This is a genomic window from Saliphagus infecundisoli, assembly GCF_020177375.1.
In the GTDB taxonomy this organism is placed as follows: Archaea; Halobacteriota; Halobacteria; order Halobacteriales; family Natrialbaceae; genus Saliphagus; species Saliphagus infecundisoli.
The window spans coordinates 1-57671 of sequence record NZ_JAIWHV010000009.1 but is presented as its reverse complement, the minus strand read 5'-3'; the positions used below and the strand labels follow the sequence as shown (position 1 = coordinate 57671).

Below are 57671 nucleotides of genomic sequence, written 5' to 3'. Positions count from 1 at the left end.
CGCCCGACCGGCTCAGCGAGCGCATCGACGACGTCCGGGAGTTCCGCAGGCGCGTCGAGTCCAGAACGCCCGGCAGCGGCGTCAGCCCGACGGAACCCGGCCCCTTCTTCGCCCGCCTTGCCGGCACGCTCGGCAACCGGGCCGACACGCTCGCCGCCCGCTGTGACCGAACCGACGACGACGACCGCTCGCCCGCCCTCGAGGCGGTCAGTGCGTACGCCGTCCGGACCGGCGATCACGCCGAACTGCTCTGTGACCGTCTCAACGAGGGCCCCGAGTCGGTGTTCGACGTCGTGCTCCCGGCGCTGGATCGGGACTACGCCAGCGACGCGAACGAAGCCCGGCGGCTGGCACGGCGCTTCGACGAGGAGCTCTCGACTCGCACCCGGACCCTGCTCTCGGAGCTTGGAGAGCTCAACGTCGTCGTCGACGCGACCCGCCAGTACTTCATGGCGATCTACCTCCAGCAGGAACTCGCGCGGCTCTCGAGGCGGATCACCTACAGCGGCACCGCCGCCTTGCTGACCTCGACGCTCGTGATCATGATCTACGCGAGCGGCTACCCGCCGGTCGCCCACGAGGGGCCGTTGCTCGTCCTCGTGAGTCTGGCGCTCGCGATGGCGTTCAGTCCGCTCGCGATCCTCTTTGCGTACGTGATCCGGATCGCCACCGTCCTCAAACGCACCTCCGCGCCCGGCGCGTTCACGCCGCCGGGTGAGTCGCGCCGATGAGCGACCGCCCCTCTCGCAGGCGGGTTCTCGCGGGGGCCCTGGCTTCCCTCGGCGTTGCCGGCTGTCTGAGCGATCCCGACGGCAGGTGGGTTCGCGCCGACGTGCCGACCGACGCGACCCTCCACGGCGTCGTCGCGACCCGGGAAGGGGCGTACGCGGTCGGCGAGGACGGCATCGTCCTCGCCCGCGCCGACGGCGGCTGGTCGGTCCGCCTCCCGTCCGGTCCCGCCGGCGCCCGAAACGAGCTGCGGTCGGTCGACGTGACCGACAACGGCCGGACCGTCTGGTTCGCCGGGGACAGCGGGGCCCTCGGCGCCTACGACGTCGTCGCCGACCGCGCCGTCGACTTCACCGCGCCGAACGGTCTGACGAGCTCCTGGGAGGCGATCGCCGTCGGCGGGCTCTCCGGGAGCGAGCGGCTCTTTCTCGTCAACAGCTCCGGATTCGTCCTCCGGGGCCGGCGCGACGGCACCGCCCTCGAGTGGGCCGGGGCGACCGAGCCGACGACCGGTTCGAGCGTCGCCGCCCTCGACGTGACTCCCCTCGAGTACGCCTACCTCTGTGATACCGACGGCGGCGTCTACGAGTCGGGCGACGGCGGCGAGACCTGGCGACGGCTCGGTGTCGAGGGGGCGAGCGTCACCTTCCACGACGCCGCCGCCGTCGATCCGGGCCACGTCTCGGTCGTCGGCGGCAACGGCGTTATCTACCGATACGACGGCGGCGCGTGGTCGAGGACCGTCGTCGGCCAGCAACCGCTGACGTCGATCGTCCGCGACCGCTACGACGGGCTCGCGGTCAGCGCCGCGGGCGGCGTCTACGAACGCTCGTTCGACGGCTGGGAGGAACTCGAGGCGATCGACGCCGGCAACGACCTCCGGGCCGTCACCCTGGGCACGTCGCGAACGCCCCGGATCATCGTCGGCGAGTCGGGCACGGTCCTCGAGCGGCGGTTCTGACGGTACGGGTTTCGAATGGATCGCCACGGTACTTCCCTGTCGACCCCGAACGTCGTCGTACGATGACGATGGTGCTCGCCATCGATTCGCTCGTCGCGTTCGGTCCCGTCCTCGACCCGGGCGTCCCGACCACCGTAGGCTCGGTCCCGGCGTCGACCTCGACTGCCGAGGTGATCGGGAGGCTCCATCGGCGCGTCATGGGTGCCGGGGTCGTGATCGCGCTCCTCGTCGGTCTCGCCCTCTATCACGCCGTCCGCACCGACGGACGCGACGGCGTCGACCCCGTCCGGCGGTACGAGCTCGCCTGGATCGCCGGCTCCGCGGTCACCCTCGGGGGCGTCGGGGTCGCCGCAGCCGAGGCGCTGGGGACTCGGCCGTTTTCGAGCGCCGACGGTGGGGTGGACCTGGAGGTAGCCGTAAGGGCCGAACGGTTCGAGTTCCGGTTCGAGTATCCGGGCCAGAACGGACGGACGGCCGACGAGCTCGTCGTTCCTGTCGACCGATCTATTCATCTAACGATCAATTCTATGGACGTTATTCACTCGCTTCATGTTCCGGAGCTCGGACTCAAACAGATGGCGGTTCCGGGCGAGGAACACGCGATCCGAACGACGACGATCCGGGAAGGGGAGTACCGGGGCTACTGTGGGTCCTACTGCGGGTCCGGCCACGCGAGGATGGAATTTCGCGTCCGGATCGTCGACGACGAAACGTTCGAGGCGTGGCTCTCCGAGTGAGTGGACCGCGAAATACAGCAGAGTACTCATATATCTATGTATTAGTTATGATTTAAATGTTCGCCGTTCCGAGTACCGACCGCGCATGAACGAGTACACGGTTCGCGTAGACGGGATGGAGTGTCAGGGATGCGAACGCGTTATCCGCAGTCGGCTCACCGATCTCCCGGGCGTCACGGACGTCGTCCCCGACGCCGACACCGGCGAGGTGCGCGTCTACGGCGATCCGACCCGCGACCGGATCCGCGAAACGATCGTCGACGCCGGGTACGACCCGTCGACGTGATCCGCTACTCGACCGACCGTGGTCGGTCGCGCTGCTCGAGCGGACGGCACAGAGAACGAATGGGATACAGAGAACGGAGTCACGGCCGACGACATCGAACGGTCGAAGCCACGGAGAACCGCCGTCTTACTCCCCGTCGATCCCGATCTCGGTCGAGGAGTCCGCCCGTCCGGCAGCCTCGCCGGCTCGGTCGATACTGGCGTCACAGAGGAGAGCCTTCACCGCCTCGAGTTCCTCGAGGCGGTCCCCGATCTCCGAGAGCAGGGAGATACGCCTCCGTTTGAGTTTCGTCTTGGTGTATCCGTCGGTCGGTGCGTTCCGTTCGAGGAGTTCGACGTATTCGGTAAACAACTCGCCTTCCGAAAGCTCCTCGGGAGGTGTGTCGGTCGAGTCCATTCCTCGGGGGCTGTACGGGGACGCCACTTTATAATGTTCCCTTCGGTTATACACGAAAACCGGTTCCCGGCTCCTCGTGGCGCCGTTGGGCACCCGTTTCACTCGGCGAAAGCGCGTTTGCGGCCGATCTCGAGCTGTTTCACGGAGCCTAGACGAACGACGACACGCCGATTGTAGACGACATGACGCTCCGCATTGGTTGGATTTCCATTGGAAATGCTTAACTCTCTCCGGTAGTGATGCGGGAGCGCAAACGGTTCCGGCCGGGTGACGCGCCACAGTGCGGATGATCCTGGTCGAACAATCCCGGATACGGAACGATTCGAGAACGGATCGCCTACGAGCCAGCCAGGCTACGCCGCCTTCGCCGACGCCGTTCGAACGCACCGGTCGATGAACCGTCTTGATCCCAGCCGAGCACCGGGTACGGCTCAACCCACGACCTCGAGCCGGAACGATCCTCACGAGACAGGCCAATGATTGGGAAAGATTCGTTTTGTCCACGGACGGGCGCACCGCTTTCGAACGAAACCGAGTACGACGGGCAGGGCCGACCCGAACGGGCGACGGCCCCCGACGAGTTCACCGCTGACTCGGTTCTCGGGGGTGAGCTCACGAACGGGTCGGTGACGTCCTCCAAGGCAGCCCTCTTCAATCAGTTCCGTCGCAACCACCAGCGCCACGCCGCCCCGAACGACGGCCTGTACCGGAAGACGGCTCTTGCGCTTCGCCGGCTCAAACGCGCCGCGGAGGGACGCGCGAACTGGGACGTTCACGTCTGGTATGCCCTCTACAGACGCCTTCGTGAGACCGGGTTCGACGTCGAATGGATGCACGCCCACGCCGACCTTCGCTGTCCGCACTGCCACAGCCCGCTCAAATACGGATTCCACGACAACGGCGACGTATACGCGCTCTGTGCGACGAACTGTACCGAAGACAATGCGGATCAACTCCGGGAGATTCGGGAGATCGTCGCGTCAGTATACGGGCGGTCCTTCCCCGAATCGCCCGCTCCCGATAGCGTCCTTCAGTTCGATTATCGCGAGTGAACTCTCCGAGCCCCGAATCCCGGCACACGACACCCTTGGAGTTCGTACGCGTCAACTCCGGCTCTCTAAGAGATCTCGGATCGCGTAATACGCGGGTTTGGGATCGAAGTTCTCGTCGAAGAGCAGGGGATCGGCCGTCACCTCGTAGCGATTCTGGAGCCAGGATCCCGCGTCGTGGACGCCCCACGTGATGAGCGTGTTACAGCCGTTGTCGAGACACGCCTCGAGGACGTCTCGATAGTACTGCGCTTGGTGTTCGAGGCGGTCGTCGAACTCCTCGTCGGGGCCGTACGCAACGTCCATCTCGGTGACCTGGACGTCCAAGCCGAGGTCTTTGAAGCGACGGATGTTCGCCCCGACCGCTTCGGGATCCTCTCGGCTGTGCTGATACGACGGAAGGGAGTGCATCTGGATCCCGACGCCGTCGATCGGTACGCCACGGTCGAGCAGGCGTTCCAGGAGGTCGTATACAGCGTCGGCTTTGTCGTTGTCCGAGGCGATCTCGTAATCGTTGTAATAGAGAGCGGCGTTCGGCGCGACGTCGTTTGCCCACTCGAAGGCCTTGTCGAGATACGCTTCGCCCATCGCCTCGTACCACATCGTCTCGCGCATCGATCCGTCGTCGGCCACCGCTTCGTTCACCACGTCCCAGACGTCCACCTTATCGTGATAGCGGCCGGCCACCGTGTGGATATGATCCCGGACAAACGCTTCTAACTGGTCGTCGGTGTAGTCCCAAGCGAGAAACCACTCCGGAGTCTGCTTGTGCCAGAGCAACGTGTGTCCCCGGACGGTCATGTCGTTTGTGACACCGAAGTTCACGATCGCGTCGGCATCATCGAAATCGTAGACCTTGCGTGCGGGGCGCAACGGCCCCATCTTCAGCGCGTTCGCTGTCGTAACCGCGTTGAACTCCCGCTTGAGCGTCTGTGCGAGCGTCGGATCGTCGGGATACTGTCTGAACGACCGAGCGGGAATGCCTGCCCCGATCGTCACGCCATTTTCGTCGGCCAGTTCGCGGAGTGTCTTTTCGCTGGACATCCGCAAATACGGAAGCCTGAGGCGAGAAAGTCGTATGGATACCGGAAACGGGTGGTGATTCAACAGAGCCCCCCAAAGATACCGTCGTGGAAGTCCGCTAAGGTATGCGAGCCATCGACTTCGATATCTCTCCAGACATCGGTTTCTGGCTCGAGCTCTACCGGCAGGTTCGGAATTACCCACACTCGGAATCTGTAACTCGTCATATCTATTCCCTCCATCGCCCGGCTTTGTGGGCGTTACTCGTAGGCTACTGATCAGTTCAATGCACAAATCATCGGAACGGTGTGTCGGCCCACACGAGGCCTTGTAGTCGACCGCAGCACCTGCCGACCGACCGCTCTCCCTACCGACCGGCCCCCCGCTGACTCCGACCCTCTATGGCTCCCGACTGACGCTCGCGCTTCGCTTCGCTCCACGCTCGCTCAGTGGATAGTCAACCCTGCTGTAGTCAGGGCCAACCCCTGGTTGGGCGCTCTGGGAGGTCGCCCTGGACTGCTCCAGATCATCTGAAATCCGGTGTTCAGCACTCGGTTTGAGAGGTAAGTATCGCTGTTCTCAGCGTGGCCTGATAGTCCACTTCTCTCGGGGAATTGATAGTCAGATCGGGCTGGTGCACACACCACTGTTTCCGCTGTTCTCGGACCCTATCTCACGCTGCTCTAGTACGTTCAGTTCTCCTTCCGCGAGAAACTCAGGTTACTCTCACTCAGTGTCGCTGCTGGCCACTTCGTTGGTGGTGGCTTCGCGCCGCAGTGCTCATGATTTCTCTCTCATAGTTCGGTGGGATTCCCCTCTTCTTCTCTCTGATCTGATAGGCGTTCTGGCTGGTGCTCCTGGACTCATCCACGCAGTTCCCGACGTGGGGGGTTTACCGGGCTAGATACTGTCGGTAACTCGATTTGGAAGTAAAATTCCAGTAAAGATTTTTGATTCAACGGGTGGGATAGGATGCATGGACGAGACCGATGAGCCGTGGGAGATTGCCCGCGACCTAACACAAAAGCAATACAAATCTCTGGCGGCGCTTCGGAACCTGGGCGGTGAGGCGCGGACTCCTAAGGTGACTGGCGCGGTCGAAGGATTGTACGCTCAGATTGTGAACCAGCACTACCAGAAGATGATCGGCGCCAGCCTCGTCGAGAAGGTCGACGAGGGACGGGGAGACGGTAGCCACCCACTCCCACGGGATGGATTCAAGTATCGGATTACTGATAGAGGTCGTGACGTCCTCACCGCGGCCCAAGAGGACTACGGAATGTCGCTCCCAGAAGAGCGCACAGTCCGCAAGCGCTTCGACCGTCTCGAGGGTCGGATCGGCTCGCTCGAACAGCAGGTCAAAGGGCAGTCCGGGAGCGGCGATGTCGACGGTGATCTAGAGGCCCAGGTAGTGGAGCTCGAGGAGCGCGTCGACACGATCGAAGAGAAGCAGGATCTCCTGGTGGATGACCTGCGTAAGGTGGCGGAGTTTCTCGAGGAGACCCGCGAAGAGGTCGGCCTGGGCGGCTTCTGGGACGATTCTAACGATTGATTTTCGTGATCGCCCTGTAGGTGCAGGACCAGACTTTCTCGCACCCTCTCTCTTCATCAAGTGAGATGACTTCACGTGACCTCTTCCTCGCCGTCCGAAACGGCTCCTTCGCGCACGGCACGATCTGCGCGTTCGTGGTCAGCTCGAAACTGTTGAGCGGCTTCAGGAAGATCGGGCACGTCATCGACGACGTCGCCACCGAGGAGTTCCCGAAGTGCACCGCACAAAATCGCGACGTAGCGGTTTGCAACTTCCTGAAGCAGCTCGACATACGCTTCGAGGGCCGCGATTCGTTCACGGTTGGCACTTCATCCTCGAGCGCGTCGCGATCCATCGCAAGTGGGGCCGGCTCGACTAGAAAATCCGTATCGGCACTCGATAGCGAAGACTGGCTGTTCGTCGACGGGGACGCAGCCGTCTTCCCATCACGCTCGTCACGGTGAGAATCAGTATTGCCGTTCACCCCATCCACATCGTCTAGCATTGTCTCGAGGAAATCCCCGGCCGACAGTGCATATTCCTCGTTGTCTTCGTCGTCAGCGTCGAGTGCGTCCAGGGCCGCACGGAAGTCTTGGAAGATCGGTCCGGGCCGATCCCGTTTGACTTGCAGAACGGCTTCTCGACAGAGATTGGCCATCGTCTCACATGGGACATCGTCGAACTCCGCAGCGACATCAGCTGGATCGAGACTGTCGCCGAGGATGAATCGTGAGTCCTCAATCGCGTCGGCCCACTGCTCGTCAGTGGCTTCTCGGAGTGTCTCGGCGCTTGCGCGAAGCACCTCGTGAACGGCGAAGATCCGCCGACAGTACCGACACTCCCAGCGACTCCGGTTGTAATCGAGGCGTCAGTATTCAAGAAGGATCTCCCCGCACTCTGGGCAATCGGGCTCGTAGGCCGGTGGCGTGGAGTTTACGCCGAACACCCTGCAAAACCGCAATATGAACCGTATACCAATAGATTCTTATTCCCCGTCACGACTGCTAATGGACTGAGGATTATGTCGATCTTTAGTATAGTCCCGGGCGGATTCGAACCGCCGTCAACGGCTGTCTCCCGCGCCGGACGAGCCGAACGCGTCCAAAGGCCGTTATGATTGGCCGCTACACCACGGGACTGCGACCGGGCGGATCGGCCCGGGCTATCGCGTGATAGCCGATCGGCGCACAATAGTGTTGCTCTTTCCCTCAGACGCCGACCTATACCGTAGCAGGTTAATCTGCGTTCCCGCTCGCTTCGGGCTCAAGAAACTCACAGCAGTCCATGTCGGCGTCGAAGCAGTCTGGACACTCCTCGCGGCGGTCGATAATCGTATCGAGGCGCTCTGCGACCGTGTCGTCGATCACACTCTCTAAGGCGCGGGCTTCCTCCCGGAACGCCTCGACCTCAAGGACGTTCGAGAGGAAGCGCTCGATGATGCAGTAAGTCTGGAGGGCATGGTGGGCGCGGTCGAGCCCCTCGTCGGTGAGCTGTGTTCCCTTGTACTTCTCGTGTTCGACGAGCTCTCGTTGTTCAAGCTTGCCGACCATCTCGTTGACGCTCGCGGGGCTGACCTCAAGCATCTCCGCTAAGGTGCCCGTCGAGGCCGGCCCGTCCTCGAGTCGCTGTGCGAGATAGACCGCCTTCAGGTACTGGTCTGCCGTGTTCATGTCTGGCCCTCGCTCGTCCGCGGTCGATCGGAGATCCGGTCCCCTCGGTCGCTGGCCCCGTTCGCCCCGACCCCAATCATGCTCTGCGCTCCATAACTTCGGTGACCTCCTCGACGCCCTCGCGTTCCTCCTCGCGGATCTCCCGGAGGGTCCCGAGGAGGCGGGCACGATCGACGGCGAACGTCGCCTCAGAGGCCTCGACCGCCTCGATCAGGTCGTCGTAGAACTTGTAGGCGGTCTCCTCGTTACAGAGCTGGTCGTAGAGGACGCCGTCGGTGTCTTCCGGCGGGCCGTAACGGGCATCCACCAGGGCGTTGATCTCCTCGTAGGCGACGGTGTCGGCCTCCAGATCCGCGATCAGCGCCTCGAGGCGGTCCCGATGGTCGGCGGACTCCTCGGTGGCGTCGGCGAGCAGCTCCCGGACGTCCCGGTCGACCGCGTCGCGGTCCTCCGGGGGAAGGGAGTCGATGTGGTGGGCGGCACGCGACTCGACGACCTCCTCTAGCACGACCCCGATCTGGAGGAGCCGCGCGAGCTGGTGGTCGCTCGAGACGCGCTGTCCCAGGCTCATACGACCACGTGCGGGGTGGCGATACTTAACGCTCCCTACTGACGGCGGCCCCGGCCGTCGATCGCGAACGGAGCACCTATTGTGCCGACCGACGACGTTCGAGTGAATGCGGGTCACGCTGCTTGGCACCGGCGACACGACGGGAACGCCGACGGTCGGCTGTGACTGTGGGACCTGCCGCGAGGCCCGCCGTCGGGGCGTCGAACGCACCCGATTTTCCGTCCACGTCGAGAACGAGCGAACCGGCGAGACGCTGTTGATCGACGCGAGCCCCGACTTCCGCCAGCAGTTCCTCCGGGAAGAGGCCTCCCTTCCCGACGCCGCCGTCATCACCCACGTCCACTTCGACCACCTCGACGGGTTGGGCAACGTCTTCCGGGTGCTCGACTCCTTGGACGTCTACGCCGCGAACGAAACCGATCCCGCGACCGGCGAGAGCGTCGCCGAAACCGTCGCGAGCGACTACCACTACCTCGATCAGATTACAGTCCACCCCGTCACACCTCTCGAGTCGGTCCGGATCTGTGGGTTCGACGTGACGCTCCTCCCGGTCGATCACCCGCCGATGGTCTGTTATGGACTGGTCGTCTCCGACCCCGAGACCGGGTCCAAGCTCTCGCTCACGGGCGATACGAGCTACGCGATCCCCGAGCCCTCGCGCGAGGCCCTCGCCGGCGCCGACCTCCTGCTGGCCGACGCCATCGTCCCCGCGAGCGTCTGTGCCGGTCACCCCGCGGGCGGGCGCCACGAGAACTCTGCAGGGACCCCTCGAACCTTCGGGACGAAACACATGACCCGGGAGGGCGCCCTCGAGCTCGCCGACGAGCTCGGAGCCACGAGGACGCGGCTGGTCCACCTCGCCCACTACTACCCCGCCGAGGACGCCTTCGAGGAGCCCCTGGCGGTCGACGGCGAGGTCTACGAGCTGTAGCATAGGGAATCATAGAAGAGTTCACAAGTAACTTGATTTACTTCCACTACAAGTGAATCTCGTTCTCAGTAGAGAGTAGCGATAGCTCGAAGAGGGTTATTCGATGTAGTGTGTACGTTGGGATCGGATATCCGACTGATCAGTAGAGGACTCATCTTCCGCAGGTGGTGGAGAGGGTGTATCAGTTTTTGTCGAGCCAAGGGAACCCGGATCAAAGGCCTGCAAATGGACAATCATTGCGCCCGCGAACGCTCCAACCGTAAGGACAAGAACAACGTTAACCACCGCGTCGAAAAACAGAGCTGACGCCACGACAAAAGTTACAGTCGTTGGATTGGGGAGAATGAAGGCTCCTCCGAGTACGAGGCCGATGCCCAGAGAGCTGCCGATCGCGATAGTGACAAGAAACCGATGATATTCACGAGCGACGACGATTCGGCGTCCGATATAATACCCAAATCCGATTGCAATGAGTAGTGTCCCAAGTGGTCCGAGCGCTTCTGAAACTTGAGTATACACAGTTGCCGACGCACCTGCTGATCCAATCACCGGTAGCCCTTCCGGGATGCCGGAGGAACCAGTCCAATGATTAAAGATCGCTTCCGGGATGAAGTCACCAACCCCTCCCTACTCGCGTCCTTCGGACGCTCGCTGAGGGTGGGGCTTGCATGGCGGACGTTGGAGGCTTTGTGGCGTCCTTCGCCCTTGTGTGCCGGTGCGGTCGGCCGGCAGCGGCAATGTAATTGGACGTGACCTCGGGTTCTATCCCCAAAGCGGGGAACGGAGAGGCTCGTGGCATCACGTTCACCGTCGTCGGTCCATCCTTCACGGACCGGACGAGTCCGGTCCGCTGGGCACGGTGACCGGTGCCCGCCACCGCCGAGATAACCCGTCCTTGGCCGCACCGAAACGTGGCCGGGCACCCCTTGCGGGGCTGTCTGTAGCCCGTCGGTGGCTATGTGATAACACGGGTTATGGCGGCCTAAGTCTTGCGTTTTCGGTGTATGTGCCCAGCTATACGAACGCGCTCCTCCCCGCCCTACTCGCTCCCTTCGGTCGCTCCTTGAGGACGGGGACTCCGCGCTATCGCCCCAGTTGAACAATCCAGACGAGAATCCCGAAAAGCCCTGATATCGCACCGAGTCGTTTGGTATCCATACACGAAGTATCGGGCAACAAGAGCATAAGTGTTTGGACGGTGAACTATTTGTACCTTCAGTGAGCAACTCTTGCTCTTCGATGCAGCCGATTCCTGACTGAATCTCATGCTCGGTACAGGGGGTAGGTCTAACAACAACGTCCTGCGTTCAATAATTAAGGCGGCTACTGAGGAAAGGATTGCAAAGACCACTGTGGCAATCCCAAAGAGATCGTATGGATTTTCGAAATCGGGACTAATGAGAAAGACAAATAACAGGAACGATGACACCATCAAAAATCGTGTCGATACGGGTCCGATCGAGAGGGAGGATGAAACTTTTGTGTGCTGTGAAGAATCTAATCATATATGGAATCTATACGTACGCTAGCCCCTATTCAATTCACTAAAGGGTGGCAGGAACTTCCAAATCACCATAAGAAAGTCCTCAAATTAGGATTTATTATCCTATTTTCGACTGTGATTACAGCTTCAATGGCTCTGTTTGCATTTTATTTGGCAGACTATACACCCCCGTTCGATGTTATCGAATCACTAGTGATTGGTATCGAGATGGGAGCAACGTTATTAATCGCGATCGGAATTTCTGGATTCACAGTACTATTCTATAGAAACGGATTTCCAATTGTCGCAACAATATCCTTGATATTTTATATATTTTTCTTCGGTAGTTTCTATTGAGTGATATTTTACTCTTTAGGCCTTAGATTCGCCCCGTTTCTGATAGGTTTTATTTTCCCGCTTATTTTTGTGACTATCCTACAATTACATGCTAAGGTGTGATTCGGACCACAAGGTGGATTAGTAACTCCCGTCGCATAGATGACCAGAACTGAGTGTATTAGTATTACAGATACATAGACTGGCTATACTTCCCTTATCTCATCTAGAGATCGCCTAATTCTGTATATGGAGAGTAGAGCGCCCAAAAGGAGTATGGCATTTGGCTAGAATATATCAGCTATCCTCTCGTTAGAGGGGTTGAAAACGTGGTTTGACTATGAGTCAATACTCGTAGAACTCGTTGTACGTTTGTCGTGATCTATTGGGGGCCAGCGGGATAACAGCATTTCTCCACGATCTCCCTCTTTCAAACCCGAATTTGCGAGCATTGTCATAGATACAATCCTGATCCCCCCTTCTACTTCTGATTTGGGTGGTAGGATAACTCAATCGATAGATTTGCGTCTGCAGTGAGCAGATCGAGGAAGGGGCGAACGCCGATATGAAAACCGTAGTGTGACACCCTCGCTGTACCCCCTACATCCGCCCACTAGCTACCACCGATCGAGCCCCGACTGCCGGCGCGGCCCCGCGGGATCGGCGACCCACGGGGTTCGTCGCTCGCGTTCGGCCTCGAGGTCCGCTTCGGGACCCGCCTCGGCCGCGACCGGCTCGTAACCCGGACACTCCGAACCGCACTCGCTTGCGGGCTCGACGATCCGTCCCTTCCAGCGGCAGTAGGGCACCGTCGCCGCCGCGTCGGCGCCGTCGGGATCGCAGGCGTCACACGCCGGGAGGTCGTACGTCCGCCACCCCTTCCCGTAGGCGCGCTCGGCGATCCGTCTCCGCTTCCGGGCCTTCCGCTCCGGGGAAACGACGGCGACGTCGGTCCGGCCGGGACGCTCCGCGAGCGGTTCGACCCCCGGCTCGCCCGGCTCGAGGGCGGTCGGCTCGCGGACGACCTCCAAGGTATTTTCCGAGAAGCGCCAGACGCCGACCTGATCGGGCAGTCGGTTCAAGTGTGCGCGCGTGACGTAGCTCTCCGTGGCGAGGATCACCCGGTCGAAGAGACCGAGGGCGACGTCGGTCCGCAGTTGGCCCTCGAGGTCGCCCGGCCGGTCCAGATCGGGTTTGTTCTCGATTCCGACGAGCTCGCCGTACCAGTCGGGGTAGCGGGCGGTCCGGCGGACGTAGTCCCGGCCGCCGCGGCGCTCGCGTTCGAAGAACCCGACCTCGCAGGCCCGCTCGGTCGCCCGGCGGGCCCGCTCGGGATGACAGTCGAACGCGTCCTTCCAGTAGCGCGCCCGACCCGTTCCGACATCGGAGTCGATGGCGGCGTCGGGAATCGCCTCCCCGGTGATCGCGACGCGCTCCGCGAACTCTGCGCCGGGGGAGACGACGACACAGTCGACGACCCGGCCGCCGGGGTCGGCGACGCTGCCCCCGAGCTGACGGGCGACGATCCCGTCGGTCTCGCCCTCAAGGTGGGCACAGAGGCGCAGTTCGAAGTCGAACTCGCGCACGGGGGAGAGAGGTGACCGGGCGAGAAAAGCCCGCGGGTTCGGCGATTACGTGGATCGGATTATCCGGTTTCGATCTCGGTTCCGACGACCGCGAGCTCGTCGTCGAGAGTCGCCCGCAGTTCGTCGCCCGCGAGGGGGATCGAGAGCTCGAGCCGGACGGGGTCTTCCGCCCGGACCCGCGTGTATTCGTCCGAGACACACCACGGGAGCGTCCAGTAGGACCGGTCGGCAACGGAGACGCCCCGGTCGCGGTGGAAGCCGACGACCTCGGGATGGTCGAGCAGGCGCAGACCCGCGGCCGAACAGAGGCTGTGGCCACACTGTCGACACTCGTGGTCGACCCGGACCGAAACACCGAGACAGCACTCCCCGTCCTCGACCAGACTGGTATGCATCCTGCCGGCACACTCCGGGCAGACGCCGTCGGCGGCCAGACAGTGGAGGTGGCGCACCCGCTGGTCGAAGGCCGCCGCGACCTCGGCGGGCGTCCGGTCGGTGAGCCCGCCCGGCGGGAACGAGTACTCGCCGTGGCCCTCTCCGCAGGCCCGGCAGACGATCGCGAGCCGTTCGTCCTCGTAGCGCGCCTCGAGGGCGCCCTCGCAGGCGAAGCAGGTTCCCTCGACGCCGAAGGGCTCGACCGTGGGATGTTCGTTGAACGAGCCCGCGATCACCGACCGGACGACCTTCTCGCCGGCGTGTTTGAACGCGTACCCCTCCTCCGTCTTGCGGACGAAGTGGCCGACCAGCCGCTGGAGGTGGTAGTTGAACTGCGCCGAGTCCTCGGTCCCGACGACCCGGCGGAGCTCCGAGAAGGGAACCGGGCGTTCGTCGGCGAGCCACAGCGCCTCCAGAATCGCCAGCCGGGTATCGTCGCCAATCAGGGCGAAGGCGTCGGCGGGCGCCAGACAGTCGGTACACTCGAGGAGGGACCTCTCCTCGCGGCCGTCCGGGGTCGAGGCGTCCGATCCGCTCATACGCGATCGATCGACGGCAGTATCCTAAAAGGTTCCCTGAAGCAGGTTTGTGTAAGAATTCCGATCGGTACACGAGCGTGGAGGCGGGGTCGAACTCTACCCGAACGAGAACGCCGGAGATACCACGGCCGGCGCCGTCGTCGGCGAGTGAACGGGTATCGTCCCTGCGCCCCCGGAACAGTAGGTTTATCAATCGCAGCGCGGAAGCTGTAGCTACGATTATTCCCGTCTCATGGAAGGAAATCGACAACCGGAGGTGAACATCGGGCTCGTCGGCCACGTAGACCACGGCAAGACGACGCTGGTACAGGCGTTGTCCGGCTCGTGGACCGACCAGCACTCCGAGGAGATGAAACGCGGCATCTCCATCCGGCTCGGCTACGCGGACGCGACGTTCCGTCGCTGTCCCGGGGTCGACGAACCCGAGTGTTTCACCGTCGAGGAGGAGTGTCCGGACGGCTCGGCAAGCGAGCCCGTCCGGACCGTGTCGTTCGTCGACGCCCCGGGTCACGAGACCCTGATGGCGACGATGCTGTCTGGTGCGGCGCTGATGGACGGTGCCGTCCTCGTCGTCTCGGCCAATGAGCCCGTTCCCCAGCCCCAGACCGAAGAACACCTGATGGCCCTGGACATCATCGGGATCGATAACATCGTCATCGCCCAGAACAAAGTCGACCTGGTCGATGGCGACACCGCACGCCGGAACTTCGAGGAGATCCAGGAGTTCGTCGCGGGCACCGTCGCCGAGGACGCTCCAGTGGTTCCGATCTCGGCCGGCCAGGAGGTCAACATCGACCTCCTGATCGGCGCGATCGAAGCGGAGATCCCGACGCCCGACCGGGACCCCGACGCCGACCCCCGGCTCCACGTCGCCCGCAGCTTCGACATCAACAAACCCGGGACGGCCTGGGAGGACCTCGCAGGGGGGGTCCTCGGCGGCAGCCTCGTCGAGGGCCAACTCGAGGTCGACGACGAACTCGAGGTTCGCCCCGGCCGGGAGGTCGAGGAGGGCGGCCAGTCAGAGTACGTCCCGATCGAGACGACGGTTCGGTCGCTACAGGCCGGCGGGGAGGGAGTCGACGTCGCGACCCCCGGCGGGTTGTTGGGGGTCGGCACCGGGCTCGACCCCGCGCTCACCAAGGGCGACGCCCTCGCGGGTCGGCTCGCGGGCCCGCCTGGTTCGTTGCCGCCGACCTGGGAGTCGTTCACGATGGAGGTCGATCTCTTAGAGCGGATCGTGGGCAACGTCGAGGGCGAGACCGACGTCGAGGAGATCTCGACGGGCGAGCCCCTGATGATGACCGTCGGGACGGCGACGACCGTCGGCGCCGTCTCGAGCGCCCGCGACGACGAGTGTGAGGTGCGGCTCAAACGTCCCGTCTGTGCCGAACCCGGCGCGAAGATCGCGATCAACCGCCGGATCGGCGCGCGCTGGCGGCTGATCGGCGTCGGCACGCTCACCGACTGACCCCGTGGCACGTATCGCGATGGACACGAGCGCACTCATGTTACCGGTCGAAGCCGACGTGCGGGTCTTCGAGGAGGTAGAGCGGCTGCTCGACGCCGTCGAGCCCGTCGTTCCCCGGTCCGTGCTCGCGGAACTCGAGGAGCTCTCGGCGGGCAGGGGTACCGAGGGGAGGGCGGCCTCGGTCGGCCGGACGCTGGCGGAAGAGCGGTGTCGGCCCGTCGAAACCGACGCCGAGTACGCCGACGACGCCCTGGTCGAACTCGCCCGCGAGGGTGACGTGGAGTACGTGGCGACGGCCGACCGGGCGCTTCGCGATCGCGTGCTCGACGAGAACGTACCGGTACTTGCATTACGCGGGAGAAACAAGTTAGCGATCACTCGACCATAGATGTACAAACGGGTTAGATTGACTGATACGATAGAAGTGCCCCCCCGGGCGCTCGGCGACGTCTCGCCGATGCTCGTGAAGCGACTGCTCCAGGAGAAACTCGAAGGGCGGATGGACGAGGAGGTGGGAAGCGTCGTCTCCGTCACCGAGGTCCACGACATCGGTGAGGGGACGGTCCTGCCGAACCGTCCGGGCGTCTACTACGAGGCGGAGTTCGACGCGGTCACCTTCGACCCCCAGATGCAGGAGGTCGTCGACGGCACCGTCGTCGAGGTCGTCGAGTTCGGTGCCTTCGTCGGGATCGGCCCCGTCGACGGCCTGCTCCACGTCTCACAGATCTCCGACGAGTACCTCGCCTACGACCGGGAGAACCAGCAACTGGCCTCCAACGAGTCCAACCGGACGTTGGGCGTGGACGACGCCGTCCGCACCCGGATCGTCACCAAGTCGATCGACGAGCGCAACCCCCGGGACTCGAAGATCGGCCTCACCGCCAAACAGCCCGGCCTCGGGAAACACGGCTGGCTCGAGGAGGACAGAGAGAAGCGCGAAGCCACGGCGGGTGAGTAGTCGTGGCATCCGATCGCCTCGTCTGCCGGGAGTGCCACCGGGTGAACGACGCCGACGTCGCGACCTGTACGTCCTGTGGCTCCTCGTCGCTGACCGAAGACTGGGCGGGCTACGTCGTGATCGCCCACCCAGAATCGAGCGAGATCGCCCGCGAGATGCAGGTCGACGAGCCGGGCGCCTACGCGCTCAAGGTCCGCTGACGGGGCCGAGCCGTGAGTCGCGACGATCCGGAGCCGACCGCGGAGCCGACTGACGCCGACCAGTTACTGGTTCTGCCGGACGAGCTCCGCCGCGAACTTAAGGAGCCGATGGGGCCGATCGAGACCGACGCCGCCCGGCTCCTCGCGGACGTCGACGGCCCTCTCGTCGCCGTCGGCGACGTCGTCACCTACCACTTCCTGCGGGCCGGCCGTCCGCCGGACGTCTCCCTCGTCGACGAGCGGACCGAGCGGTCGGCGGTCGACGAGGAGGTCCGCGAGACCGTCACCGAGGCGACGACCGTCGAGGTCGTCAACCCGCCCGCGACGATCTCGCGGGCCGTCGTCGAGGCGCTCCTGGAGGGACTCGCCGAGGACGAGCCGACCACCATCCGCGTCGAGGGCGAGGAGGACCTTGCGGCGCTGCCGGCGATCGTCGCCACCCCGGAGGGTGGAAGCGTCGTCTATGGCCAGCCCGGCGAGGGAATGGTCCACGTGAAGGTTACCGACGGCAACCGCCGGGACGTCCGCGCCCTGCTCGATCGGTTCGAGGGCGACGTCGATCGGCTCTGGAGCCTCCTCGAGGAAAGGGCGTCGGACGACGAGTAGCGGCCTCGAGGGTGGCGTTCGACCGGGGAACGACGGTCGGACGGTTCGTGCAGGTTTCACAAGGCTATTGTCACTCGTTCTGTAGGTCTGGGTATGGAGAAAGCCGTCATCGCCGGACTCGCCATCGGGGCGGTCGTCGGCGGGGTGCTGTATCTCGCGTTCGGGTCGAGCTGGCACCTAGTCGCCGCCGCGACCGCGCTCTACGCCGGCTTGGGCTACTTCGCCATCCGGTACCAGCGACTGCTCGCGCGCGAGTTCCCCGCGTTCGATCGGCGTTCGGACCGACGCGGCTACGCGATCGGGCTGTTCGGGGCCTGCATCGCGTCCGCCGCGATCGAACGCCGGTACGCCGCGGGCGACGCCACCCTCGAGTTCGTCGTCGTCTACGTCGGCGTCGTCGGCTTCCTCGTCGCTTCGAGCGCCGCGGCCGCGGATCTCGACGTCGGCGCTCAGTGAGGCCGCCCGGAACGGTCCCCCTACGGGGGAGCCACGGCCTCCGTTCGCGCCACCGGTGACCGGATGGCGGGCGAACGGAAACGATCGTCCGGGCGGGCCGAGAAGAGACCGTAACGCCTATACGTTTTTTAGGCGTTCCTAAACGCGAATGGCGGAATCGCAGACGGCCGGCGGCCATCCCACCCGCCAGCGCGATGGGTGGGTGACGCCGACGCTCGTGGCGTTCTGTGCGGCCAGCGCGGCGATCACCGTCGTCGCCGGGCTCGTCCAGGTGAGCTTCGGGTCGTACTCGATGACGCTCCTCGAGGCCTGGGAGGCAGTGGTCGATCCGGCAGTCCTCTTCGACGGCGACGCCTGGCGGGCGTTCCTCCTGGGCGAGGAGCTCCCCGAGATGGGCTCGAACAGCCTGGTCGTCTGGGAGATCCGGCTCCCGCGCGTGTTCGTCGCGATCATCACCGGTGCGACGCTCGCGATCTCGGGGGCGATCTTCCAGGGCGTCACGAGAAACGAGCTCGCGAGCCCGTTCGTCCTCGGCGTGAGTTCCGGAGCCGGCTTCGCCGTGCTCGCGACGCTGGTGGTCTTCAGCGGGCTCACGACCTTCCTCCCCTTTATTGCCACCGCCGGCGGAACCGTCGCCTTCCTGATCGTCTACGTCATCGCCTGGAAGGGAGGGACCAGCCCCGTCCGGCTCGTCCTCGCGGGCGTCATCGTCAACATGGTGTTCCAGTCGCTCCAGCAGGGGCTGTTCTTCTTCGCCGACGATCTGGGCGTCGTCCAGACGGCGATCTCGTGGCTCACTGGATCGCTGACCGGCACTGGCTGGAGCGAGGTCCGGATGGCCGCGATCCCGGCGGTCGTGGCGATCGTCGCCGCGCTCGCGGGCGCGCGCCAACTCAACGTCCTCCTGCTGGGCGAGCGGACCGCCCGGTCGCTGGGTATGCGCGTCGAGACCATCCGCTTTGGCCTCTCGGCAGTCGCCATCCTCGCGGCCAGCGTCGCGATTTCGGTCGCGGGCGTCGTCAGCTTTTTCGGGCTCGTCGTCCCCCACATCGTCCGCAACGTCGTCGGCAGCGACTACCGGCCGCTGATGATCGGCTGTCTGTTCGCGGGGCCGGCACTGATGGTCGTCGCCGACGTCGGCGCCCGGCTCGCGCTCGGGGGCACCCAGCTCCCCGTCGGCGTCGTCACCGGGCTCGTCGGCGGCCCCTACTTCCTCTATCTGATGCGCAGACAGCGCTCGATGGGTGAGCTCTGATGGCCGGGAACGAACGCGTGACACCACCACGATCGACCGACACGAACCGATCGGACGACTCGGAGCCGACCGAGGGCTCGATTCCCGACGAGGGGCAGACGCCCGACGCCGCGGAGGACGCCGCGAGCGCCCTCGCGGGCGACACCCTCGAGTTGACCTACCCGACCGCCGACGGGACGGTCGTCGAGTGTGGCCGGGTAGACGTCCCCGAGGGCGAGATCACCGCCCTCGTCGGGCCCAACGGCAGCGGGAAGAGCACGCTCCTGAAGGCCTTAGCGAGCCACCTGGAGCCCGCGGCGGGGGTCGTCCGCCTTCGGGGCGAGGATCTGCGGTCGTTCGGACCCAAGGAGATCGCCCGCGAGCTCGGACTGCTCTCGCAGGAAAACGAGTCGGTGGGGGACGTGACCGTCGAGGACCTCGTCGCCCACGGCCGTTATCCCCACCGGGGGTTCTTCGACGGGCTCACCGAGACGGATCGCGAGGCCATCGACCGGGCGATCGAGCTCGCGGGGATCGACGACCTCCGGACCACAGAGCTGGGACAGCTCTCTGGCGGCCAGAAACAGCTCGCCTGGATCGCGATGGTGTTGGCCCAGGACACCGACATCCTCCTGCTCGACGAACCCACCACGTTTCTCGACCTCCACCACCAGTTCCGAGTCCTCGAGACGATCCGCGAACTCAACGAGCGCCGGGACGTGACGGTCGCGATCGTTCTCCACGACGTCTCCCAGGCCGCGCGGTTCGCGGATAACCTCATCGCCCTCTACGAGGGCGAACCGTACGACTGGGGGCCCCCCGAGGAGATCGTCACCGAGCAGTTGCTTGCGGATGTCTTCGGCGTCGAGGCCACGGTCCAGTACGAGCCCGAACTCCAGATCAACCCCAAGCGCGCGCTCGGAAACCGCACCCGGTGATCGCTCGGCGAGCGGGCGGACTTTCGGAACGCTTTTATTATTTTAGGTTGGCCTAAAAGCATGGGACGCGAACCGAGCCGACGAGACCTGTTGAGAACCGGCGTCGCGGCCGCCGGGATCGGAACGATCGCCGGCTGTCTGGGCGACGACGGCGGGAACGGCAACGGCAACGGAAATGGGAACGGAGACGGCGGAGCTGAGGAGAACGACACTGAATCCGGGGACGGAGACGACGAGACCGGAACGGAAACCGAGGTCGAATCCGAGGCCAACGAGAGTGGAGGCGCCGACGGGGAGAACGGGACCGACGACGGAAACGAAAGCGGCGGGAACGAAACCGGCGGCGACGGAAACGAGAGCGAGGGGGACAACGAGACCGACGGCAACGAGAGCGACGACGCCGACGGCGGGAGCTACTCGGTGACGATGGAGCCCGTCGGCACCGTCGAGTTCGACGCCGTGCCCGAAACGTGGGCGGCCAACAACGGGAGCTGGGCCGACATGGGGATCGCGCTGGGACAGGAGCCCCCCGAAGCGGTCTATCTCGCCAACCGGTATCACACCCAGCTCTACGACGAGATCCCCGGCGTGGAGGTCGACAAGAGCGGGATGACCTCGCTGTGGGAGGGCGAACTCGATCCCGAGGAGTTCCTGGCGCTGGGCGAGGACGTCGACGTCTTCGTGATGGACCCGAACTTCCCCGTCGGGCGAAGCGACAACTGGGAGGACGGCGACATCGAGCAGATCGAGTCCGCGGGGACGCCCTTCTTCGGCAACAGCATCTTCTCGCGGGGCTACGAGTGGCACGACTACGAGTACCTCACGCTGTACGAGGCGTTCGGAAAGCTCGCCGAGCTGTTTCAGGAGGAAGAACGCTACGAGGCGTTCGTGGAACTTCACGAGGAGTTCCAGACGAACCTGGAGGACGTCGTCCCCGGAGAGGAGGAGCGCCCGTCGGTCGCGATCATGTGGCCCCAGCCCGCGGAGGCGCCCGAGGAGTTCTCGCCGTACCTCATCGACGAGGGGACGAGCTTCAAGCAGTGGCGCGACCTGGGCGTCGAGGACGCCTTCGCGACGACCGACGTCGAGGACTTCCACGCCGGTCGGTCGGCGATCGACTACGAACTCCTGCTCGAGATCGATCCCGACGTCCTCCTGATCCGGGGCAACGAGGCCAAAACGGCCGAGGAGTTCGAGGAGACCGTCCTCGCCTACATGGAGGGCCACAACGTCGCGAGCGATCTCACAGCCGTCGAGAACGGCGACGTCTACCGCGGCGGGCCGCTCTACCAGGGCCCGATCACGAACCTCGTGCTCACCGAGCGGGCCGCGAGCCAGGTCTACGGCGTCGACGGGGAGCTGTTCGACCGCGGGCGGGTCGCCGATATCGTCAACGGCGACCTCTGAGCGCGAACGGAGAAGTTCTTTACCGCCCGCGTTCGACGGGAGGGATATGTACGACTTCGTCGTCGTCGGCGTCGGCCCCGCCGGGGCGCGTTTTTCGCGTCGGGCCGCCGAGGCGGGCCACGACGTCCTCGCGCTGGAACAGGGAGAGATCGGCGAGCCCCTGGCGTGTTCGGGCCACGTCAGCTCCGACGTCTGGAACTATACGGGCGAGGGCGCACGCGAGGACCTCCTCCAGAACCAGGTCCGGGGCGCACGCTTTCACGTCGGCGGCCCCCACGACGGGAGCGGCCGCGATTCGTATCCGTTCTACAAGGACGAGGTCGTCTCGAACGTCATCGACCGGGTGGGACTGGACCGCCACCTCGCAGAGCTCGCCCGCGAGGCCGGTGCGGACGTCCGGGAGGGCCACACCGTCACCGAGCTCTACGAACACCACGACCGCGTCGAGGTCGTCGCCAAGAGCGGGGGGGAGATCCACGAGTTCGAGGCGAAGATGGTCGCGGGCTGTGACGGCCCCCGCTCGCGGGTCCGTGACGCCCTCTCGCTGCCGGAACCGGGCGAACTCCTCCACGGCGTGCTCGCCTTCTCCGAGGAGGACGACCCCGGCGACTTCGTGGACGTCCACCTCACCGCGCCCCGTTTCTTCGCGTGGCGCATCCCCAGGGGGGAGGCGGGCGTCGAGTACGGCCTCGCGGCACCTCCAGGGGTGCACGTCGGAAAGCAGTTCGAGGAACTGATCGACGGCTACGACGTCTCGGTCTCCCACCGCTGCTCGGGTGCGATCCCGATCGGCCCTCCGGATCGAGTCACCGGCCGCCGCGGGTTCCTGATCGGCGACGCCGCTTCCCAGACCAAGCCGTTCACCGGCGGCGGAATCCTGTATGGCATGACCAGCGCCGACCACGCGGCCCGCGAGATCGACCCCGACCGGCCGACGACGCTCGCGGCGTACGAACACGCCTGGCGCGAGGATTTAGAGCGAGAGATCGAACTCGGCCACTGGCTGCGCCGGGCGTACTCGCTTCCCGAACCGATCCAACACGCCGGGCTCGCGGCCGCTGCCGGCGAGATCGGTGTCCACATGGATCGGCCAACCTCCCTGCTCTCGACCGACCACCTGAAGGCGATGCTTTCAGGACGTCGCTGACCGGGAGGGTTGGCGCCCGATCAGCCGCTTACCGGCTGGGGCTCGATGAACCCGTTGCCCGGGAACAGGTTCTCCGGGTCGTAGCGCGTCTTCACCTCAACCAGGCGCTCATAGTTGTCGCCGTAGACGGCCCGAGCGGGCGCCTCGTTCGTTCCGGGGAAGTTCCCGTACCGGCCCGACGCCGCCGGGAGGTCCCGAACGTCGGCGATCAGCTCGCGGGCCCAGCGGCGGTTTTCGTCGTCGTCGGCGGGGTCGTCCCAGTTTGCCTCGACGGCGAGCAGGTGGGGCTCCTTGCGGTGCCAGAACGCGGTCGCCTCGCGGGGAACGTCCGCGACCGCGCCGCCGAGATGCCAGAGGTCGACCGTCGAGAGCGCCGACGGAGCGGCGTCGTTGGCCGCGAGCATCCGTTCGAGGAGTCCATCGGGAAGCTCCGCGAGGTAGATCGACGACCAGTAGTAGCGCCGGCCGTCGGGGTAGTCCTCGTCCAACATCGACTGCAGGTCGAGATACGTCGTCGGCCCACTGAGATCGGCGATCGGAGGTGCGGCCTCGAGCAACGGGGCAAACACCTCGGGGCCGTCCCCGGGGTCACCCCGATAGGAGCCAAGCATCGCGAACGCGGGCTCTCCCCACCGGTCTTCGGGAAACTCCTCAACGTCGGGGACGTGGGCGGCGAACGCGAGGACGCCCGCCTCGCGGGGCGGGTCGGCGATCCACTCGCGGTAGCGGGCCATCACCGCGTCGGCGTCCTCGACACGGAACCACGGGAAGAAGGCGTAGACCTCGGGGCCGACGGGGTGGAGGTCGTACTCGAAGGAGGTGACGACACCGAGACTTCCGCCGCCCCCGCGGAGTCCCCAGAAGAGGTCCGGGTTCCGGTCGTCGCTCGCCGTCCGGACCTCGCCGTCGGCGGTCACGACGTCGACGCTCCGGAGGGCGTCGAGCGCGAGTCCGTACTGGCGGCTGAGGTGGCCGTAGCCGCCGCCCAGCGTCAGCCCGGCGATCCCGGTCTGTGAGACCGCCCCCAGCGGTGCCGCGAGCCCGAAGATCTGGGTCTCGCGGTCGACGTCGCCCAGCGTCGCGCCGCCCGCCGCGCGGACGGTCCGTGCCTCGCTATCGACACGCACGCCGGTCATTTCCGAGAGGTCGACGACGACGCTCGCGTCCCCCATCGCGGTGCCCGCGACGTTGTGGCCGCCGCCCCGGACGGAGACCGGCAGTCCCTGCTCGCGCGCGAACGCGACCGCCTCGACGACGTCGCTCGTGCCGGTACACCGGGCGATCAGCGCCGGGTAACGGTCGATCGAGCCGTTCCAGACGCCCCGGGCCTCGTCGTAGTCGGAGTCGGAGGGAGCGATCACGCTCCCGGCGAACGCCTCCTCGAACGACCGGAGCGCGGGACCGGAAAGCGACGCGAACGATTCCTCGCCCAGTGACCGATCCGTGGTACCCATACACATAGATACCGCCGTCCGTCGAGATAAGTCCCTACTCGAGGAAACCGAACCGTCACGAGCCGCGACCTATCGGCGCCGGCTCCCGGCAGCGAACCACCGCCCCGTTAGTAGCTGGGGAGCCGTCCCGATCGATCCGAGCCCTCGACGAACGGCAGGTCCCGGACCTCGGCGCCGACGTCCTCGCCGCCGACCCGGACCGTGAGCGCCATGTCATCCAGTCCGAACTCGACGACCGCGAGCGCGATCGGAGTCTCCAGAAGCGGGCTCCGTTCGGCGCGGGTGACCTCGCCGACGGAGGCGTCGCCGGCGAACACCGCGGCGCCCGACTCGGGAACCGCCTCGCCGGAGACGGCGAGGCCGATGAGCCGCCGCGAGGGCTGGCCCCGGTTCTCGACGCGGGAGACGACCTCCTGGCCGACGTAACAGCCCTTCTCGAAGTCCAGCGCCGAGCGCAGGCCGAGCACGTTCGGGATCCGCCCGGCGAGTTCGTTCTCGAACAGGGGCGTGCCGGCCTCCAGCGTGAGCGTATCCCAGCTCCGGTAGCCGAACGGTGCGGCGTTCAACCCGATGTTGGCGAGCGTGTCGTAGACCGACTCGGCCTCGCTCGCGTCGCAGACGACGTCGTAGCTCTCCTCGCCCGCGAGCGCGTCGGTCCGGACGACGCTCACGCCGCGGTCGTCCATCCGCCCGCGGACGAACGAGAGGCGCCTGTCGGGCGAGGCCGCGCCGTTGAGCACGCTCGCGATCTTCTCGGTGGCCTGTGGCCCGTGAATCCCGAAGACGGCGAACTCCTCTGTCGCGACGCGGATCTCGACATCCTGGATGAACACCTTCTCCGACCACTCCTCGGCCAACGGTTCGGCCCGGTCGGGCGCCGTAAACAGCAGGAGGCGCTCGCCCGCGTTGTAGACGTAGAGTTCCTCCTCGATTCCGCCCTGGGGGTCGAGCACGAGCGCGTAACAGCCCTCGCCGTCCTCTCCCGGCACGCGGTTGGTGACGACGTTGTCGACGTACTCGACGCGGTCGTCGCCCTCCACGACGACGACGCCGTAGGCCGGCTCCCAGATCCCGACCGCGTTGCGGACCGCGCGGTGGGCGCGCTCGGGCCGGCCGTAGTGTTCGACGACCCGCCGGCCGGCACGCTCGCCGAACGTCGCCCCGCGATCGGCGTGGACGGATTCGATGACGCTCATGGCCCTACGGAGCGGGCGGGGCCGTATCAGGGTTTCCGATCCTGCTGGAGACCCACGGTCGGGATCAGAAGGGAAGCCGCCGACGGAGCCAGTCTCCGACCGACTCCTCGTCGTCTCCGGGCGCCTCGGGAATCACCCGGTCGGCGGGCTTGATGACCGTCCGGCCCTCCGTTTGCTCGACCGTGATGAGGTCGTCCTCCTTCAGCGCCGACAGCGCCGCCTCGAGGGCGTCGATCTCCGCGGGGACGGCGGCCCGGAGTTCGAACACCGACATCCCGTTCTCGGAGCGATCGACCAGGGCGTCGAGGGCGTCGACCTGGGTCTCGGGTCTGTCCCGGTACTCCCGCTTCGCTCTCATCTACCGGCGTGTTCGCCGGCCCGGGGTTTTATACTGTCGGCTGTGGATCGCGGCGCCCCCTCGTCGTTCGGATCGGCGGCAATGGGCTCGGGTGAGGCCGTCTCCGCGCGAGAGCACGTATCGAGACGGGACGGTACGTTTTTTACGCTGTGAACGGCTACGGTGTAGCAATGGTCCTGCGATGTTCGCTGCTCGGACACGACTACGGGGAACCCGAAGTCGATCGTGAGCGAGAGGAACGGGGCAGCGAAGTCGTTCTCACCGTACAGACGTACGAGGAGTGCGCGCGCTGTGGCGACCGACACATCATCAGCGAGAACACGGAGATCACGAGCCTGACGCCCGACGAGCGCAGGAGAGACGTCGATCGGGTCGGCGAGACGACCACCCGATCCGAGGATCCCGACGGGGACGAGTCAGAGGCCCGACGAGGCCCCGACCCCGCTTCGGCGGGCGCGAACGGGGCCGACCCCCAGGAGGACGACGGCGACTGGCCCCGAACGGGAGGGAGGGCCGCCGGAAGCCGGACCGACGATCCGGTCCGAGGGCCCGGTGGCGACGACGCGACCGGACCCGACCGAGCGTCGGCCTCCCGGACGCGAGACGACGCCGCCGGCGCGGACACCGACGGCGGCACGCGATCGGACGGCCCGGGGGACGCGCCCGAGCCCACCCCCGGCGGGAGCGAGCCGGCAGAGACCACCACCGGCCGGAACGTCCCCACCGACGAGGCCGGCGAGCCGATCGAGGACGGCGAGCTCCTAGAGGACGACGGCCGAAAGCCCGGCGAGTGGCCCGACCCCGACGACGTCGGCCCGCCCGCCGACGAGGACGGTCGCGAACGCTGGGCCGACCTCGATATCGACCGCGTCGGCGGCGAGGAACTCACCTACGAGGAGCCCGAGAGAGTCGAGGAGACGTCGAACGAACCCACCGAGGACGCGGGATCCGGGTCGGCGGTCACCGATCCCGGGACCGGGATCGCGAGCGCAACGTCGGCGCCCGCGCCCGGCGAGAACCCGACCGTCGAGCCCGCTGACACCGAGTTCTACTGTCCGACCTGCGCGTTCGTCGCGCCCGGCGACCACGGCTCGCTCCGGCCGGGGGACATCTGTCCCGACTGCGGGCGGGGCTACATCGGCGAGCGCAACCGGGAGTAAGGCGAGCGAACCGTCGGCGAACCGGCCGGCGGCGGGTCCGCTCCCTATGAAAAAACGTAAACGCACCCCCGTCAATGCTCGTTCCATGAAGGAGTACAAGATGCGCCGCGGCGAACACCTAGAAGAGCGGATCCCCGACATGGAGGCGACCGTCGAGGAGTACTTCGGGACGATCTCGGCGACCCAGGAGTACAAGGGAAGCGACCTCCACGTGGTCGAATCGCCCGAGAACCCCGTTTTCGAGCGGATCGTCGTCGGTGCCGTCGAATACTCCGGCAAGAAGGACAAACTCGGCGTCGAGTTCCACGAACGCGACCCGACCGAACTCGGCCCCGACGAGCTCGAGGCCGCCGGCGACGCCGTCGACGCGAAAAACGACTTCCTGCTCGAGGCGACGGGACGGGACGCGAAGTCCCGGCGGGACTCGATGAAGCGGACCGTCGAGGACGACGACGACACGGATTTCTGAGCGGCTTCAGCCGTCGTCTCCCTCGGATTCTCCGGTCGACTCCTCCCCCGCGAGTTCGATCGCGTTCTCCCGGCCGACCGGCACCTTCCTGATCGTGCCCCGCTCTTCCATCCGCGAGAGCAGTCGGCTCACCTTCGACTTCGACCAGTCGGTGCGGTCGACGACCGCCTGCTGTCGGAGGCTGCCGCCCTGGGCGGAGAGCAGTTCGACGACGCGGTCCTCGTCGGGGATCGGTTCGGGTGCGTCCGCTGGGTCCTCGGGGCGAGCAGAGGGCGTCGGCCCTGCGAACTCGTCGCCGGCGGGCTCTCCCGTCCGCTCGTCCCCGGAGAACGCCTCCACGATCCGGAGCGCGAGCAACGCACCGATCAGTGCGAACGAAACCCCCGCGAGGGCGATCTCCCAGGCGGTCACGGCCGTCCCGACCTCCTCTCGATGGATCTCCCGGGAGGGACGGAGCTGGGAGACTCCCCCCACGCGACGCTCGACCCGACTGTCGTTCGGCCGCCGGTGTCTCCTGTCACCACGATCGGTGTCGGATCGACGGGGAGCCGCCTTCATTATACACCGATAAACCGCGAGCTTATCGGCTTGCTAAGCGATCCGGCGACGGGCCGAGGCGGCCGACCGGCCCCGGCAGGCTCCGTCCGGACGCGATCGGGGCCCGAAACGATTTACCCGACTTATAATAATGCGCCCGGGGGTAAGAGAGGAGAACGACTACGGCCGACCCCGCGGGGACGACGGATGAAGACCCCGCGAGGGCGGCACCGGGGACCACACGCATGATTTCGACGACCAGCGAGAGCCGACCGGACGCGAGCGGGGAACGCCCCGACCACGGGGAACGGGCGGTTTCGAAACGAGGAACGGAACCGACCGCCAGCCGGACGACCGGAGGGGGACGATAGCTCGATGTATCGGGGCCACACGATCGGCGTCGTCGTTCCGGCGTACAACGAGGCCGATCACGTCGAGGGCGTGCTCGCGACGCTTCCGGGATTCGTCGACCGGGTCTACGTCGTCGACGACCGCTCGACCGACGACACCTGGGACGCGATCACGTCGTTCGTCGAGTCCCGGGACCGGCAGGAGGTCACCGACCGCGACGGACTCGACGAGGACCCCGTCTCAGAGGACCCGCCCGCGGTTCCCGACGGCGGCCGGGCGGCCTGGTCGCGGTTCGTCCCGATCCGCCACGCCGAAAACCAGGGGGCGGGCGGCGCCCTCCGGACGGGCTACCGCCACGCCCACGCCGACGGGGTCGACGTCACCGTCGCGATGGACGCCGACGGCCAGATGGACCCCGACCGGATGCGGGCCCTTCTGGACCCGATCGTCGGCGGCGTCGCCGACTACACGAAGGGAAACCGGCTCGGAACGGGAGAAGACAGCCGGGAGATGCCCCCCTTCCGGCTGCTGGGCAACCGACTGCTGACGGCGCTGACGAAGCTCTCGGCGGGCTACTGGCACCTCCAGGACCCACAGAACGGCTACACCGCGATCTCACACCGCGCGCTCGCGGCGATCGACCTGGATCGGATCCCCGACGACCACGACTACACGAACGACCTGCTGGCCCAACTCAACGTCGCGGGCATGTGCGTCGCCGACGTCGCGATGCCGGCGAAGTACGGCGACGAGGAGAGCACGATCGACTACCGAACGTTCGTCCCGGCGACCCTCGGAACTCTCGCCTACGGCTTCATCCACCGAATGGCCCGGACCTACCTCGAGAACGGCCGCTACACGGTCCCCGCGTTGTACGCCGCGGCGACCGCCGGCGCCGCCGGATCGGCGCTCGCAGCAATCGGGGTTCTCGGGGCCGCGATCGGCGGCTCCGTCACGATCTGGCCCGCACTCCTCGTTCCGGTTGCAACCGTGGTACTGACGGTGCTCGCGTTCGTGGGGGGGACAATGATCGACGCAGCCCACAACCGCCCGCTCGGGGTGACCCGCACGTGAAGGTGGTCGTGACGATCCAGCATCCGGGCCACGTCCACTTCTTCAAACACGCGATCGCAGAACTCGAGGGTCGGGGCCACGAGGTGTTCGTCTTCGCACGGGAAAACGAGGTCACCGCCGACCTCCTCGAGCGCTACGACATCGACTACGAGATGCTCGCGGGCACGTACGACTCCCTGCCCACCCTCGTCGCCGTCCAGGCGACCTACGAGGCCCGCCTGCTCGCGCGCGTCCTCCGGATCAGACCGGACGTGATCACGGCGATCGGCGGTCCCGCGGCGACCCACGCCGCGAAGGTCGTCGGCGCCAGAAGCGTCGTCTTCTACGACACCGAACACGCAACGATCATCAAGAAGCTGGCCTACCCCTTTGCCGACGCGATCTACACCCCGGAGTGCTACCGCGACGAGATCGGCCCGAAACAGGTCCGCTACCCCGGCTACCACGAACTCGCCTACCTCCACCCCGACCGTTTCGAGCCCGATCCCGGCGTGCTCGCAGAAAACGGGATCGACCCCGACCGGAAGCTCGCGATCGTTCGCTTCAGCGGCTGGGACTCCTCGCACGACATGGGCCAGGGCGGCTTCGACGACCCCAGCGAGGTCGTCTCCCGGCTCGAGGACGCCGGCGCGCGCGTGCTCATCACGAGCGAGGTCGACCTGCCGCCCGACCTCGAACCCTACCGGCTGACGACCGATCCCGCCGGGATGCACGACCTGCTCTACTACGCTGACGTCTTCGTCGGCGAGGGCGCGACGACCGCGGCCGAGGCCGCCCTCCTGGGGACGCCCGCGGTCTACGTCAACACGCTCACGATGGGCTACATCGACGACATCGAGGAGCGCGGTTTGCTCTTTGGCTACGACGGCCCCGACCGCCACGAGCAGGGCCTGAAACGCGCGATCGAGATCGTAGAGGACGACGACCCCGAACGGTGGTCCCGGAGCCGCGACCGGGCCATCGAGGGGATGATCGACGTCACCGACGTGATCGTGGCGGCACTCGAGGGCGCCGGGATGGAGCGGGGTCGGCGGGCCGAACCCGCCGACGCGGTCGACGCACGGACATGAAGGTCCTCCAGCTCATCACCTCGACCCGGTCGTTCTTCGAGGGACAGGTCGAGGCCCTCGAAGAGCGGGGCGTCGAGTGTACCGTCGTCGACGCGCCGGGGGCCTACAGCGCGGACTCGCCGCGGACGGTCACCGACTACCTCAAGTACCAGCCCAAGGTGCTCCGGGAGCTCCGACGGGAGGAGTACGACCTCGTCCACGCCAACTACGGGCTGGTCGGGCCGTTCGCGCTCGCCCAGCCGGTCCGGCCGGTCGTGCTCACGCTGTGGGGGACCGACCTGATGAGCGAAATGGCCTGGCTGCGGGCGACAAGCGAGTGGAGCGCCCGCCTTGCGGACGCGGTCGTCGTCCCGAGCCCGGCGATGTCCCGGGCGCTCGACGTCGACCACGTCGAGATCCCGTTCGGGATCGACACCGACCTCTTCAGGCAGATTCCGCGAGCAGAGGCCCGCGAGCGGATCGGCTGGGATCCGGAAGGGGCGGTCGCACTCTTTCCCTACGACTCCGCGCGACCCGAGAAGGACTACACGCGGGCCGAACGGATCGTCCGGCGGGCCGGAGTCGACGTGGAACTCCGGGAGGTCACCGGCGTCCCCCACGAGGAGATGCCCGACTACATGAACGCGAGCGACGTCCTGCTCGTGACCTCGGTCCGGGAAGCCGGGCCGATGGTCGTCAAGGAGGCCGCCGCGTGTGGCCTCCCGATCGTCTCGACGGACGTCGGCTTCGTCCGGGAGACCGTCGGTGGGCTCGATACCTGCACCGTCGCCCGATCCGACAGCGGTTTAGTCGCCGGGCTCGAAGCCGCCGTCGAAAGCGACGCCCGCCCGGACGGCCGGGCGGGTATCGACGGGCTGAGCACCGACGCGATGGGCGAGAAGCTGCTCGAGCTCTACGAACGGCTCTGCGACGAGCCGGAGCCTCGAGCCGACCGACGTGCGGGCTGAGACACGATCATGGCATACAACTCACCGAGCAACCGGGCGTGGTACACGCGCCTCGACGTGGTCGCGGCCGTCGGCGGGCTCGCCGTCGCGCTGCTCTTGTTCCCGCTGCGCTTTTTCGCCTCACAGGTGTACATCCAGACCGTCCCGATCGTTCTCGGGCTCGCCTGCGGGCTCTACTTGCTCGCGATCCGGGCCGGCGAGCAGACGGCAACTGACCAGGAGACGGCGTTTCCGACGCTTCCCTCGCCGGTCGCGCTTGCGCTCCCGAGCGTGGCGATCGTCGGCATGGGGCTGCTGGTCCTCATCGTCGCGATCCAGGACACCCGATCGGTCCTCTTTTTCGCCATGGCGAGCGCCGTCGCCTCGACGATCTTCGCCCAGATCGCGTTCGCGAGCGAGCGGGACTTCAATCGCCGGCTGCTCCTGTCCCAGATCATCGCCTTCGCGACGGTCTTCTCGGCGACCGCGTTCTACGTGACGCCGGGACTGATCGGGATCGACGCCTGGACTCACGTCCCGATGCTCTCCGAGACGATCCACGAGGCGGGCGAACTCGGCGCTATCTCGGGGAACAAACACTACACCTCCCCGTTCTATCATCTGACCGTCGTCGCCTCGGCGCTCGTCTACGACGTCTCGCTCGTCTACGCGCTGTACCTCTCGATCGGACTCGTCATCCCGCTGTCGGCCCTGCTCGTCTACGCGACGGCGGCGTTTTTCGTCCCCGAACGGTGGGCGATACTCGCGGCCGCACTGTACGCGTGTGGCACCTACACGCTCCACTGGTCGATGCACGTCATCCCGACGAGCCTGGGCCTGGTCTTCTTTCTCGGAGTGGTCTACGCGCTCGTCCGCGTGATGAGAACCGACTACTCGCTGCGGGACTTCGGCTTCCTGGTCTTGCTCACCATCGCCGTCATCCTCACTCACCAGGTCTCGACGTTCATCATGCTCGTCATGCTCGGCTCGGCGTTTCTCGCCCAGCTCGTCTTTACGGTCGGGCCGTTGACCCCCGAAGCGGGATCGCGGGCCTTCCAGAGCCAAAAGCCGGTCAACCTCGTCGGTCTCGTCGTCTTCGACGCCGGGCTGACGATCTTCATGTGGTCGCTGACTCCCTTCCGGGAGGGATCCTTCCTGGCAACGGTACTGACCTGGTTTCAGGAGACGATCGCACAGAGCGCGGGCTTTCTGAACATCGCCAGTTCGACCGGCGACGACGCGGCCGCGGCCGCCGAGGCCGGAACGACGTTCCTCGAGGAACTCCTGCCCTATGTCGAAGTGTTCGGGTTCCTGATCCTGCTCGGAATCACGTTCGTGGGCTGTCTGTACGTCGTCGACAGATCGCGAGCCGAGCAGTCGGTATTGAGTCTGCTGTTTGCCACCGCGATCATGCTCGTCTTCATCCTCGGGTTGCCGATGTTCGGCATCGATAACTTCATTCCGACCCGATGGTTCGCCTTCCTCTACGTCCCGATGGCCCTCCTCGGCGTCGTCGGCCTCCGATACCTCGCCGGACGCCTCGGCGCGAACGTCGTCGTCGCTTGCTTACTCTGTGTCGTCCTGTTGTACCCGGGAGCGATGCTCTTTGCCCCCCAGAGCAGCGCCGACAACCCGGTCTTTCCCAGCCAGAACGAACGCCTCGCCTACGAGCAGGACGAACTCGCGGCGGTCTCGTCGATCGGCGAACTCTCTGGCCATCCCGAGGCCGACGGGATCCGGCCTGATCAGATACTCTACACCGACCACCCCTACCAGACAGTCTTCTACAGGACCGGGGCCTACCACTCCGATACGGCAGTCGTTCCCTACGATGGCGCCGCCGAACACCCGGTCACCGTCCACCGATCGACCGACGAGGGTGCGACCTTCTACCGCAACGAGGACGGACGGGGCGAACCTCGCGACGTCGAACACGACCGGCTCTGTCGACCAACCCAGGCGGTCGTCTACACCAACGGCGACGTCTCGATGTGCGTCGCCTCGCCGGTGACGGAGATCCCCGACGACCAGCCCGAACCCGGCGGCGACGACGGCGGGACCGGAGGCGGCGGTCCGTGAGGGGACGGTCGTCGGGGCGGAAGCGAACTCTCGGGCCGGATACCGCCGGGACTAATACCGTCGCCGCCGGAGGGCCGTTCGAATGAGCGACGGCGACTGGTGGTACATCGATCTCGCGCTCGTGATCTGTGTCGCCGGCGTGGCGACCTTCGGGTTGCTCGCCGGAGCCCCAGGCGCCCTCCGGATCGCCCTCGGGGCGCCCCTGGTACTCTTCCTGCCCGGTTACGCGCTCGTCTCGATTTTCTTTCCGGACGCCGCGCCCAAGGACCGGGCAGCCGACGATCTGGGGGGCGGCCTGCGGAACCCGCTGTCGGGCGGCGGCGGGATCGACGCCACCGAACGGATCGGGCTCTCGCTCGTCGGAAGCGTCATCGTCGTCCCCTCGGTCGCGCTGGCGGCGACCGCGACGCCGTGGGGGATCACGGCCCGGCCGGTCATCGTCGGCCTCGGCCTTGCGACCATCGGCCTCGCAGTCCTCGGGATCGTCGCCCGGTTTTACTGTCCCGCGAACGAACGGTTCGTCCCGTCGGTCCCTGCCGGCATCCTCTTTTCGGGCGACGGCCGGAGCGCCTACGACCCCGACGTGACCGTTTTCAACGTCGCGATCGTCTGTAGCCTCCTCTTCTTGCTCGCCGCCGGCGGCTACGCGCTCGCGTCCCCGCCCACCGGCGAGGGGTTCACCGAGTTCTCTGCCGAGACCGAGAACGTGACCGGCGAGACGGAGACGATGTACCAGGACACCTACACTCAGGGCGAGCCCCAGGAGCTCACGGTCGAGATCACCAACCACGAGGGCCAGGAGACGACGTACACGGTCCTCACGCTCCTCCAGCGCGTCGAGTACGTCAACGACACGACCGTCGAGGTCGTAGAGGAAGAGGAACTCGCCCGCGGGGAGACCACGATCGAGGACGGCGTCGTCGCCCCCCGGACGATCGAGTTCACGCCGACGCTGGCGGGCGACGACCTCCGGCTGGTCGTCCTGCTGTTCGAGGGCGAGGTTCCCCAGGACCCCTCGGCCGAGGAGACCGAGTACGCGATCCGCCTCCCGATCGTCGTCGAGTAGACAGCACCGACAGTCACCCCTGAAAAACTGTTTGAACCGTCTGAACGATCGGTCCGAAACCGGGCCCGACCTACAGAACGGGCGATACAGCGCCCGATGGCCGGTTTAGGGGCGTGAACCGGTAATCGGTCAGGGTGTGGCGAATTAGGAATTTATTACTGGGTCGAGCAACAGAGTGGGGGTAACAATGAGTGTCCAGGCCCAGAAGACGAAGGCGACCGACGGCGACGACGAGGCCGACGCGGCGTCGACGGAGCTGACCGAGGACCAGATATTCCACGTCCTCCAGAACGAGCGCCGACGGAACGTCCTCCGATACCTCCAGGACACCGACGAACCCGTCCGGATGCGCGACGTCGCCGAACAGGTCGCTGCCTGGGAACACGACACGACCGTCGAGGCGCTCACCTCCGACCAGCGCCAGCGCGTCTACATCCCCCTCTACCAGTCTCATCTCCCGAAACTCGACACCGAAGGAATCATCGACTACCAGCAGAGCCGCGGGATCGTCGAGCGCCGGTCCTCGGCCGCCCAGCTCGAGCCCTACCTCGACGTCGGTGACGACGAAGGCGACGATCGGTGGGACGACTACTACATCGGCGCAACCGCCCTTGCCGGACTCCTGTTGTTCGGCGCCGTCCTCGAGCTTCCAGTCGTCTCCGCGATCTCCGGGACCGTGATCGCCGGGCTCGTTGTACTCCTCTATACGTCGCTGACGATCGGCAGATTCGCCGAGGGTCGCGCCGCCTAAGCCTCCTTGGGAAGCTCGACGAGCCCTGAGTCGGAATCGAACTCGATGGCCCCCTCGGCGTCCAACGCCGGCAGATCGACGAAGTAGAGTCGCTCGTGGACCGCACTCCAGCCGGCCAGGTCCGCCTCTGCTTCGACGACGCGGTCGACGACCTCGTCGATCGTCACCGGTGCGCTTCCCTCGTCCCCGACGGCCAGGACCGCATCGTAGCCGTCGGCCCCGATCCTGTTTCTGGAGGCCGCCGACTCGAAGGCGACGCCCGTGCTCGCGGAGCTAGCGGCCCCGTCGCCCCGCCGTCTGCCCTCGGTTCCGTCGGTAACGGCCTGCATCGCTCCCCGAAGTCGGTTCGATACCGGGTTCCCCATCAGGGGAACCTACGACGTCCGTACCGTAGTTATCGGCCGACTAAATCGCGGATCGATCGTCCGACGGTCGGCGGACGCCACCGGCGCCGGGCTCGAGCAGCCCCTCCAGGGCCCGCTCGGTCGGCTCCGAACTCTGACCGAGCCAGCCGAGGACGTCGTGGATCCGGAGCTTGTGTCTCCCGGGCAGGTCGTAGAGGTGCTCGTGGTCGGGGAGGAGCCGTCGGTCGAGATTGTAGACCTCGAACAGCGTCTCCCGGTCGGGCCAGGGGGGCTCGAACGACCGGAGGAAGGGCGTCTTCCGGCGGAGAAAGCCTTCGATATCGTTGAGCGCGCGATGAGAGCGCGGGCGGTCGGGAGGCTCGTGGCGCAACATCCCCGGGTCGATCCGCTCGCAGGCCGCCAGGAACGTCTCGGTCGTCCGGTACTCGGGCGGCGTCGAGAGATGCCAGTCGAGCAGTTCTCTGTCGACGGCCAGAAACGACGAGAAGTAGTTGTCGGCGAGCTGGACGTGAAAGGGTAACGAGGGCTGGTTCAAGATGCCACAGCAGTTGAGCTGGTTCTGCGGGGAGTCGACCCGGGAGGCCGACGCCTCGAGTTCGGTTCTGACGGCGTCCCGGACGAACTCGTCGGGGTCGTCGACCCCACAGTCGACGTGTGCCGAGAGCTGTCGGCTCGCCTCGCGGTCGTAGCCGAACTTCGAGAGGAGGACTGCGACCGGCTTTGGATCCGGGTCCGTCCGGTAAAGGGGGATCCGTTTTCCGAACATCTCGAGCTCGTCCTCGCCGGTGAAGTGCCCACGGAAGAAGGTATCGGAGAGCAACCCGTGGTAGATCGTGTCGACGTTGATCTCGTCGGTGTACCCCGCGTGGTGGATGTGCAATGACTCCTTTATCCCCTGGGAGTAGCGCACCTTCCGGTCATCGGCGAGCAGGTACCGGTGGTCCGGCGGGAACGCCGTATGCCGGGCGCCGTACTGGTGGGCGAGACGCTTGGCACCGCGGACCTCCTGGGAGGCCGGATCGCCGACGGTGTAACAGTGTTCGATCCCCGGGACCCCCGAGAGCAGCGTCCGCGAGTCGTACCCCGCCGAGAGCAACAGTCCCTTCCGTCCCGGTAGCTGTGCCCGCCGCCGGATCGCCCGCTCGAGGCGGTCGGCGAGTTCGGCGACGTAGTCGAACTCCCGGGGCTCGTAGACGAACCGCTCGAGGGGGTCGAGCCCGTCCGGCCGGAGGACGGTGTCGGCGCGAACCCGTCGGAGCTGTTCGATGCTCGTCTTCTCCCCGAGAGTTACCCCCGCGTGGAGATACTCCAGAACCGCGGGAAGCCGGAGCGTGGGGTCGTCGATCGTCCGGGCGACGGTCGCCGCGTCGGTGCCGAACAGCCGGACGTCGCCGTTGTCGGTATAGAAACATTCACACGAGCGGACCGGGTCGGTCGCGACCAGCGCCTCGCCGTCGTGCTCGACGAAGACGAGATAGGAGCCGTTGAGCGCGTCGAACGCCGCCCGGCCCTCGGCCGCGTACTGCTCGAGGAACCACCGGGCGCCGTTTTCGCCCTCCTCGGGGTAGTTCTCGCCCCAGATCAGACAGCTGCCGTCCTCGTCCTCGTGGCTCGCGCTCCAGCCGAACGTTCCCAGGCCCGGGTCGCGGATGCCGACGGTTGCGACCTTCCCGCGGACGACCTCGTCGAACTCCGAGGGGCAACGGTGGTCGGTAAACGCCTCCTCGTCGTCGAACACACCGAACAGCTCCCTGTTCATGCTATCGCTTCCCCGTCGGTCGCGAGAGCGCCGAGCCGGCCGAAAGCGTCGAGAACCGTCTCCTCCATCGGCCGACCGGTCGGTCGGACGACCCATTACTATCGGGTCAATAATCGGCGACGGCGAGGGGTGACCCCCTCGAGTCGACCCCCCGATGTGGCGGAGGGAGAGTCGACGGCCACGAGCGGGTGTCGTTACCGGCGCCCGCCACGAGCCGTTTTAGGCCCGTTATAAGCAACCACGGGAGCAACGGCTACCGTAACTATAATAAAGAGCTGAGACCCAAATCCTCAGACCGAAATGGTTCCCGAACCGACGACACGACGTCGAATGCTCGCGCTCTCCGGGGTCGCAGCCGTCTCCGGACTCGCCGGCTGTGCCGCCTTTGGCGGCGACGACGGCGACGGCAGCAACGAGACCGACGACGAAGGCAACGACACGAACGAGACCAACGACGAAACCGACGAGACCGACGCCGGAAACGAAACCGACGAAGGCAACGTCACGGACGGAGACAACGCCACGGACGAGGACAACGAGTCCGACGCCGGCGAAGGCAACGAATCCGACGCCGAGGACGGCTACTCGCTTTCCGTGACCGTCGAGACCGGTGACGGCGATCCGATCGAGGGAGCGACGGTCTGGCTCGAGGGCGACCAGCTCGCGACCGGAGACGCTCCCGAGGAGGCGGGCGACGCCGGAAACGAGACGAGTGCCAACGAGACCGGAAATGAAACGGGCGCCAACGAGACCGGAAACGAAACGGGCGCCAACGAGACGAACGCAAGCAACGAAACGAGTTCGGGCAACGAGACGAACGCCAACGAGACCGGGAACGGAACGGACACTTCCAGCGAGTACGAAAACGAAACCGGCGGCAACGGTACGGTCGAGTTCACCGGACTGGCCGACGGCGAGTACACCGTCCTCGCCAGCGCCGAGGGCTACGCCGAGAGCGAGGAGACCGTCGAGATCGACGGCGGCAACGCCGAGACCACGATTACCCTCGAAGAGGGCGGGAGCGACCTCGCCGTCGAGACCGAGTACAACAGCCGCGAGGAGTACGCCCAGCCCGGCGACTCCTTCGACGACTTCGAAGACCTCTCTTCGTGGTCGATCACGGAGGGCAACGCCGAGGAGGACACCGACGTCTCCTTTACCGGCTCCCAGAGCGTCCGGCTGTACACGGAAGAGGAGGGCGCGAACATGGTCATCGAGCGCGACCTCGAAAGCGACAACCCCGACCTGACCGACCTCGACTTCTCGATGGCCGTCCGGACGCCGACGCCCGAAAACATCGCCGTCGAGCTCCGATTCGTCGACGTCTACGGCAGCAGCCGGATCTACCAGCTTCCCTCGATCGCCTACCGCGGCGGGGACGCCGGCTGGTTCCGGACGGCCCCGGGCGTCTTCGAGGAGGACGAGTATCCCCCGGAGATGGACTTCCTCGACCGCCTCGAGGTGCGGGTTCACCACACGGGCGAGGGCGCCGAGGTCTGGGTCGACGACATCCGGACCCACCAGAAACCCGACTCGGGATACGTCGTCCTCGGCTGGGACGACGGCCTGCGGACCTTCTACGAGGAGGCTTCGCCGCTACACGACGAGTACGGCGTCAACGCCGTCCAGTCGGTCGTCCGCCAGTGGATCATCGGCGGCCGCGAGGACGTGATGACCCGCGGGGAGCTCTTAGAGCGCCAGGAGGCGGGCGACCAGATCGTCGGCCACGGCACCCACGCCCGCTTCGCCGAGATGGAGCCCGACCAACTCAGAGACTCCGTCGAGACCGACAAGCAGTTCAAGGTCAACAGCGGCTTCGAGGGCGCGAACTTCCTCACCTTCCCCCACAACAGCTTCAACAGTACGGTCCTCGACATCGTCTCGGACTACTACTATGCGGGCGGCTACAACCAGGCCGGGAACGTCAACCTCACCGCCGTCTACGGCTTCGACCCCCTCGTCCTCCCCCGGACGATCGGCCACGACCTCGAACTCTGCCAGGACTGTGTCGACACTGCCGCCCAGTACAACCAGTGTACGGTCCTCAACTTCCACGACTTCGAGCTCGACAACACCATCGACCGCGACGAGTACGACCAGCTCCTCGAATACATCGACGGCACCGACAACGTCGAAGTAATCACTCTCGACGAACTCTGGGAGATGCGGACCGAGAACCAGTAGACTACCCCGCCCTACTCGCTCTCCCGCCTTGCGGCGGTCGGTCACTCCTTGAGGGCGGGGCGTTACCGAAACGACAGTGTGCCCCGCGATCCCATGCATGGACGCGGCCCGGCTTCCTCTTCCCGTCCACGCTTCGAGCGGGGGCTTTCAGGCCCACCTTCGACCGTCCGCGTGGATTGTCCTGCCGATTCAATTCCCGGTGTTCTCACGCTCTCCCCTCAACGGAGGGGCGGGAGTCGAACCCGCTCGCGGTCGTCGGTCCCGAGTATAGGGTGCGAGAACGCCGTCCTCGAACCACGGGAGCCAGTTTACTGGTGGCTCCTACCCACCCGGACTTGTGCCGAGAGAGCAGTACCCGATATATGGGGCGGAGAGTGCCTAACCCTTGCGGTTTCGCCCAACTTCCCAACGCACTCCTCCCCTCCCTACTCGCGGCTTCGCCGCTCGGTGAGGAAGGGCGCTCCGCGCTATCCGCCAAAGCTGAACGGCTCGTAACCCGACTTTCCTTCTCTCCGCCAGTCAGGACAGCCGGATCGACCGTCCGAGAGCGGCGATCGCGACGACCGACAGCACGACCGCGACCAGAGCGAGCGGGCGCCGGCGAAGCCCGGTGCCGGCGGTCCAGGCGACGCCGGGGTAGTGGCGGGGCGACACCGACGCCGCCCGGAGGTGGGCGAGCCCGCGGAGGGGCTTGCCGTCCGCGAAGTAGTGTTTGGCGATCACGAGCTCGTGGCTCCCGCGGATCTCGTAGCCCTCCGCCTCGAGACGATCGACGTCCTCCTCGTAGGCCGCGAGGTACTGGCGGCTCGCCCGCTCGACGAGTTCGGCCGAGGGGTTGCCCGTGTCGTAACGGACGACGAGAGGTTCGTCGACGTACGCGATCTTTCCCTCGCCGAGGATCCGGACGACGATCTCGGGGTCCTGGAACCGCTCTAACTCCTCGTCGAAGCCGCCGATCTCGCGGACCACGTCGGTCCGGACGAGCAGCGTCGACCCCGCCCCAGGGTGGACGTTGTCCGCCAAGATGTCCCCGAGCAGCTCCTCGCCGCCCTCCATCCGGCGGTCGTCGTCCGCGACCGCGAGGAGGGTTGCGGCCAGCGAAAGCAACGGTCCGGTCGAGCCCGGCGTCTCGACGGTGAAATCACAGTAGGCGGCGACCCACTCCTCCGAACGGCCCTCGACGAGCTCCAGTTGGCGCTTGAGCTTCGTCGGCCGCCACTCGTCGTCCGAGTCCAGAAAGGCGACGTACTCGCCCTCCGCGTGCTCGATCCCCGTGTTCCGGGCGACGTTCGCCCCGTGGTTCGTCTCGTGGGAGATCGTCCGAACCCGGTCCGTTCCGTACCCCTCGAGGACCTCGCCGGTCCCGTCGGTCGAGCCGTCGTCGACGACGACGACCTCGAGGTCGTCTACGGTCTGGGCGAGCGCGCTGTCGATGGCGCGTGGCAGCGTTTCGGCCCTGTTGTACGTCGGAACGACGACGCTAACGAGTGGCATCCGAAGGTGCTTGTTGCGTCGGGCGCATTATTATGGCTCGGCTAAGCCGAGCGCCGTCGTGGTACCCGTCTACGAGTTCGGCTCCGAGGCCGAGTGCGCTATCGGTCGATACCGCTCGGCGTGGTGTTCCCGGAGAGGTCGACGCTGCCGCTTCGGACCTGGATCGAGGAACCACTGGTGGCGCTCGCGTACGTGTTCCGGATCTCGATCCCGTTTCCTTCAGTCGAGATCGCGTCGTAGTCGGTTTCGATCTCGCTGTCGGTGACGACGATGTCGTCGCCGGTGAGCAGGAGTCCGCGCCGGCCGCTGCCGGGCTGGTCGATATCGAGGTTTGCGAACCGACAACCGTCGCGTTGGCAGAGTATCGTCTCCTGGATCGGGGAACCGGCCACGTCGCCAGTGACGGCGAAGCCATCGACGTCGACCGGAGCACCTCCCTGTGGGATCTTGAGTGCGTTCCCGTTTACTCCCATATCGACGCTGACGCCATAGAACGACGTACTTCCCGCACCCGAGTTGACCCGGATCGCGGTGTTGGGGTTGGGGCCGTCGTTCGAGACCGTGACGTTTCGGAACGTCGCCTCGTCGACCTCGCCCATAACCCGGATTCCGTTCCCGTTCGCCCGGGTCATCCGAACGTCCACGTTCTCCACGGTGAGGCTCCCGTAGTCGAGCCTGAGGGGGATCTGCCGGCGCTCGTAGCTGGCCGTGCCGGTGACCTCTATGTCCGCATTCCGTACGCGACCCTCGCCGACGCCCATACGGACCGTCGTCCCGGCGCTGTTGGCGTACTCTCCGTCCTCGACGAACACGTCCCCGGGGCAGTTGACGTACAGTCCGTTTCCGGGATAGCTGCCGAGCACACAGTTCTCGAGCCTGAGCGCGCCCTCGTGGTATCCGTTCGTGTGGATTCCCGTCGGCCCGCGGCTTACCTGACCCGCGTGGGGGGTCTGGTTGGCGTGGATACCGCCATCCGGAGCCTGGAACCGTCGAACGACGCCAACGCCGTCCGGATCGGTGATGTTGAACAGGCCAGGACCCCACGTCCCGCTGTCGTGGAGGCCTTCGACGATGACGTCGCGAACGGTCAGCCCGGTCGAAACGCCCACGTCGAGGACTCGGATTCCGGTGTCGGATTCGGTCTGATCAACGTGGAATCCCTCGACACGGAGGTCACGGCCCGGATCCCACGGCGTTCCCAGCCGGAAGAGCCGGTATTGAGGACCCGAGAAGTCGCCGTAATTCGCCGGGACGAGCGTCGCGTCGCCGTCCCCGACGAGCCCGAAGTTTTGGAAGTTCGTCAGCCGAAGCTGGCTGTCCATGTAGTACCGGCCCTCCGGGAACCGGAGGAGCGTATCGTCCCCGGCATGCTGGCTCAACACCGGCGTAATCGACGCGTTCCCGCTCGTGTCCGCCCCGGCGTCCGCGACGTCGATGACCGTCCCGTACCGGTCCTCGAGCACGGACGTCGCCGGCGAACCCGGAATCTCGGACGGCGAGATCGTCGCCGCCGCATTGTTCAAGAGTCCTCTCCGTCCCTCCGTCGACCGCGTATCGCTCTCTCGCGTCACGCATTCCCCTCCGGAAGCAGGCCCCTATAGTACACGGAAACTAATTACACGAAGTCGATGATAGTCGTTCAAACTTGAATGTACTTGCGCGAACTGGGGCTTACTGTCCGAACAACGTTCGTGAACTGTTTTGCAGACCCGCGCGACCACCCACCATTTAATTCTTCTCTACAGGTGTTATTAATCAATCGTCCATGATTCCGGGAATAGCCGGAGGTCCGAGGGGTTATCGACATTGGTCGTAGCTTCGATATCCCGTATCTAACGGGACCATAAGAAAGGGGTTGTGCCTGCAAGAACGGTTGATACGATGACAGACCGACGATCGTTCCTGGCCGCAGCCGGCACCACTGGGGCGCTGTCGCTTGCCGGCTGTCTCTCGGATGACATTTTAGGCGGAAACGGCAACGACACCGAGGACGAAGGCGAGGAGGCTACCGAAAACGGAACCGACGAAGACCAACGAAACGAGACGAGCGGGACTGGGGACCAAGAAGGAACCGAGACCGAGGAGAATGAGGCCGGAGACGACGAGCGAGGGGAGAACAACCAAAGCGGAGACGACGATCAGACAAGCGACGACGAAGGAAACGAAAGCAACCAGACGGGGAACGATGAAGACGAGGGCGAGGGTGGAGCGGACGACGAGCTCGCCGACCTCCCCGGGGAAAGCGTCGACGACTTCGAGGACGTGGACGCCTGGAGCCCGATAGTGGGTGATGACGCGATCGAAGCGGAGACCGAAGAGGTGTACGCCGGCTCGAGCTCCGCCCGGATCACGGCACCCGAAAGCGAGGAGGAGGCGACCGTCTTTCGGACGTTCACCGACGGGCTCGATCTGAGCGGACAGGGTCTCTCGCTGGCGATCAGGTACACCGGTCGCGAGCAGTTCGACCTCACCGTCCAGTTGCTGGCGTCGGACACGCGAAACCGGATCGACCTCCGGCGGGTGCTGACCGGGGCCGCCGATCGCTGGCAGCGGGTCGACCTCGGCGTCGACGTGATAGAGGGCGACCCCGATCTCGCAGACGTCAGGGAGATCCGCATCGTCGGCCGCCGCCGCGGCGACGAGGGCGGAGAGATCGAGTTCGCAGTCGACGACCTCCGTCGCGCGGACTCGCCCGACCAAGGGGCGGTCATGTTGCTCTTCGACGGCGGGCTCGAGTCGCACTTCACCACCGCCTTCGAGGTTCTCGAGGAGTTCGACGTCCAGGGCGTCGAGGCAGTCACGCCCGAGGCACTCGGGAACGAGGGCCGGCTCACGATCGAGAATCTAGAGGAGATGTCGGAGGCGGGCTGGGACGTGATCTCCCGGCCCCGAACCGGCTCCCAGTTCCTCGGGGAGTACACCCCCGAACAACAGGAGGGGTTGATCCGACGGTCCAAGGGGTTCCTCGAGAACCGCGGATTCGAGGACGGTGCCAGACACTTCCTGACCCCCCGGAACCTTCTGAGCCCCGAATCCCACGACCTGATCCGGGAGTACCACGAGCAGGCGTTTCGGTTCGGCGGCGAGCCCAACAGCCTGCCGATAACTGACCACCACAACCTCGGATTCCTCTCGGGCGACGAGGAGAACGCGGCAGCGACCAACCTTGATCAGGCCGCGGCGTACAACCAGCTCGCGATCCTTCATTTCGTCTACGTCGACGACGCGGACGAGGGAGTCGACAGGGGGTACATAGAGGACGTCCTCGAGTACATCGACGACCAGGACCTCCAGGTCGTCACTGCGTCGGATCTCCTCGATTCGGGCCAGGGCCAACTCACCGGTGGAAGCGGAAACGGCGGCAATGAAAGCACGAACGAAACCGGAGACGGGACCAACGAAAGCGACAACGAAACCGGCGGCAACGAATCCTAGCGTTCCCAGTCGGCGGGTGAAGTCGACGTCCGATCCCTCAGTTTCCGTCGGCCGGTTCGGTTCCGTTCTCGGTCGTTGTCTCGTTGCCCACCGGACGGTCGGTCTCCGTCGACGCCGTCGTCATCGGTTCGTCGGTTTCCGTCGTCTCGGTGTCGGTCGGCTCCGCGCTTTGTGTCCCGGTGTCGGACGAGGTCGCCGTCCCGTTGTCGGTCGACGTATCGGTCGCCGAGGACGTCCCGGTCTCCGTCGGCGATTGGGTTTCGGTCCCGTTCGGGGTCTCTGCCTCGGTGTCGGTTGCGGTCTCGCCGTCGGTCGCCGTCTCGGTGTCGGTGCCGGTTTCCGTCTCCGTCGTCTCGGTCGGAGACTCGGTCTCGTTCGGCGTCTCCGTCGCCGTCGGCATCTCCGTTGCCGTCGCCGTCTCGGTGTCGGTCGGAGAGTCGGTCCCCGTGTCTGTCCCGTTGGGCGTCGGAGTGTCGGTTGCCGTTTCGGTCTCGGTTTCCGTCTCCGTCTGTGACTCGGTTTCCGTCTCCGTCGCTGTTTCCGTCTCCGTCGGTGGCTCGGTCTCCGTCGCCTCGGTCGGAGACTCAGTCTCGTTTGGCGTCTCCGTCGCCGTCGGCGTCTCGGTGTCGGTCTCGGTTTCCGTCTCCGTCTCGGTCTCCGTTTCCGTTGCCGTGTCGGTGTCGATGTCGGTTTCAGTCTCGGTCGGCGTCGATGATTCCGATTCCGTGGGCTCCTCGGTCTCGGTTTCCGTCGCGGTCGGCGTCTCGGTTTCGGTCGGAGTATCGGTCGCCGACGTTTCGGCCGGCGTGTCGGTCTCCGTCTCGGTCGGGCTGTCGGTCGACTCCTCTCCACCGATGTCGCCCGACGTCTCGGTCTCGGATTCAGATTCGGGGTCGCCGGCGTCCGTGGCCTCGGACTCCGACTCGAGGGGAACCTCCTCCTGATCCGCCTCCCCCGGAAGGATCTCCCCGTCATCGGTCGTGTTCGGAGAGTCGGGCGGCGTCTCCCCCGTCGACGCCGTGTCGGTTCCGTCCTCGGGCGACGCCGACTCGGACGTCGTCCCGTTTCCGTCCGTACTCCCGGTCGATCCCGTCGAGTTCTCTCCTGTCGTGTCGACCGGGGCATCCGTTTCCGGCCCGGGGTCGTCGCCGGAACCGGCCGTCGGCGAGTCCCCCACTCCGGGACCGACCAGGGCGAACGCGAGGCCGACGACGAGCAACAGTATCCCGCCGCCGATCAACAGGAGCTGGAGGGAGTTCCCCGATAGCTCCCGGAGATCGAACGACTGAAGACGATCGATCGCCGTCGTCGCCGTCGAACCGATCGGATCGGGGAACTCCGCGAACAGCGAGGCGGTCTCGTCGACCCCTATCGCCCCCGTCAGGAGGGTGAAGCCGGCGAAGATCAGGAAGCCGACGGGGGGGACGACGAACAGCGAGACGGGAGCCGCTCCGAGGACGGGGATCGGGATCGTTATCGAGAGCGCGTCGGCCAGGAGGAAGATCGGAACGGCCGCGAGGACCGTCGTCAGCGCGACTCGACCGATCCTGGCGTCCGAGAGCGGGTAGAAGCCGACCTGGCGCGCGCTCAGGCAGTGAAAGAGGAACATCGAGCCGTAGCCGGTGGAGGTCGCGATCGCCGCGCCGGCCATCCCGTAGCGGGGGATCAGAAGCAAGTTCAGGACGAGGTTGATGCAGGCGGCAGTGCCCGTCGCGACGATCGGGTACCGGAGCTTGCCTTTCCCCTGGGAGATCGCGAGGATCGGCCGCGCGAGCGCAAAGCCCAGCGCGCCCGGCAACAAGAGCAGTAGCGGTTCGACCGCGGGTGTCGCTTCGGGGCCGAAGTAGAGCGGAACGACGGCGTCCGCGAGGGCAGCGAGCCCGACCGCCATCACGGCAGTGAGCAGGAAGGTGTATCGGGTGGTCTGCGAGGCGATGGTCGTGATCCGATCGATCCTGTCCTGGGACCACAGCTCCGACATCGAGTGGACGTAGACCGTCTGGAGCGCGAGGGGAACGAACCAGAGGAACTCCGCGAGCGTCAGCGCCGCCTTGTAGTTGCCGACCTCGGAGCTCTCGCGGAACGTCTGGAGCATGACGACGTCGATGTGGTACAGCGAGGACAGAAACAGGACGAGGACGATGCTCAGCGAGTTGAACGTGAACATCGTCCGACGGGGAAAGTGAGCGGGCGGCCGTCGGACCAGATACGACAGCGGGACCTGTCTCTGGACCAGGAAGAACCCGATGATGGCCACGAGAAAGCTCGCGAGCATCAGCCCGACGAGCGCGCCGAGAACGCCATATCCGAGGTAGACCAGCGGGATCGCGAAGGCCGCGAACGCGGCGGTGTCGAGGGCGTTCAGGGGTTCGGAGTAGCGTTCGAGGCCGAATCCCATGAGCGTTTTTCGGGCGTAGGCCCGGAACTGGGCGGTGACGACGAGGCCCGCGAGGACGTAGAAGTACGGCGTGAACTCCGTCCCCCAGATGGCCGCGACCAGCCCCTCGCGGGCGGCGATAAAGAGCGCGACGGCGCCGACGACCGCGAACACGACCGCGAGCCGAAAGTAGTAGCCCACGACGTGGGCCTCCCAGTCGGGCAGATCCCGCTCCTCGGCGACGAACTTCCGGACGCCGTCGGTGATCCCCGAGCTGACGAAGATCATGAAGATGGCGAACACGGACTGCAGAGACGCGTAGTCGCCAAAGCCCGAGGGCTCGAGGAGCCGGTAGAGAACCGGCGTCGTCACCAGCCCGATGACCATGATGACGACCTTGCTACTGAGGACCGAGAAGACGCCGCTGAGAAGCGACCGGTTCATGCGACCACCGGAGCCGCCGGCTCGAGTCGTGCGGCTGTGGGACGACGTTCCTGATCGATAACGTGACGCGAACGGTGCCGTAGACAGTAGGGGCGATTCCGGAACGTCCTCACGCCGGCGTCCGACTGCAACCGACCCGTCGGATCGTCCGCTCTACGGCCGAGCGGAGCGTCGGCGTGGGCGGGACGGCGTTCGACCGGAGCCGGACGATGGAATACCATGCGCTGATTCGAGGGGCATCGAGGACGCCGGGTGGCCCGAAACGTCCCACCCGCGCTCCGTGGTATCGTTCCGGACGAACGCCCGCCGTCCCGAGTGACCGGTTCGTTCTGAGTTCCGGGTCGGCGACACTTAACGCTCCCTACTCCGATCGGTAGCCGTCGGCCGACACGCCACAGGCCGTATCGACGAGCGATGACGAAAACGGAACCGACGAAAAACCGACTACTCGCGAAGGCGGGCCGCGACGAGTTCCTCGACGTCCTCGCGGAACTCCTCGACGGCGATCTCCTCGAGAACGGGAACGAAAAAGCCCTCGACGAGCATGTTTCGGGCAGCACGCGGCGAGATCCCCCGGGAGGTCATGTAGAGCAGGTCCTCCTCGTCGATCTGGCCGACGGTCGCCGAGTGGCTGGCCTCGGTGTCGTGGTTGTTGATGATGAGCTTCGGCGAGGCGTCGGCCTCGCTCTCGTCGCTCAACATGAGCGTGTTCTCCCGCTGGTAGGAGCTCGTGTCCCAGGCGTCGCTGCCGACGTCCTGGACTCCCTCGTACACCGAGCGGGCGACGTCGTCCGTGACCCCGCGGGTGACGAGGTCGGCGGTCGTGTGCTCGGCCCGGTGCCAGACCTTCACGTCGAGATCGAAGTGCTGGTCGTCGTGGCCGAAGAAGGCGCCGACGATCTTCGTTTCCGAACCATCGCCCTCAAGGATCGTCGACGTTCCGGTCTTCGTGAGCTTCGAACCCAGGTTGCCCTCGATCCAGTCGATCGAGGCGTAGGTGTCGGTTCGGCCGCGTTTGGTCGTGAAGTTGTAGGTGTCCGCAGAGAGGTTCTGGAGGCTGCCGTACTGGACCGAGCTGTTCTCGCCGGCGTCGACCTCGACGATCCCGCTGTAGTAGCGGTCCTCGTCGCCGCGGGCCGGACCCTCGGTGCCGGTCGACTGGCGCTCGAGGATCGTCACCGAACTCGACTCCTCGGCGACGACGAGCGTGTAGTTAAAGAGCGACCGGGAGTTCATCTCGGTCCGGATCGTCACGTCCTCGGCGTCGACGCCCTCGGGAACGTAGATCACTGTCCCGGTCGAGAAGAGCGCCGTCGAGAGCGCAGTCAGGTAGTTCTCCTGGGGATCGACGATCGAGCCGAATTCCTCCTTCAGGAGCGCCTCGCGTTCGTCGACGGCCTCGGCCCACGAAAGGACCTCGACGTCGTCGGGACCCTCCTGATCCTTGTTCTCCGCCCAGTTCAGCGGATCGACGAGCGTCTCGAAGTCCAGATCGTGGAGGTTCGTCCAGTCTCGCCCCGGCGTCCGGATAACGTCGGGCATCTCGAGTTCTTCGAGCGCCTCCAAGGCCTCCAGACGCGTCTCGAGGAGCCACTCGGGCTCGCCCAAGTCGTCGCTGATCTCCCGGACCTGTGCGTCGGTCAGATTCGCGTGTAGTTCCGTTCCTGCGCTCATGTCTTATCCGAGGCTCCCCTCCATCTCGAGTTCGATCAGTCGGTTGAGTTCGACCGCGTACTCGATCGGTAGTTCTTCGGTGATCGGCTCGATGAAGCCGGCGACGATCATCTTCTTTGCGTCGTCGTCGTCCAGTCCGCGGCTCTGGAGGTAGAAGACGTCCTCGTCCCCGATCTTCCCCACTGTCGCCTCGTGGGCGACGTCGACTTTCGACTCCTCGATCTCCATGTACGGCATCGTATCGGAGGTCGACTCGTTGTCGAACATCAGGGCGTCACACTCCACTGCGGTCGAGGAGTCCTCGGCACCGTCGGCGATGTGGACCAGTCCCCTGTAGTTGGTCCGCCCGCCGTCCTTGCTGATCGACTTCGACTCGATCGTCGAACTCGTGTCGGGGGCGTTGTGGTAGACCTTCGCGCCGGTGTCGATGTCCTGGCCCTCGCCGGCGAACGCGATCGTGATGTGGGTGTCGGTCGCGCCGCGGCCCTTCAGGATCGTACACGGGTAGAGCATCGTGGCCTTCGAGCCCATCGAGCCCGAGACCCACTCCATCTTCCCGTCGTCCTCGACGATCGCTCGCTTCGTGTTCAGGTTGAACGTGTTCTTCGACCAGTTTTGTACTGTGGAGTACTGGACGTGGGCGTCCTCCTTGACGAAGACCTCGACACAGCCGCTGTGGAGGTTGTGGCTGCCGTATTTGGGGGCCGAACAGCCCTCGATGTAGTGGACTTCCGAACCCGCTTCGGCGACGATCAGGGTGTGCTCGAACTGGCCCATCCCCTCCGAGTTCATCCGGAAGTACGCCTGGACGGGCATCTCGACGGTGACGTCCTCAGGGATGTAGACGAAACTGCCGCCCGACCAGACCGCGCCGTGGAGCGCGGCGAACTTGTTGTCGCTGGGCGGAACACACGTCGTCATGAAGTACTCCTTGACGATCTCGGGGTGTTCCTTGACGGCCTCGTCCATGTTCATGAAGACGACGCCCTTCTCCTCCCAGCGCTCCTGCATGTTCTGGTAGACGACCTCGCTTTCGTACTGGGCGCCGACCCCCGACAGGGCCTTTCGCTCGGCCTCGGGAATGCCCAGTTGCTCGAAGGTGTCCTGGATCTCCTCGGGGAGTTCGTCCCAGTCGTCGACGCCCTCGCGCTTGTCCACGTCGGGGCGGATGTAGGGAACGATCTCCTCGATGTCGAGTTCGGAGAGGTCGGGCTGGCCCGGCCAGTCGGTCGGCATCGGCATCGCCTCGTACTGCTTGAACGCGCGGAGGCGACGCTCGCGCATCCAGTCGGGCTCGTCTTTGTCCTCGGAGATGAGCCGGACGACCTCCTCGGTCAGCCCCTTCTCGGATCTGACGGCCGATCGCTCCTCCTTGTGGAACTCGAAGCGCGCCTCGGTGTCGGTCTCTTGTAGGTTTTCTTGGTCGGAACTCATGATTGGTCGTGTCCGTGGGTAGCGGCTGTAGCGCCTTGAGGGTTTGCGTGGGTGGTCACGATCAGGCGGCCTCGTACACTTCCTCGCGAACCCAGTCGTAGCCCTCGTCCTCTAGCTTCTCGGCGAGCTCTGCGTCGCCGCTCATGGCGATCTCCCCGTCGAGCATGATGTGAACGCGGTCGGGCTCGACGTAGTCGAGGATGCGCTGGTAGTGGGTGATCTGGAGGACGCCCGTCCCCTGGATGTCCCGCAGGGCGTTGATCCCGTTCGAGACGTCCTGGAGCCGGTCGATGTCGAGTCCCGAGTCGATCTCGTCGAGCACCGCGATCGACGGTTCCAGAATCGCCGCCTGGAGTACCTCGTTCTGTTTCTTCTCGCCGCCCGAGAAGCCCGCGTTGAGGTAGCGCTGGGCGAACTTCGCGTCCATGTCGAGTTGGTCCATCTTCTCCGAGAGGATCTCCTGGAACTCGGCGACGCCGACGTCGCCGTCGTCGGCGGGGCCCTCCATCGGCGAGGTCTCGAATCCCGCGTCCTCGTCGTCCTCGTCGTCGGCCTCCTCCTCTTCGAACAGCTCCTCACGCTCGTCGATCTTGGCGTTCAGCGCCGTTCGGAGGAAGTTGGTCATCGTGACGCCGTCGATCTCGGCGGGGTACTGGAAGGCGAGGAAGATGCCGAGCGCCGCGCGCTCGTTTGGCTCCAGGTCGAGGACGTTCCAGGTCCGTTTGTCCTCGGGGATGTCGATCCCGTCGAACTCGTCTTCTTCCAGATGGAGGAGGACCTCGCCGTCGGTCACCTCGTAGGCGGGGTGGCCGGCGATGACCTTCGCGGTCGTGGACTTCCCGCTACCGTTGGGTCCCATCAGCGCGTGGATCTCGCCGGACTCGACCTCGAGGTCGACCCCCTGGAGAATCCGTTCTCCGCCCTCCTCGGCGACTCTCGCGTGTAAGTTGTTGAGCTCTAAGCGTGCCATAATACGGTTACCTCGGTCGTTCGAACGGTGGGGCGTCATCCCCATAACGGTTTCGTATGCGGGCGGATAGAGTGTCGAAACGAGAAGAAAAGTTTTCGTATCGGAAACAGGGCCGGGCTTTCGGGCAGGGGCCGACGGGATTCAGACGAAACTGTCCAGCCCGGTCTGTTCCTGGCCCGACTTGACCTCCTCCCAGGAGATTCCCAGGGCCTCGAGAATGCGCGCAATCGGCCCCTTCAGGGTCTTCTCCAACATCTTGTCGTCGTCGACCTCGAACTCCTCGGGGAGCTGGTCTGCGTACTCGAAACAGATGACGTCCGGATCGCGCTTGAACGCTCGATACAGCGGGTCCGTCCGGGCATCGAGCTCCCGTTCGTCCTCGACCCGTCGGAAGAACGCGGGATCGACCCGCTTCAGATAGAGCCGTTTGGGCTTGCTTCCCCGCTGGAAGTTGGTTCCCAACAGGCGGTTCGCGTACTTTGCGCCGCGGACCTGGGCGGTGTCCGTGTCGTAGTCGTCGAGTCGCTTCCCGATCCCGCCCGGGATGCCGATCTCCTCGACGGAGATCTCGCCGGTCCGAACCTCCTCGATGACGCCGTGGAGGTACTCCTTTGCCCCCTCGACGTCGCCCTCCTTGACGATCATCTCGATGACGCGATGCTGGACCTCCTTGGTAATCGGGGCGATGTCCGAGCGCTGGTACTCGAAACCGACGATGTCGATCGTATCGACGTCCTTTCCCTCCTTCCAGGTAATGTGACCTGCGTAGCGTTTCTTCTTTCCCGCCTGGAAGAAGCGCCGGTAGAGCTTCTCGAACTCGATCTGGAAGCGGTGGTCCTCGGCATTGAGAACGTCCCGGGCGAAGTGGTCGTAGCGCTCGTTGATGTGTTCCTCAATGTCGAACGACTGCTCGATGGCTTCCTCCTTCGTGACTTCGGGACCGAGTTCGAGCATGACTGAATCCGTGTCACCATACGACACCTGATAATTAAGTTCGTTCGCGGCTTCTTCCGTAAATTCGATTACCTCGCGCCCAGTGGCCGTGATAGCGGATGCTGCGTCCTTGTCATATAACCGGAACTGTTCCCACCCCGACACGCCATAGAGCGAATTCATAATAACCTTGACAGCTCCTTGCTGGCGGTCGTACTGCTCGAACTTCGGAGAGCCCGGGTTGTGGGCGTTTCGCAGTTCCTTTTTTTCCTCGCGCTCGGCGAGTAGTTCGTTGACCATCTCCCGGATGATCCCGTCGGGTTCCTGCCGGAAGTGGGTGGGCTCGGGTGTGGTGGGAGCGGTGTGGGTCGCGCCGTCGTAGCTCTCGGGATCGACCCGCGTCTCCGGGGAGGCGTTGACGGTCACCATACACATCGGGTACAGCGATTTCAGGTCGAGGACGGTGACGTTCTCCTTGACGCCCGTGATCGGGTCGAATACCGCCCCGCCTTCGTACTCCTCGCCGGCGTCCTGTTGGCCCTTCGAGGGCAACGCGAAGCGGCCGTAGGCCTCGTGGAGAACGTACATGTCCACCGCATCTCCGGGGGTGGGGGCATCCTCTAACTTGCAGCCGACGAACGCGCGCACTTCGTCCCAGAACGGGACGATATTCTGTTGGCGGTCGAGTTCGACGCAGAGTTCGACGTCCCGGAGGTTGTATTCGAGGAGCTGGGTCGGGTCGTCCTCCCAGAGGTCGCCGATATCCCCCGCATAGCGTTCTTTCCCGACGCCCAGCTCCGCCTCGCCGACCGCATCCAGGCGGTAAGAGTCGAGTTCGGAGATAACCATTCGCTGGTAGCCATAGAGCAGGTCGAAGACGACCCGGCCCTTGATGTCGGGACCGCCCCAGTTGCTCCGCCAGACTTCGTCGACCCGCGAGAGGCGATCGATGTCGAGATCATAGTCGTGGTGGGGACCCTGGAGGCGTTCTAGCCGGTCGAGGAGGTACGGCGCGTCAAAGTCATCGCAATTGTGGACGAGACATCCTTCCGCGACGAAATTATGCGTCGTCGTTTCGATATCGTAGGTCGTCTCGGTACCAGTTACCGAAATGTTAGTGACCTCAACGAACACGTACTCCTCCCACGCGTCCAAACTCGTTTCATGTCGTTTGAGATTGATTCCTCGACGATGTTTGTCGTTTCCGATCTGTTTGGCGTCGGTCCCGACGTCAGCTTCGAACAAGGCGTACGGAATGTTCTCCGTCTGTCCGCTTTTGCCGCCCTCGAATGCTTCGAGAGCTGCTTTCTTTTCGCGATGTCCCATATGAGGGAGAACGTGATCCGTCAGCCGATCGACGTCGCGTTTGGCGTCGGGAACCCTGACTACGTTCTCCCGTTGTTGGGCGTAGATTCCGAGCCGTTTGAACAGTTTCACGTACCACTCGCCGATCGATCGGTTTTCGGCAGCGATCGTGATTCCACTTCGGGCAACACTACCGTCGCCGTCGAGAGCCCCGGCGAGGAAGCGACCGATGTATTCCGTCGGAAGTTCGTAAACCGTCGAGAGATCGACGTCGTCGTCGTTTTTGTCCCCGAACGGGATGCCGAGACCGTTGAACGCATACATCGTCGCGTAGTCTAACACGTTCTGCTTGTAGCATCCCGTTCCGTCGGGTTCGAGATGGTTCTCGCCGGGGAACCGGTAATGGAGCTCTTTTTTCGTGTTGTAGAACCGGATTCCGTCTTCCGGAGAGATGGACCCGTCCGTCAGGATCAGTCCGGCATAATAGAGCTCTTCGGGCGTGAGTTCTCGGTCAAGATCAACACCCGTACCATGATATTCGACCCCACCGTCCGGAACGGGAATCTCGTACTGGTCAGCCGCCTTCCGACAGCGACTCGGCGTCCAGACGGTCGTATGTGGGTGGTACAACGTTTCCACGGAGGCGTCGAAGGCATCGGCCAACTCGCTTACGGCACCGTATGGGAGCTCCTCCTTGAATTCGGAGATCGTTTGTTTCTCGGCGTATCGCTGGCGCTCTCTCGGGACGAGGTCCGCAAGCGTCGGCACGTACGTCTCTTCGAGGGGGAGTCGTCGTGGTTTGAGGACGTAGTCACCGGACTCGATTTCGCTTCCCGCTTTCCAACCGACGCTGTCGTCGTCACCCACCATGATCCGGTGATCGTCGGATGATCGAAGGGAGGTTCCGTCCGCCAATGAGAGTTCGCGGATCGACTTCTCACTCTGCCACTTGTTCGTCACTTCCGTGACGGTCGTCCGCTGTGAGTCGGAGCCGACTACGTTGTCACCTATCTCGACGTTTCGTATCTCTTTCTCGGTTCCGTCAGCCATGAGCACGTCGATATCCGCCGGAAGACAGTTCCAACCAGTGATGACGTCGGGATCGGTATCCTCACTCACGTAGTCAATAAAGGCCTCGAGCATCGCCTCTTCCTCGGCGAATGTACGGATCTCGTGGTCGATCCTGCCCTCGATCGGCTCGTACGCCGTGATTTCGTCGGGGATCGGCCCCTCCCCGATGGGGGCCTCGTAAAGCCACATCACGTACTCGTCGCGACCTGAGTCGTGACTCGTCAGACAGACGATCGGCTCCTCGCCGTCCTCGGGAAAGCCAGAGCGGTCGTCCACCTCGATGTCGAACGTACAGACCCGCGGGGCGGCCTCGACCTCGCAGGCCTCGACCTCGTCGTGGGGAACCACGAGCGAGTCGTCGTCGGCGCGTCGCTCCGGGACGCGGATCCCGCTGCGGACGTCCTTGTCGATCAGAAACCGGTTGGGAAAGAGGATGTCAGCCTCGTAGTGGTCGAACTCGTCTCTGACCTGGCCGACGTCTCGCGGGGTCTGGCCGAAGATCTTCGTCAGGCGCTCCCCCCGGATGCTCTCGTAGGGCTCGCCCTCGGCGTCTTCGGTTTCGCTGCCCGTGAGCCGGTCGTAGCGCTCCTCGGGCGGCCCCTCGAGGCTCGCGGTCGGCGCGTAGAAATAGGGGCGGAAGCCGACGACGCGGACGTGTTCGATCTCGCCGTCCCTCGTCCGGCCGAAGACGTGCATCACCGGCCGCTCGTCGTCGCCCCGGCCGGCGATGGTGTAGTCGACCTGCATCACCGCCAGCTCGAGGGCCCCCTGGGGCTCGGGGAGCGCCTCGGCGACCACGTCGACGACCTCCGCCCGGGAGGAGCCACCGTTTCCGGCGACCGCGATCGCCTCCTCGACGAGCCGGTCGCCCGAGCCGGTCACCTCTCCGCCCTCGTCCCCGGACCCGTCGTCCACCTCGCCGGCGTAGTCGCCGAGCCCGGTCTGTGCCTCCTCGCTCATGGCCCCGGGTTGGCGGGGCCCGAATAAAAACCCCTTGACATCCCCCACACGACTGAAGTCGTGGGATTCCTCGCGTTGGGGTCTGGCAGCAGCACCAGCCCCCACGGAGGCAACGTTCTCCTACGCCGACCGGAGGATACTCTGGTCTGTATGCTCCTCGTTGGGACGGTGAGCGCGTGGTGACGCCGACCATCGGTGGTCGTCCCACTTGAGGCATACGGGCCGTGCCATCGGCCGTGGTACGTCTGCTTCGTGGCGTCGGAGGAACGTTTCACTCGCCGTTAAGTCCGCGTGACCCTCGAAGCCGCACGGGCACGTGAGCGTGTCCTGGTGCCGCGTCGTCCGGTCGGTCGAACCGCAGTTCGGGCACTCTTGGGAAGTCCACGCTTCGGGGCGAACTTCGACGGTGATGCCGAACTCCTCGGCGGTGCACGCCAGCCGGTCGATGAACGCGCGGAACGCCCAGAAGTTGTGCGTTTTCTGGTTCGCCCGTACCGACCAGTGCGTTTCCAGTACGTCTGTGAGGTCGCCGACGTACACCATCGAAACGCCCTCCTCGTACAGTCGCTCGAACAGGTCGCGGGCCAGCGCGTCCATCGCGTGGTCGCGCCGCCGCGTCCGTCGGCGGTACAGGCGTCGAATCCGCTTTGACGTGTACCGCCCCTCTTCTCGCTTCACCGTCGATTGGTGTTCCGCAATCGTTCGAGTTGTCTCGCGGAACCGCTCGAAGAGGTCGCGCCCTTCGTACAGGTACTGCTGACCGGTCGTAGTCGTACAGGCGACGATGTTGTTTGCACCAATATCCAGAGCGGCGGTTTCGTCCGCCAGTGGTGAATCCTGTCGAGAACTGTCTACCGTGACAGGCTGAATGGCTCTGAATCGGTCGTCCAACTCGTCGTAGTACAGTTCCAGCCGGCCGGGCTTGCCGCCCCATTTGGGACGGCCGCGCACTTCGAGGCGCAGCCGTTCGGTGTGGTCGAGTCCGAACTCGTCCTTGAGTTCCTTCCCGACCGGGATTTCGAGACGGGAGCGGTCGCCGAGTTCCAGCGTGTACTGGTCGCACCGACCGTACCAGCGAAGGTCACGTCCGTCTTCCTCGTTGCCCCAGTAGCCCGGCGGCCCGGCGGGTTCGCCCGCTTCTTTGGCCGCGAAGAACGACCGCCACGCTTCGTCGTTTTTGCGCTTCATCTCCTTCGCGGCGGCCGATCCGAGAACGCCTTTGTACCGGTCGTGGACGCGGGGTGCGTCCCAGACGCTTCCATCGAGTTCGCCGAAAAGTCGCTGACGGCGTTCGTACGTGAGTTCGTTCCACAGACAGGCCGAAGCGTCCAACACGCGAGACAGAAGCTCCTCGTCCTGTGGCGAACGGGGCGCTACGTCGAACGTGTTGGCGCGCTTCATCGCCATCTCCTGGGACGGCCGGAACAAACATTAGTCTATGGTTTCTCTTTGGTAGCATGGTGACGAACATCCACATCGAAGTGCCGGACGAACAGTATGAACGCCTTTCCCGTGTGAAAAACGAACACGGGCTGACGTGGCGTGGGATGGTTATCCACGCTGCTGACGACTTGGAGACCCCGGACGGGCAGTAGTCCATGGACCGTTGATCCGGGCCTATCGCTTGGACCCACGACTGAACAGTAGTTGCTGATTTGATCAGGAAGACCGCGAAGACTGGAAGGTCGTGCCGATTCTGACTTCGTGAAGACGCAATCAGTACTGGAGAGTGAGTGCTAAAGCTGCAGAAACGCCTCTTCAGCCGCTGTTCTGTCAGTCTCGCCAGTACCGAGGAGACGTACTGACTCGGGCTGACCAACCCGAGTCAGTCGTCGAGACTGCCGCTATCCATACGGTATTTGACCGAGAAACGCCCGAAACAGGGCGGTCGGGACGACTGGATCCGTCCCGAACGCCTAATGTGGAGTCACAAGCAGATTCGTCAACACCCAGAGATTGTACAACGCTATAGAGCCTGTCCAAGAAACATCGACAGAGAACTCACATGACGTAGACCTTATCTAGCAGAAACTCCTGTATAGCGTAAGGATTCATCCGTGACGTTCAATTTTATCCGATACGATCAAGATCAGCAACA

General features: G+C 65.1%; 49 protein-coding genes and 1 tRNA gene (1 of these 50 running past the window's edge). 28 read left to right on the top strand and 22 right to left on the bottom strand.

Translation table 11 applies throughout. The features are described from left to right. From LCF40_RS12575 to LCF40_RS12560, 4 genes are all read left to right on the top strand, one after another. Nucleotides 1-731, top strand: the 3' portion of a protein-coding gene (locus LCF40_RS12575; RefSeq protein WP_224828696.1) for a DUF7972 family membrane protein. 568 nt of this gene lie to the left of the window's left edge; 731 of the gene's 1299 nt are visible here — the last part of the coding sequence; its start codon lies off the left edge, out of view; the stop codon is at nucleotides 729-731. Continuing rightward, a complete protein-coding gene (locus tag LCF40_RS12570) occupies nucleotides 728-1690 on the top strand; it encodes a WD40/YVTN/BNR-like repeat-containing protein (protein WP_224828695.1) in 963 nt (320 codons plus the stop codon). The genes LCF40_RS12575 and LCF40_RS12570 overlap by 4 nt, the downstream gene beginning before the upstream one ends. 62 nt (nucleotides 1691-1752) lie before the next feature. Next, a complete protein-coding gene (locus LCF40_RS12565) occupies nucleotides 1753-2427 on the top strand; it encodes a cytochrome c oxidase subunit II (RefSeq protein ID WP_224828694.1) in 675 nt (224 codons plus the stop codon). 85 nt (nucleotides 2428-2512) lie between these two features. Next, entirely contained in the window at nucleotides 2513-2713 is a 201-nt protein-coding gene (locus LCF40_RS12560; protein WP_224828693.1) for a heavy-metal-associated domain-containing protein, read from the top strand. Nucleotides 2714-2839: 126 nt separating this feature from the next. Here the strand turns inward: LCF40_RS12560 and LCF40_RS12555 are convergent, their stop codons facing one another. Then, nucleotides 2840-3109, bottom strand: coding sequence for a hypothetical protein (locus LCF40_RS12555; RefSeq protein WP_198667834.1), 270 nt, complete (start codon nucleotides 3107-3109; stop codon nucleotides 2840-2842). A 476-nt stretch (nucleotides 3110-3585) separates the two neighbouring features. Between LCF40_RS12555 and LCF40_RS12550 the strand changes: the two genes are divergently transcribed. Beyond that, nucleotides 3586-4161 (top strand): hypothetical protein, encoded by a 576-nt coding sequence (locus LCF40_RS12550; protein ID WP_114576231.1) that lies wholly within the window; start codon nucleotides 3586-3588, stop codon nucleotides 4159-4161. Between the two features lie 51 nt (nucleotides 4162-4212). On the opposite strand, the gene LCF40_RS12545 is transcribed toward LCF40_RS12550, so the two are convergent. Next, nucleotides 4213-5202, bottom strand: a complete 990-nt coding sequence (locus tag LCF40_RS12545) for an endo-1,4-beta-xylanase (protein WP_224828692.1) — start codon at nucleotides 5200-5202, stop codon at nucleotides 4213-4215. Nucleotides 5203-6157: 955 nt separating this feature from the next. On the opposite strand from LCF40_RS12545, the gene LCF40_RS12540 reads away from it, so the two are divergent. Next, the gene (locus LCF40_RS12540) at nucleotides 6158-6733 is read left to right on the top strand and encodes a hypothetical protein (RefSeq protein WP_224828691.1); all 576 of its coding nucleotides are present in this window, start codon (nucleotides 6158-6160) and stop codon (nucleotides 6731-6733) included. On the opposite strand, the gene LCF40_RS12535 is transcribed toward LCF40_RS12540, so the two are convergent. The 4 genes from LCF40_RS12535 to LCF40_RS12520 all read right to left on the bottom strand — a co-directional run bounded on the left by LCF40_RS12535 (nucleotide 6723) and on the right by LCF40_RS12520 (nucleotide 8953). Next, nucleotides 6723-7514: a hypothetical protein gene (locus LCF40_RS12535; RefSeq protein WP_224828690.1), complete on the bottom strand. Its 792-nt coding sequence runs from the start codon at nucleotides 7512-7514 to the stop codon at nucleotides 6723-6725. The genes LCF40_RS12540 and LCF40_RS12535 overlap by 11 nt on opposite strands. Before the next feature lie 235 nt (nucleotides 7515-7749). Next, nucleotides 7750-7851: transfer RNA gene (locus LCF40_RS12530), tRNA-Gln, on the bottom strand. Nucleotides 7852-7947: 96 nt separating this feature from the next. Continuing rightward, the gene (locus tag LCF40_RS12525; RefSeq protein ID WP_114576227.1) at nucleotides 7948-8382 is read right to left on the bottom strand and encodes a metal-dependent transcriptional regulator; all 435 of its coding nucleotides are present in this window, start codon (nucleotides 8380-8382) and stop codon (nucleotides 7948-7950) included. 76 nt (nucleotides 8383-8458) lie between these two features. Beyond that, entirely contained in the window at nucleotides 8459-8953 is a 495-nt protein-coding gene (locus LCF40_RS12520) for a ferritin-like domain-containing protein (RefSeq protein WP_114576226.1), read from the bottom strand. 106 nt (nucleotides 8954-9059) lie between these two features. Here LCF40_RS12520 and LCF40_RS12515 point away from each other — a divergent pair, with 106 nt between their 5' ends. Next, the gene (locus tag LCF40_RS12515) at nucleotides 9060-9884 is read left to right on the top strand and encodes an MBL fold metallo-hydrolase (protein ID WP_224828689.1); all 825 of its coding nucleotides are present in this window, start codon (nucleotides 9060-9062) and stop codon (nucleotides 9882-9884) included. A gap of 2436 nt (nucleotides 9885-12320) precedes the next feature. On the opposite strand, the gene LCF40_RS12510 is transcribed toward LCF40_RS12515, so the two are convergent. Both LCF40_RS12510 and LCF40_RS12505 read right to left on the bottom strand, forming a co-directional pair. Continuing rightward, entirely contained in the window at nucleotides 12321-13289 is a 969-nt protein-coding gene (locus tag LCF40_RS12510) for a DUF5787 family protein (protein ID WP_224828688.1), read from the bottom strand. Between the two features lie 59 nt (nucleotides 13290-13348). Next, nucleotides 13349-14263 (bottom strand): winged helix-turn-helix domain-containing protein, encoded by a 915-nt coding sequence (locus LCF40_RS12505; RefSeq protein ID WP_224828687.1) that lies wholly within the window; start codon nucleotides 14261-14263, stop codon nucleotides 13349-13351. Nucleotides 14264-14495: 232 nt separating this feature from the next. Here LCF40_RS12505 and LCF40_RS12500 point away from each other — a divergent pair, with 232 nt between their 5' ends. The 10 genes from LCF40_RS12500 (at nucleotide 14496) to LCF40_RS12455 (ending at nucleotide 22677) form a co-directional block, all read left to right on the top strand. Beyond that, nucleotides 14496-15731 (top strand): translation initiation factor IF-2 subunit gamma, encoded by a 1236-nt coding sequence (locus tag LCF40_RS12500; RefSeq protein ID WP_114576220.1) that lies wholly within the window; start codon nucleotides 14496-14498, stop codon nucleotides 15729-15731. Nucleotides 15732-15750: 19 nt separating this feature from the next. Further along, entirely contained in the window at nucleotides 15751-16119 is a 369-nt protein-coding gene (locus tag LCF40_RS12495) for a type II toxin-antitoxin system VapC family toxin (protein WP_114576219.1), read from the top strand. Then, nucleotides 16120-16689 carry a DNA-directed RNA polymerase gene (locus tag LCF40_RS12490; RefSeq protein ID WP_114576218.1) on the top strand — a complete coding sequence of 190 codons (570 nt, stop codon included), beginning with the start codon at nucleotides 16120-16122 and terminating at the stop codon, nucleotides 16687-16689. Nucleotides 16690-16691: 2 nt separating this feature from the next. Next, on the top strand, nucleotides 16692-16889 hold the full coding sequence (spt4, locus tag LCF40_RS12485) for a transcription elongation factor subunit Spt4 (protein ID WP_114576217.1): 198 nt from the start codon (nucleotides 16692-16694) through the stop codon (nucleotides 16887-16889). A gap of 12 nt (nucleotides 16890-16901) precedes the next feature. Continuing rightward, a complete protein-coding gene (locus tag LCF40_RS12480) occupies nucleotides 16902-17495 on the top strand; it encodes a GTP-dependent dephospho-CoA kinase family protein (RefSeq protein WP_224828686.1) in 594 nt (197 codons plus the stop codon). Between the two features lie 93 nt (nucleotides 17496-17588). After that, nucleotides 17589-17951: a hypothetical protein gene (locus tag LCF40_RS12475; RefSeq protein ID WP_224828685.1), complete on the top strand. Its 363-nt coding sequence runs from the start codon at nucleotides 17589-17591 to the stop codon at nucleotides 17949-17951. A gap of 148 nt (nucleotides 17952-18099) precedes the next feature. Beyond that, complete coding sequence (locus LCF40_RS12470) at nucleotides 18100-19206, top strand: FecCD family ABC transporter permease (RefSeq protein ID WP_114576215.1); 1107 nt, start codon at nucleotides 18100-18102, stop codon at nucleotides 19204-19206. Continuing rightward, nucleotides 19206-20123: an ABC transporter ATP-binding protein gene (locus tag LCF40_RS12465; protein WP_224828684.1), complete on the top strand. Its 918-nt coding sequence runs from the start codon at nucleotides 19206-19208 to the stop codon at nucleotides 20121-20123. Before LCF40_RS12470 ends, LCF40_RS12465 begins: the two co-directional genes overlap by 1 nt. Before the next feature lie 60 nt (nucleotides 20124-20183). Next, complete coding sequence (locus tag LCF40_RS12460) at nucleotides 20184-21530, top strand: ABC transporter substrate-binding protein (protein WP_224828683.1); 1347 nt, start codon at nucleotides 20184-20186, stop codon at nucleotides 21528-21530. A gap of 46 nt (nucleotides 21531-21576) precedes the next feature. Further along, nucleotides 21577-22677, top strand: a complete 1101-nt coding sequence (locus LCF40_RS12455) for a geranylgeranyl reductase family protein (RefSeq protein ID WP_114576212.1) — start codon at nucleotides 21577-21579, stop codon at nucleotides 22675-22677. A gap of 20 nt (nucleotides 22678-22697) precedes the next feature. Here the strand turns inward: LCF40_RS12455 and LCF40_RS12450 are convergent, their stop codons facing one another. The 3 genes from LCF40_RS12450 to LCF40_RS12440 all read right to left on the bottom strand — a co-directional run bounded on the left by LCF40_RS12450 (nucleotide 22698) and on the right by LCF40_RS12440 (nucleotide 25685). Continuing rightward, nucleotides 22698-24131, bottom strand: coding sequence for an FAD-binding oxidoreductase (locus LCF40_RS12450; RefSeq protein WP_224828682.1), 1434 nt, complete (start codon nucleotides 24129-24131; stop codon nucleotides 22698-22700). A gap of 107 nt (nucleotides 24132-24238) precedes the next feature. Further along, nucleotides 24239-25327, bottom strand: coding sequence for a CAF17-like 4Fe-4S cluster assembly/insertion protein YgfZ (gene ygfZ / locus LCF40_RS12445; protein ID WP_224828681.1), 1089 nt, complete (start codon nucleotides 25325-25327; stop codon nucleotides 24239-24241). A 64-nt stretch (nucleotides 25328-25391) separates the two neighbouring features. Then, complete coding sequence (locus LCF40_RS12440; RefSeq protein WP_224828680.1) at nucleotides 25392-25685, bottom strand: DUF6432 family protein; 294 nt, start codon at nucleotides 25683-25685, stop codon at nucleotides 25392-25394. A gap of 170 nt (nucleotides 25686-25855) precedes the next feature. Between LCF40_RS12440 and LCF40_RS12435 the strand changes: the two genes are divergently transcribed. Together LCF40_RS12435 and LCF40_RS12430 are read left to right on the top strand one after the other, a co-directional pair. Next, the gene (locus LCF40_RS12435; RefSeq protein ID WP_224828679.1) at nucleotides 25856-26845 is read left to right on the top strand and encodes a DUF7093 family protein; all 990 of its coding nucleotides are present in this window, start codon (nucleotides 25856-25858) and stop codon (nucleotides 26843-26845) included. Nucleotides 26846-26930: 85 nt separating this feature from the next. Beyond that, nucleotides 26931-27314, top strand: a complete 384-nt coding sequence (locus LCF40_RS12430) for a DUF5611 family protein (protein WP_114576207.1) — start codon at nucleotides 26931-26933, stop codon at nucleotides 27312-27314. Nucleotides 27315-27320: 6 nt separating this feature from the next. Here LCF40_RS12430 and LCF40_RS12425 read toward each other — a convergent pair whose 3' ends face one another. After that, on the bottom strand, nucleotides 27321-27788 hold the full coding sequence (locus LCF40_RS12425) for a helix-turn-helix transcriptional regulator (protein WP_224828678.1): 468 nt from the start codon (nucleotides 27786-27788) through the stop codon (nucleotides 27321-27323). Between the two features lie 438 nt (nucleotides 27789-28226). Between LCF40_RS12425 and LCF40_RS12420 the strand changes: the two genes are divergently transcribed. The 6 genes from LCF40_RS12420 to LCF40_RS12395 all read left to right on the top strand — a co-directional run bounded on the left by LCF40_RS12420 (nucleotide 28227) and on the right by LCF40_RS12395 (nucleotide 35168). Next, nucleotides 28227-29276 (top strand): glycosyltransferase family 2 protein, encoded by a 1050-nt coding sequence (locus LCF40_RS12420; protein WP_224828677.1) that lies wholly within the window; start codon nucleotides 28227-28229, stop codon nucleotides 29274-29276. Next, the gene (locus LCF40_RS12415) at nucleotides 29273-30346 is read left to right on the top strand and encodes a DUF354 domain-containing protein (RefSeq protein WP_224828676.1); all 1074 of its coding nucleotides are present in this window, start codon (nucleotides 29273-29275) and stop codon (nucleotides 30344-30346) included. Before LCF40_RS12420 ends, LCF40_RS12415 begins: the two co-directional genes overlap by 4 nt. After that, the gene (locus tag LCF40_RS12410; RefSeq protein ID WP_224828675.1) at nucleotides 30343-31293 is read left to right on the top strand and encodes a glycosyltransferase; all 951 of its coding nucleotides are present in this window, start codon (nucleotides 30343-30345) and stop codon (nucleotides 31291-31293) included. Before LCF40_RS12415 ends, LCF40_RS12410 begins: the two co-directional genes overlap by 4 nt. A 9-nt stretch (nucleotides 31294-31302) precedes the next feature. After that, nucleotides 31303-33351 (top strand): DUF4396 domain-containing protein, encoded by a 2049-nt coding sequence (locus LCF40_RS12405; protein WP_224828674.1) that lies wholly within the window; start codon nucleotides 31303-31305, stop codon nucleotides 33349-33351. 82 nt (nucleotides 33352-33433) lie between these two features. Then, on the top strand, nucleotides 33434-34417 hold the full coding sequence (locus LCF40_RS12400) for a DUF1616 domain-containing protein (protein ID WP_114576202.1): 984 nt from the start codon (nucleotides 33434-33436) through the stop codon (nucleotides 34415-34417). A gap of 187 nt (nucleotides 34418-34604) precedes the next feature. After that, nucleotides 34605-35168, top strand: coding sequence for a DUF7344 domain-containing protein (locus tag LCF40_RS12395; protein ID WP_224828673.1), 564 nt, complete (start codon nucleotides 34605-34607; stop codon nucleotides 35166-35168). On the opposite strand, the gene LCF40_RS12390 is transcribed toward LCF40_RS12395, so the two are convergent. Beyond that, entirely contained in the window at nucleotides 35165-35497 is a 333-nt protein-coding gene (locus tag LCF40_RS12390) for a hypothetical protein (protein ID WP_224828672.1), read from the bottom strand. The genes LCF40_RS12395 and LCF40_RS12390 overlap by 4 nt on opposite strands. A gap of 76 nt (nucleotides 35498-35573) precedes the next feature. After that, on the bottom strand, nucleotides 35574-37292 hold the full coding sequence (locus tag LCF40_RS12385) for an asparagine synthetase B family protein (protein WP_224828671.1): 1719 nt from the start codon (nucleotides 37290-37292) through the stop codon (nucleotides 35574-35576). Between the two features lie 330 nt (nucleotides 37293-37622). Here LCF40_RS12385 and LCF40_RS12380 point away from each other — a divergent pair, with 330 nt between their 5' ends. Then, nucleotides 37623-39476, top strand: coding sequence for a polysaccharide deacetylase family protein (locus LCF40_RS12380; protein ID WP_224828670.1), 1854 nt, complete (start codon nucleotides 37623-37625; stop codon nucleotides 39474-39476). 519 nt (nucleotides 39477-39995) lie between these two features. Here LCF40_RS12380 and LCF40_RS12375 read toward each other — a convergent pair. Beyond that, complete coding sequence (locus tag LCF40_RS12375) at nucleotides 39996-40970, bottom strand: glycosyltransferase family 2 protein (protein WP_224828669.1); 975 nt, start codon at nucleotides 40968-40970, stop codon at nucleotides 39996-39998. A gap of 98 nt (nucleotides 40971-41068) precedes the next feature. Beyond that, complete coding sequence (locus tag LCF40_RS12370) at nucleotides 41069-42541, bottom strand: right-handed parallel beta-helix repeat-containing protein (protein ID WP_224828668.1); 1473 nt, start codon at nucleotides 42539-42541, stop codon at nucleotides 41069-41071. A 310-nt stretch (nucleotides 42542-42851) separates the two neighbouring features. Between LCF40_RS12370 and LCF40_RS12365 the strand changes: the two genes are divergently transcribed. Further along, the gene (locus LCF40_RS12365) at nucleotides 42852-44405 is read left to right on the top strand and encodes a polysaccharide deacetylase family protein (RefSeq protein WP_224828667.1); all 1554 of its coding nucleotides are present in this window, start codon (nucleotides 42852-42854) and stop codon (nucleotides 44403-44405) included. 37 nt (nucleotides 44406-44442) lie between these two features. On the opposite strand, the gene LCF40_RS23525 is transcribed toward LCF40_RS12365, so the two are convergent. The 6 genes from LCF40_RS23525 to LCF40_RS12335 all read right to left on the bottom strand — a co-directional run bounded on the left by LCF40_RS23525 (nucleotide 44443) and on the right by LCF40_RS12335 (nucleotide 56974). Next, the gene (locus tag LCF40_RS23525) at nucleotides 44443-47226 is read right to left on the bottom strand and encodes an oligosaccharide flippase family protein (protein WP_345777853.1); all 2784 of its coding nucleotides are present in this window, start codon (nucleotides 47224-47226) and stop codon (nucleotides 44443-44445) included. A gap of 444 nt (nucleotides 47227-47670) precedes the next feature. Further along, a complete protein-coding gene (gene sufD / locus LCF40_RS12355) occupies nucleotides 47671-48900 on the bottom strand; it encodes a Fe-S cluster assembly protein SufD (RefSeq protein WP_224828666.1) in 1230 nt (409 codons plus the stop codon). A 3-nt stretch (nucleotides 48901-48903) separates the two neighbouring features. Next, nucleotides 48904-50334, bottom strand: a complete 1431-nt coding sequence (gene sufB / locus LCF40_RS12350) for a Fe-S cluster assembly protein SufB (protein ID WP_224828665.1) — start codon at nucleotides 50332-50334, stop codon at nucleotides 48904-48906. Between the two features lie 61 nt (nucleotides 50335-50395). Beyond that, complete coding sequence (locus LCF40_RS12345; RefSeq protein WP_224828664.1) at nucleotides 50396-51304, bottom strand: ABC transporter ATP-binding protein; 909 nt, start codon at nucleotides 51302-51304, stop codon at nucleotides 50396-50398. Between the two features lie 141 nt (nucleotides 51305-51445). Then, nucleotides 51446-55573: a DNA polymerase domain-containing protein gene (locus tag LCF40_RS12340; protein ID WP_224828663.1), complete on the bottom strand. Its 4128-nt coding sequence runs from the start codon at nucleotides 55571-55573 to the stop codon at nucleotides 51446-51448. A 120-nt stretch (nucleotides 55574-55693) separates the two neighbouring features. Beyond that, nucleotides 55694-56974, bottom strand: a complete 1281-nt coding sequence (locus tag LCF40_RS12335) for an RNA-guided endonuclease InsQ/TnpB family protein (RefSeq protein WP_224828662.1) — start codon at nucleotides 56972-56974, stop codon at nucleotides 55694-55696. A 56-nt stretch (nucleotides 56975-57030) separates the two neighbouring features. Here LCF40_RS12335 and LCF40_RS12330 point away from each other — a divergent pair, with 56 nt between their 5' ends. Next, nucleotides 57031-57168, top strand: coding sequence for a hypothetical protein (locus LCF40_RS12330; protein WP_224828661.1), 138 nt, complete (start codon nucleotides 57031-57033; stop codon nucleotides 57166-57168). Nucleotides 57169-57671 lie beyond the last annotated feature (503 nt).

Coding starts and splice junctions, on each gene's coding strand:
- LCF40_RS12490 (WP_114576218.1), top strand. CDS start 16,120: ATGTACAAACGGGTTAGATTGACTGATACGATAGAAGTGCCCCCCCGG.
- sufD (WP_224828666.1), bottom strand. CDS start 48,900: ATGAGCGCAGGAACGGAACTACACGCGAATCTGACCGACGCACAGGTC.
- LCF40_RS12365 (WP_224828667.1), top strand. CDS start 42,852: ATGACAGACCGACGATCGTTCCTGGCCGCAGCCGGCACCACTGGGGCG.
- LCF40_RS12515 (WP_224828689.1), top strand. CDS start 9,060: ATGCGGGTCACGCTGCTTGGCACCGGCGACACGACGGGAACGCCGACG.
- LCF40_RS12475 (WP_224828685.1), top strand. CDS start 17,589: ATGGAGAAAGCCGTCATCGCCGGACTCGCCATCGGGGCGGTCGTCGGC.
- LCF40_RS12455 (WP_114576212.1), top strand. CDS start 21,577: ATGTACGACTTCGTCGTCGTCGGCGTCGGCCCCGCCGGGGCGCGTTTT.
- LCF40_RS12550 (WP_114576231.1), top strand. CDS start 3,586: ATGATTGGGAAAGATTCGTTTTGTCCACGGACGGGCGCACCGCTTTCG.
- LCF40_RS12465 (WP_224828684.1), top strand. CDS start 19,206: ATGGCCGGGAACGAACGCGTGACACCACCACGATCGACCGACACGAAC.
- LCF40_RS12395 (WP_224828673.1), top strand. CDS start 34,605: ATGAGTGTCCAGGCCCAGAAGACGAAGGCGACCGACGGCGACGACGAG.
- LCF40_RS12565 (WP_224828694.1), top strand. CDS start 1,753: ATGACGATGGTGCTCGCCATCGATTCGCTCGTCGCGTTCGGTCCCGTC.
- LCF40_RS12500 (WP_114576220.1), top strand. CDS start 14,496: ATGGAAGGAAATCGACAACCGGAGGTGAACATCGGGCTCGTCGGCCAC.
- LCF40_RS12440 (WP_224828680.1), bottom strand. CDS start 25,685: ATGAGAGCGAAGCGGGAGTACCGGGACAGACCCGAGACCCAGGTCGAC.
- LCF40_RS12505 (WP_224828687.1), bottom strand. CDS start 14,263: ATGAGCGGATCGGACGCCTCGACCCCGGACGGCCGCGAGGAGAGGTCC.
- LCF40_RS12375 (WP_224828669.1), bottom strand. CDS start 40,970: ATGCCACTCGTTAGCGTCGTCGTTCCGACGTACAACAGGGCCGAAACG.
- LCF40_RS12560 (WP_224828693.1), top strand. CDS start 2,513: ATGAACGAGTACACGGTTCGCGTAGACGGGATGGAGTGTCAGGGATGC.
- LCF40_RS12450 (WP_224828682.1), bottom strand. CDS start 24,131: ATGGGTACCACGGATCGGTCACTGGGCGAGGAATCGTTCGCGTCGCTT.
- LCF40_RS12335 (WP_224828662.1), bottom strand. CDS start 56,974: ATGAAGCGCGCCAACACGTTCGACGTAGCGCCCCGTTCGCCACAGGAC.
- LCF40_RS12330 (WP_224828661.1), top strand. CDS start 57,031: ATGGTGACGAACATCCACATCGAAGTGCCGGACGAACAGTATGAACGC.
- LCF40_RS12460 (WP_224828683.1), top strand. CDS start 20,184: ATGGGACGCGAACCGAGCCGACGAGACCTGTTGAGAACCGGCGTCGCG.
- LCF40_RS12495 (WP_114576219.1), top strand. CDS start 15,751: ATGGACACGAGCGCACTCATGTTACCGGTCGAAGCCGACGTGCGGGTC.
- LCF40_RS12345 (WP_224828664.1), bottom strand. CDS start 51,304: ATGGCACGCTTAGAGCTCAACAACTTACACGCGAGAGTCGCCGAGGAG.
- LCF40_RS12380 (WP_224828670.1), top strand. CDS start 37,623: ATGCTCGCGCTCTCCGGGGTCGCAGCCGTCTCCGGACTCGCCGGCTGT.
- LCF40_RS23525 (WP_345777853.1), bottom strand. CDS start 47,226: ATGAACCGGTCGCTTCTCAGCGGCGTCTTCTCGGTCCTCAGTAGCAAG.
- LCF40_RS12420 (WP_224828677.1), top strand. CDS start 28,227: ATGTATCGGGGCCACACGATCGGCGTCGTCGTTCCGGCGTACAACGAG.
- LCF40_RS12555 (WP_198667834.1), bottom strand. CDS start 3,109: ATGGACTCGACCGACACACCTCCCGAGGAGCTTTCGGAAGGCGAGTTG.
- LCF40_RS12390 (WP_224828672.1), bottom strand. CDS start 35,497: ATGCAGGCCGTTACCGACGGAACCGAGGGCAGACGGCGGGGCGACGGG.
- LCF40_RS12385 (WP_224828671.1), bottom strand. CDS start 37,292: ATGAACAGGGAGCTGTTCGGTGTGTTCGACGACGAGGAGGCGTTTACC.
- ygfZ (WP_224828681.1), bottom strand. CDS start 25,327: ATGAGCGTCATCGAATCCGTCCACGCCGATCGCGGGGCGACGTTCGGC.
- LCF40_RS12540 (WP_224828691.1), top strand. CDS start 6,158: ATGGACGAGACCGATGAGCCGTGGGAGATTGCCCGCGACCTAACACAA.
- LCF40_RS12525 (WP_114576227.1), bottom strand. CDS start 8,382: ATGAACACGGCAGACCAGTACCTGAAGGCGGTCTATCTCGCACAGCGA.
- LCF40_RS12340 (WP_224828663.1), bottom strand. CDS start 55,573: ATGAGCGAGGAGGCACAGACCGGGCTCGGCGACTACGCCGGCGAGGTG.
- LCF40_RS12405 (WP_224828674.1), top strand. CDS start 31,303: ATGGCATACAACTCACCGAGCAACCGGGCGTGGTACACGCGCCTCGAC.
- LCF40_RS12410 (WP_224828675.1), top strand. CDS start 30,343: ATGAAGGTCCTCCAGCTCATCACCTCGACCCGGTCGTTCTTCGAGGGA.
- LCF40_RS12520 (WP_114576226.1), bottom strand. CDS start 8,953: ATGAGCCTGGGACAGCGCGTCTCGAGCGACCACCAGCTCGCGCGGCTC.
- LCF40_RS12430 (WP_114576207.1), top strand. CDS start 26,931: ATGAAGGAGTACAAGATGCGCCGCGGCGAACACCTAGAAGAGCGGATC.
- LCF40_RS12545 (WP_224828692.1), bottom strand. CDS start 5,202: ATGTCCAGCGAAAAGACACTCCGCGAACTGGCCGACGAAAATGGCGTG.
- LCF40_RS12570 (WP_224828695.1), top strand. CDS start 728: ATGAGCGACCGCCCCTCTCGCAGGCGGGTTCTCGCGGGGGCCCTGGCT.
- LCF40_RS12435 (WP_224828679.1), top strand. CDS start 25,856: ATGGTCCTGCGATGTTCGCTGCTCGGACACGACTACGGGGAACCCGAA.
- LCF40_RS12400 (WP_114576202.1), top strand. CDS start 33,434: ATGAGCGACGGCGACTGGTGGTACATCGATCTCGCGCTCGTGATCTGT.
- sufB (WP_224828665.1), bottom strand. CDS start 50,334: ATGAGTTCCGACCAAGAAAACCTACAAGAGACCGACACCGAGGCGCGC.
- LCF40_RS12470 (WP_114576215.1), top strand. CDS start 18,100: ATGGCGGAATCGCAGACGGCCGGCGGCCATCCCACCCGCCAGCGCGAT.